Here is a 57671-nt window from a genome sequence, read left to right on the forward strand (position 1 = left end):
TGATTCTTATCATCGCTTTCTAGAGAGTAAGGGAATTCAGCCATCCATGTCACGCAAAGGCAACAGCCCAGACAACGGCATGATGGAGTCCTTCTTTGGCATTCTTAAATCTGAGATGTTTTACGGTTATGAGAAGACGTTTCAGTCACTTAAACAACTGGAACAAGCTATTGTAGACTATATTGATTACTACAACAACAAACGAATCGAAGTCAAACTAAAAGGACTTAGTCCTGTACAATACAGAACTAAATCCTTCACTTAAATTATTTGTCTAACTTTTTGGGGTCAGTACATTTTTACCTCTTTTTTATATTTTTACTGATAGGATATACTGGAGATGAAGATAAGGAATTCTATAGTATTATTGATGAGCTATGAAACTTCTATTAGTATTTAGTGTATGCTAAAGTTTGACTTTGTATTCTTTATAGTTGAATGAAAAAAGCAGAAGTTAGTCTGAGACTAGTTTCTGCTTTTTTCATTAGGGTTTGTTTGATAAAAATGCTTCCTAAGTCTGGTCTTACTCCTGTGTTTGGGGTTCAAAGAAAGCTCGGTAAAGCGCGCGAATGGCAGCTTTTTCTTGATTTTTTTCAACAACAAACATGATGGATACTTCGCTTGAGCCTTGGGACATCATTTGAATATTGATGTTATTTTCTGAAAGAGCTTTGGTTGCAGTGGCAGTTACACCAATATGACTTTTCATTTTTTCGCCGACAATCATGATAATGGAAAGGTCGTGTTCAATTTCTGCATGATCAACCTCTGCTTTTTGGACAAGTTGGCGAAGAATTTCTTCCTCTTTGATAGGAGTTAATTCGCGCTCGCGCAAGATAATGGAAAGGTCATCAATTCCTGTAGGCATGTGCTCCCAACCAATATTCAGGTCTTCTAGAATTTGAAGGACACGTCTACCAAAGCCGATTTCTCTGTTCATCAGGTACTTGGACATGTTAATGCTGACAAATCCTGCATCTCCAGCAATGCCAACGACAGGAAGATGGTCTTTACTGTGTTTATGAACAATTTGTGTTCCAGGATGTTCTGGATTGTTGGTATTTTTAATAACCAGCGGAATTTTGCCACGGTAAGCTGGAAGCAGAGCTTCATCATGGAGAACTGTAAAGCCTGCATAAGCTAATTCACGCATTTCCCGATAGGTTAGCTCAGGAATGGAATGTGGTTTGTGAACGATGCCAGGATGGGCGGCAAAGATTCCGTCAACATCAGTAAAGTTCTCATAAACATCTGCTTTGACTCCCGCAGCAATGATAGAGCCCGTAATATCAGAACCCCCGCGAGAGAAAGTGCAGATTTGTCCATCTTGAGTTACACCAAAGAAACCAGGAATAACTAGAACTTCATCAGAATTGTTGAGTTCTTCAATCTTATCATAGCTGGAAGGGAGAATTCGAGCATTACCTGGCTCACTGGAAACGACGAGTCCTGCTTCTCTCGGATGTACATAGCTAGCTGGAACGCCATTTTGACTGAAATAAGCTGCAATTAATTTGGCATTGTTGTTTTCTCCTGCAGCAAGAAAAGTATCATAAAGAAATGCATTATCTTCAATTGGCAAAGTTGCAAGGCTTGTGATGCTTTTGGAAATTTTCTCCAGAACTTTTGGTTTCAAACCAAGTTCTGCCACCATATCTGCATAGCGATTGATAATCCACTGTTGATTTGGTGTGACATCATTTCCTGCTATGTACTCTCGGTAGTATTTAATCAGAGCATCGGTTACTTTGATATCGTCATCGTGTCGTTTTCCTGGCGCTGATACTACAACAAACCGACGTTCAGGATCAGATTTGACAATATTCAAAACTTTTTCTAATTGAGTCGCAGAAGCCAGTGAACTTCCGCCAAATTTTACAACTTTCATAGGTTCTCCTATCTTATTTTAAAAATTATAACAAAATTCTGAAAATTATTCAAACACTGTTTTTATACTATTTTTATCCATAATATTGCTTTTACACTTTAAATTTGAAGACCATCTAATTTTTCCCATTTTTTATTTCCTTTCTTTTATATTTTATGATAAAATATAAGTTGTTTATAATTTGAATATCAAATTATTTAAGAATAAAACAAAACGGCTGATTTGAAATCGGGTCGGGAATGGAGCTGAAATGACATTTAATGGAATTCTCTATCACGTAGCAGATGAGGTAGCAACGATTACTTTCAATCGTCCTGAAGTTTCAAATGGCTTTAATATTCCTATGTGTGAGGAAATTTTAGAGGCTATTGAACTTGCTGCTAAGGATGAGTCCGTCAAATTTTTAGTTATCAATGCAAATGGTAAGGTTTTTTCAGTGGGCGGGGATTTGGCTGAGATGCAGAGAGCTGTCAGTGATGATGATGTCCAATCCTTGGTGAAAATCGCAGAACTGGTGAACGATATTTCTTTTGCTATGAAACGTCTTCCTAAGCCTGTCATCATGAGTGTTGATGGCCCAGTTGCTGGTGCGGCTGCTAATATGGTCGTTGCAGCAGATTTCTGCATTGCCACTGAAAAATCTCGCTTCATTCAGGCCTTTGTCGGTGTTGGTCTGGCGCCAGATGCTGGTGGTCTTTTCTTACTGACTCGTGCTATCGGGGTAACTCGGGCGACCCATCTGGTTATGACTGGGGAAGCTCTGACTGCAGAGAAAGCTCTGGATTACGGCTTGCTTTATAAAGTCTGTGAAACAGAGAAATTGGAAAAAACAACGGAACAGTTACTGAAGAAACTGAAACGAGGCTCTCTGAATTCATACAGAGCAATGAAAGAAATGGTCTGGAAGAGTCTGTTTAGTGGTTGGTCTGAGTATGCAGAGCTAGAGTTGGAACTGCAGAAATCGTTGGCTTTTACAGAGGATTTCAAAGAAGGGGTTCGGGCTTACTCTGAGAAGCGTCGTCCAAACTTCACTGGTAAATAATGTATCGGTTCAAGGTTGCTTATTTTGCAAGTTGTTTACAAAAATATTTGAAAATCAAATTAATTTTCAAAAAAGCTTGCAAATTACTTTTCTATCTGATAAAATTTGATTGTCAAAGTATTTTCTTAAGGAGGGTTGGTTTTGAATTTTCAGTTAGTAAATGATTACTTAACGTCTATTTTCAATAATGTCTTGGTTATTGAAGAATCGAGCCTAAGAAGCAGTCGCTTCAACGACGTCTCCATTAAGGAAATGCATACGATAGATGTCATCGGCACAACCCCAAATGCTACTCCAAGTGATATATCACGAGAATTGATGGTTACCTTGGGGACTGTTACGACCAGTTTGAATAATCTGGAGCGTAAGGGGTATATTGAGCGGCGTCGGTCGGAAGTTGACCGTCGTGTGGTGCATCTAAATTTGACAAAGAATGGGCGGCTTTTGTATCGTCTCCACAAGCGATTCCACAACCGCATGGTCATGCAAGTAGTGGATGGGATGAGTCCAGAAGAGAGACAAGTGATGCAAAAGGGCCTGCAAAATTTATATAGTTTCCTAGAGGATTTGAAATAATGAACTATGCTAAGATTAGCCAGGTGGCTCATTATGCTCCCCGTCAGGTTGTCAGCAATGATGATCTAGCCGAGATTATGGATACCAGTGATGAGTGGATTTCAAGTCGAACTGGGATTAAAAACCGCCATTTATCGTCAGATGAAACGACCAGTGATTTAGCTACAAAAGTAGCAGAGAATTTGCTGCAAAAGTCAGGAATTTCTGCTCAGGACCTGGACTTTATCATTGTTGCCACTATTACGCCGGATTCTTTAATGCCTTCAGCTGCTGCGAGAGTACAGGCCAATATTGGGGCTAAAAATGCATTTGCCTTTGATCTGACGGCGGCCTGCAGTGGCTTTATCTTTGCCCTATCTACTGGGGAAAAATTTATTTCTTCAGGCCGTTATCAAAAAGGTCTAGTCATAGGAAGTGAGACGCTCTCTAAGACAGTAGATTGGTCGGATCGTTCAACGGCTGTTCTCTTTGGAGATGGTGCTGGCGGTGTCCTGTTGGAAAGTGCTTCAGAACAGCATTTTTTGGCAGAAAGTCAGTTTACGGACGGATCACGCGGAGATAGTCTGACCTGTGGAAAAATCGGTTTGGCTTCACCTTTTTCTGAAAAAGGTGAGAATCAGCCTTATCTGACAATGGACGGTCGAGCCATTTTTGACTTTGCTATTCGAGATGTTGCTCGTTCTATCAAAGAAACTATCGAAAGCAGTCAGCTTTCAGCGGAAGATTTGGATTTTTTGTTGCTGCATCAGGCCAATATCCGTATTTTGGATAAAATGGCTAAGAAGCTTGGTGTTGCTCGGGAGAAACTTCCGGCTAACATGATGGAATATGGCAATACTAGTGCAGCTAGCATCCCGATTTTATTATCTGAGTGTGTCGAGCAAGGACTAATCAAACTGAACGGAAATCAGACAATTTTGATGTCAGGTTTCGGTGGAGGTTTGACATGGGGCACGCTTATTGTTACAATTTAGTTAATCAAGTGGAAACACATGATAAAAAATATTTTATTTTTAAAGGAGTCTATCCATGGCAGTATTTGAAAAAGTACAAGAAATTATCGTTGAAGAACTTGGCAAAGAGCCATCAGAAGTTACTCTTGAGTCAACTTTCGATGATCTTGAAGCAGATTCATTGGACTTATTCCAAGTGATTTCAGAAATTGAAGATGCATTTGACATCCAAATCGAAACTGAAGAAGGTTTGAACACAGTTGGTGATTTGGTTGCTTATGTAGAAGAAAAAACTAAATAAGCAAGTAACTGAGAGTATCGAAAGATATTCTCTCTTGTTTAGGTAATAGTTTGACTGTCAAAGTAAAGAAAATACATCTAGCGTGTGGTAGTTTGAAATCAAGCTATTACTTAAGCAATGATAAAAGGAAGGTATTATGCAAACACGTATTACAGAATTATTGAACATTGATTACCCTATTTTCCAAGGCGGAATGGCCTGGGTTGCTGACGGTGACTTGGCTGGTGCAGTTTCAAAAGCTGGCGGTCTTGGTATCATTGGTGGCGGAAATGCACCTAAGGAAGTGGTAAAAGCTAATATTGACAAGATTAAGTCCTTAACAGACCGTCCTTTTGGTGTTAATATCATGCTCCTGTCTCCTTTTGCAGACGACATTGTGGATCTCGTCATTGAAGAGGGAGTAAAAGTAGTAACGACTGGTGCGGGTAATCCAAGCAAGCACATGGCTCGTTTCCATGAAGCGGGGATTACAGTTATCCCTGTTGTGCCAAGTGTGGCCTTGGCTAAGCGGATGGAAAAAATCGGTGCGGATGCAGTCATTGCAGAAGGTATGGAAGCCGGTGGCCACATCGGAAAATTGACGACCATGTCCTTGGTTCGTCAGGTTGCAGAAGCAGTTAGCATTCCGGTTATTGCTGCTGGTGGTATTGCTGATGGTTCTGGGGCTGCAGCTGGATTTATGCTGGGAGCGGAGGCCGTTCAGGTCGGAACTCGCTTTGTCGTTGCTAAGGAATCCAATGCTCATCAGAACTATAAGAACATGATTTTGAAGGCTCGCGATATTGATACAACTATCTCTGCCCAGCATTTCGGTCATGCGGTTCGTGCTATCAAGAATAAGCTGACGCGTGATTTCGAAAAGGCAGAAAAAGAAGCCTTCAAGCAAGAAAATCCAGATTTGACTGTTTTTGAAAATCTTGGAGCTGGTGCTTTGGCCAATGCGGTTGTTCGCGGAGATGTGGAAAATGGTTCCGTCATGTCTGGTCAAATTGCTGGTTTAATCAGTAAGGAAGAAACAGTCGAAGAAATCCTCAAAGATATCTACTATGGTGCTGCTGAGAAGATTCAGCAGGAAGCAAAACGTTGGGCAGGAGTAACTAGAAATGACTAAAAGAGCCTTTCTCTTTGCCGGTCAGGGAGCGCAGTACCTTGGAATGGGGCGTGAGCTTTATGATCAGTATGAGCTTGTGCGGTCAACTTTTGATGAGGCTAGCCATGTTCTAGGCTATGATGTCCGATCTTTAATCGATCAAGATGAGGAAAAGCTCAATCAAACTCGCTACACGCAACCGGCTATTTTAACAACTTCAGTAGCTATTTATCGGCTCTTGGCTGATAAGGGAATCGAGCCTGATATGGTAGCAGGTCTCTCGCTTGGAGAATATTCTGCTTTGGTGGCTGCGGGCGCCCTTGATTTTAAGACTGCAGTGGCCTTGGTTGCTAAGCGCGGTAGCTTCATGGAAGAGGCTGCTCCAGCTGGCTCTGGAAAAATGGTCGCTGTTTTAAATGCAGAGGTTTCTCTCATTGAAGCAGTCTGTCAGGAAGCAAGCGCTATTGGTGTAGTCTCACCAGCTAACTATAATACGCCTAGTCAGATTGTTATTGGGGGAGAAGTCGCAGCGGTGGACAAGGCTGTGGAGCTTTTGAAAGATGCCGGTGTCAAGCGCTTAATTCCGCTCAATGTATCCGGACCTTTCCATACGGCGCTTTTAAAGCCAGCCAGCGAACGATTGGCAGAAGTCTTGGAAACAGTTGAATTTTCAGATTTTGTACGGCCATTAGTCGGAAATACTGAAGCAACTGTGATGGAAAAAGAAAGAGTCAAAGAGCTTTTGACTCGTCAGGTAATGGAGCCAGTACGTTTTTATGACAGCATTGCTAAAATGCAGGAAGCAGGTATGACTGAATTTATCGAAATCGGTCCTGGCAAAGTCCTATCTGGTTTTATTAAGAAAATTGATAAATCTGCGGATGTACGCCAAGTTGAAGATGTAGAAAGTTTGAATGCTCTTCTAGAAAAATAATGAGGAATCATCATGGAATTACAAAACAAGAATGTGTTAATTACAGGGTCCGCTCGTGGGATTGGGCTGGCAATTGCGCATAAATTTGCCAGTGTCGGAGCCAATGTTATCTTAAACGGACTAAGCGGGATTTCTGATGATATTTTGGCTGAATTTGCCGGCTATTCTGGTAAAGTCGTAGCTGTTATTGGGGATGTGTCTAAATCTGCGGATGCTCAGCGGATAGTGGAAGAAGCTGTTGCGGCTCTGGGGTCTGTGGATGTATTGGTCAATAACGCTGGTATTACACGTGATAAGCTCATGCTGAAAATGACGGAAGAAGATTTTGAGCAGGTGCTGAAAGTGAACTTGACTGGAACATTCAATATGACACAATCAGTCCTGAAACCGATGACAAAAGCTCGTCAGGGTGCTATTATCAACCTATCGAGTGTCGTTGGTTTAGCTGGAAATATCGGTCAGGCTAACTATTCAGCTTCTAAGGCTGGTCTGATTGGTTTTTCTAAATCAGTTGCCCGTGAGGTAGCAGCGCGTAATATCCGTGTCAACTGTATTGCCCCTGGCTTTATCGCATCTGATATGACAGATGTACTTCCAGAAAAAGTAAAGGCGGCGTCTCTGGCACTCATTCCAATGAAGCGTTTTGGTACTCCAGAAGAAGTTGCAGATGTTGCACTCTTTTTGGCGGGTCAAGAATATCTAACAGGTCAAGTCATCACGATTGATGGCGGCTTTACTATGCAGTAAGTCACAATTTTTGAATAATAACGAGTAGAAAATCAGTTGATTCATCTAAATAAAGGAGCTCAATATGAAACTTAATCGAGTTGTTGTAACAGGATACGGTTTAACTTCACCTATCGGCAATACTCCAGAAGAATTCTGGAATAATTTAAAAGAAGGCAATATTGGAATCGGTCCAATTACTAAATTTGATCATAGTGAATACAGTGTTCACAATGCGGCGGAAATTCAGGATTTCCCTTTTGATAAATACTTTGTCAAAAAGGATACCAATCGTTATGATAATTACACACTTTATGCAATTTATGCTTCCCAGGAAGCGGTCAACAATGCTCACTTAGATGTAGATGCGTTGGATAAGGATCGCTTTGGTGTCATTGTGGCTTCAGGTATCGGTGGGATTCAGGAAATTGAAGAGCAGGTTGTTCGTTTGCATGAAAAAGGCCCTAAACGTATCAAACCTTTGACCTTGCCAAAAGCCTTGCCAAATATGGGGGCGGGAAATGTGGCTATGCGCTTTGGAGCCAATGGTATCTGTAAGTCTGTCAATACAGCTTGTGCCTCAGCTAACGATGCGATTGGTGAAGCTTTCCGCTCGATTAAATTCGGTTATCAAGATGTGATGCTGGTCGGTGGTTCAGAAGCTTCTATTACGCCATTTGCGATTGCTGGTTTCCAAGCTCTGACTGCTCTTTCTACCACAGAAGATCCTAAGCGTGCTTCTATTCCTTTTGACAAGGACCGCAATGGCTTTGTCATGGGCGAAGGTTCTGGTATGCTGGTTCTGGAAAGCTTGGAACATGCTGAGAAGCGCGGAGCTACTATCTTGGCTGAGGTAGTAGGATACGGTCATACTTGTGACGCTTACCATATGACTTCTCCGCATCCAGAAGGTTTGGGTGCTATCAAGGCTATTAAACAGGCAGTTGAAGAAGCTGAAATTGAACCAAAAGATGTAGCTTATGTCAATGCTCATGGTACATCAACTCCTGCTAACGAAAAAGGCGAAAGCGGAGCCATTGTTTCTGTCTTTGGTAAAGATGTAGCGGTGTCTTCTACTAAATCCTTTACAGGACATCTGCTCGGTGCAGCGGGCGCGGTTGAGGCTATTGCGACGATTGAAGCAATGCGTCATAGCTATGTGCCAAAAACAGCTGGTACAACAGAGCTGCCAGACTATATTGAAGCCAACGTTATTTACGGTCAAGGTAAGGAACAGGAAATCCCTTATGCGATTTCCAATACATTTGGCTTTGGCGGCCACAATGCAGTTCTTGCCTTTAAACGCTGGGAGGCTTAAAAACCTATGAATATCAACGAAATTAAAGATTTAATGGCGCAGTTTGACCAGTCTAGTCTGCGTGAGTTTTCTTACAAAAATCAGAGCGATGAGCTGACTTTTAGTAAGAATGAAGGTCAGGCTGCAGTTCCAACAGCCAGCGCTGCTCCAATTGCTGCACCTTTGCAGGCTGCGAGTGCGCCTGTGATTGAGCCAACTCCTCAACCAGCTCCGTCTGCAGAGCCTGAAACAGCGTCAGCAGCTCCGGCACCTGCTGCTGAAGGTGATGTTGTAGAAAGTCCTTTGGTTGGTGTGGCTTACTTAGCAGCTGGTCCAGACAAGCCACCGTTTGTATCTGTTGGAGACCAAGTTAAAAAAGGTCAAACCCTGATGATTATTGAAGCAATGAAGGTCATGAATGAAGTTCCAGCACCTAAAGATGGCCTGGTTACAGAAATTCTAGTTCAGAATGAAGAAATGGTTGAATTTGGGAAAGGGCTGGTACGCATCAAATGATTGATATCAATGCAATAAAAGAAGCACTTCCGCACCGCTATCCGATGCTTTTGGTAGATCGCGTATTGGAAGTTAGCGAAGATGAGATTGTCGCTCTGAAAAATGTGACAGTCAATGAGCCTTTCTTTAACGGACATTTTCCTCAATATCCTGTTATGCCAGGTGTCTTAATCATGGAAGCTCTGGCTCAAACAGCCGGCGTGTTGGAATTGTCCAAAGAAGAAAATAAGGGCAAACTGGTCTTCTATGCTGGCATGGACAAGGTCAAGTTCAAAAAGCAAGTTGTACCAGGTGACCAGCTGATTATGACAGCTAAGTTTGTCAAGCGCCGCGGAACCATTGCGGTTGTAGAGGCGAAAGCAGAAGTTGATGGAAAACTGGCGGCCAGCGGTACCTTGACCTTTGCGATTGGCCAGTAGATAAAAGGAGCTTTCACCATGTTTCGTAAAATTTTAATTGCTAACCGTGGGGAAATTGCGGTCAGAATTATTCGTGCAGCTCGCGAGTTGGGAATTGATACGGTAGCTGTTTATTCAACAGCTGACAAGGAAGCACTCCATACCCTACTGGCTGATGAGGCTGTCTGTATCGGTCCAGCCAAGTCCACAGATTCTTATCTGAATATGAACGCAGTCCTGTCTGCTGCTGTTCTGACAGGTGCAGAAGCCATTCATCCTGGTTTTGGTTTTTTGAGTGAAAACTCTAAATTTGCGACCATGTGCGAAGAGGTCGGCATTAAGTTTATTGGGCCTTCAGGTGCTGTTATGGACATGATGGGGGACAAGATTAATGCTCGGGCTCAGATGATTAAGGCGAAAGTGCCAGTTATCCCAGGCTCTGATGGAGAAGTTCATACCTCTGAAGAAGCTTTGGAAGTCGCCGAAAAGATTGGTTATCCAGTCATGCTTAAAGCTTCTGCTGGCGGCGGCGGCAAGGGCATTCGTAAGGTTGAAAAGGCTGAGGATTTAGTAGCGGCCTTTGAGTCTGCGTCTAGCGAAGCCAAAGCGGCCTTTGGTAATGGTGCCATGTATATGGAGCGAGTCATTTATCCAGCGCGCCATATTGAAGTGCAGATTTTGGCAGATCAGCAGGGGCATGTGGTCCACTTGGGCGAGCGGGATTGCTCTTTGCAGCGTAATAATCAGAAAGTGCTTGAAGAAAGTCCATCTGTGGCAATTGGGAAAACCTTGCGTCAGCAGATTGGTGAAGCAGCTGTTCGGGCTGCTCAATCTGTCGGCTATGAAAATGCTGGAACGATTGAGTTTCTGCTTGATGAAGCCAAGGGTGAATTCTACTTTATGGAGATGAACACTCGGGTGCAGGTTGAGCATCCAGTCACCGAGTTTGTTACCGGTGTGGATATTGTAAAAGAGCAAATCAAGATTGCAAACGGTCAAGAGCTGTCCTTCAGTCAGGATGATGTTGAAATCCGAGGGCATGCGATTGAGTGTCGGATCAATGCTGAAAATCCAGCCTTTAACTTTGCACCGAGTCCAGGTAAGATTTCAAATGTTTATCTGCCAAGTGGTGGAGTGGGACTGCGCGTGGATTCAGCCGTCTATCCTGGCTATACCATCCCGCCTTACTACGATAGCATGATTGCGAAGATAATTGTTCACGGAGAAAATCGCTTCGATGCTCTCATGAAGATGCAACGTGCACTCTATGAACTAGAAATTGATGGTGTTGTGACCAATAGTGGCTTCCAATTGGACTTAATCTCAGATCCCAATGTAATTGCTGGTGATTATGACACAGCCTTTCTCATGGAGAAGTTCCTTCCGGCTTATCAAGAGAAACAATAGATGAGACATGTAAGAGCTGCTCTGTAAACTAAAAAGACGGCGGCTCTTGCTGTTTGATGTGCCTGAGTATAAAATCTTGAAAAGGAGAAGACGTAAACGATGGCTTTGTTTTCAAAGAAGGATAAATATATCCGTATCAATCCTAATCGAGCGAGTCGGGAAAAGCCTCAAGCAAAGCCTGAGGTACCAGACGAACTCTTTTCGAAATGCCCAGGTTGTAAGCATACCATTTACCAAAAAGATCTTGGAAATGACAGTGTGTGTCCTAACTGTGGCTATAATTTCCGTATTTCTGCTCATGAGCGCTTAAATCTAACTGTGGATGAGAACAGTTTTGAGGAGATGTTCACTGGAATTGAAACCAAGGATCCTCTGAACTTCCCTAACTATCAGGAGAAATTAGTACTTACCCGCGAGAAGACAGGGTTGGATGAGGCGGTTCTGACTGGAACAGCTAGCATCAAGGGGCATAAAACGGCTCTTGGAATCATGGATTCGAACTTTATCATGGCTTCTATGGGGACAGTTGTGGGTGAAAAGATTACCCGTCTCTTTGAGTATGCGACAGAGCATAAATTGCCAGTCGTTCTGTTTACGGCTTCTGGCGGTGCCCGCATGCAGGAGGGCATTATGAGCTTGATGCAGATGGCTAAGGTCTCTGCGGCGGTACAACGTCACTCTGCAGCAGGTCTCTTCTATCTGACCGTCTTGACAGATCCGACAACTGGCGGTGTCACAGCCTCTTTCGCTATGGAAGGTGATATTATTCTGGCTGAAACACAGGCTCTGGTTGGATTTGCTGGGCGTCGAGTTATTGAGTCCACGGTTCGTGAGAAGCTGCCAGATGATTTTCAAAAGGCCGAATTTCTCATGGAGCATGGTTTTGTGGATGCCATCGTCAAGCGTGCTGATATGAGAGATACACTTGCTACTTTATTAGCTTTCCATGGAGGTCAAGCATGACAAAAATCACTCGGATTATTAAAGAAGCGCGTGATCAGGCTCGTTTGACTGCGCTGGATTTTGCACAAGGAATTTTTGATAACTTCGTCGAGCTGCATGGAGATCGCTCTTTTCGAGATGATGGTGCAGTGATTGGCGGTATCGGGACGCTAAAGGGTCAGCCTGTGACGGTGGTCGGTATTCAAAAGGGTCGCAATTTGCAAGACAATCTGCGCCGTAATTTTGGACAGCCGCATCCAGAAGGCTACCGCAAGGCCCTACGCCTCATGAAGCAGGCGGAAAAATTTGGCCGTCCTGTGGTAACCTTTATCAATACGGCAGGTGCTTATCCTGGTGTCGGTGCTGAGGAGCGTGGCCAAGGGGAAGCTATTGCCCGTAACTTGATGGAAATGAGCAATCTCAAAGTACCGATTATTGCCATCATCATTGGTGAAGGTGGCTCAGGCGGAGCCTTGGCTTTGGCTGTAGCAGATAAGGTCTGGATGCTGGAAAACTCTATGTATGCAGTTCTCAGTCCGGAAGGCTTTGCTTCTATCCTCTGGAAAGACGGCAGTCGCGCTATGGAAGCGGCAGAGCTGATGAAAATTACTTCACATGAGCTCTTGCAGATGGAAGTGGTGGATAAGGTCATTCCTGAAAGAGGCTTTAACAACCATGAATTACTGGCTGCAGTGAAAGAAGAAATCGCTGCTGAGTTGGATAGTCTGTCTCAGCTTCCCTTGGAGCAATTACTGGAAAATCGCTATCAGCGATTCAGGAAATATTAAAAAATCGAAGCCAAAAGGCTTCTTTTTCTCGTATCGGATTCTTGTTTGAAATTGATGTGGAGCTACCTTACAAGGGTAATATATTTTGGTTTGAAAAATCGCATTATATTCTCTTTATAGGACTTATATAAAATATATATTATACAAGCTATTGGTCCTATGTTAAGATAGTTTCTAATTAAAAGAAATGAGGTTTCATATGTCAGAATTTACTATCCACACGATTGAGTCCGCACCAGCTGAGGTAAAAGAAGTCCTGGAAACTGTTCAAAAAGATAACGGTGGCTACATTCCCAATCTTATCGGTCTTTTGGCCAATGCGCCAACAGCTTTGGAAACATATCGGACGGTTGGAGCTATCAATCGCCGTAACAGCCTGACACCGACTGAGCGTGAAGTAGTGCAGATAACAGCTGCAGTTACTAATGGCTGTGCTTTCTGTGTAGCGGGTCATACAGCTTTTTCAATCAAGCAGATTCAAATGAATGATGATCTTTTGGAAGCTCTGCGCAATCGTACTCCGATTGATACAGATCCGAAGCTAGATACGCTTGCTAAATTTACCATTGCTGTCATCAATACCAAGGGACGGGTCGGAGATGAAGCCTTGGCAGATTTCCTAGAAGCGGGCTATACGCATGAGAATGCCCTGGATGTGGTTCTAGGTGTTAGCCTTGCAACCCTCTGTAATTATGCCAATAATCTGGCCAACACTCCAATTAATCCGGAATTACAGCCTTATGCCTAGTCTTTGAGGAGGTGGCAAATGACATTTTTTTCAGAAGAGTTTATCAACTGGTTGGATGATCACGCTGACCAAATTGACAAAGAATCCTGTGCAGCGGGTAACCAACTGATTGAGCGTATCGCCGCTGAAGGAGCCTTTAGGGTTGGCGTTCCAGAAGAGCTGGGAGGCCGAGGTGGCAATGATACCGATGTGATTGAAGTGCTCAAGGAGCTGGCTCACCATTCTTTGACTGCTTCCTTTATCTCTTGGGGGCAAAGGACCTTTATTGATAACATTTTAAAATCTCCTAATCCCTACTTTAGAGACCACTATTTGGAAGGGCTCTTGTCAGGGGAATATGCAGGTGCGACAGCCCTGTCCAATGCTGTCAAATTCCTGTCGGACTTAGAAGAGTTAAATGTCTCTATTGTAGAGGAAGACGGGAAGCTTTACCTCAAGGGGCGTCTGCCTTGGGTAACCAATGCTCGCGCGGATCGCTTCCTCAGCATATTTGTTGCTGGTTTCGAAGACGGGGGTCACCAGCCGCTGGTTCTGGCTGTGCCATCTGACGCAGAGAATTTCTCTCGTTCAGCGGATTTAGAGTTTGTATCCTTGCAAGGGGGAAATACAGCTGCCCTGACCTTTAATCATGTGCCTTTGCAAAAGGAATGGATTCTCGCTCAAGATGCACAGGCCTTTTTGGCAGAAAATCGCCCAGCTTTTCTAGGTTATCAGTTTGGTCTGGCTCTTGGCCTAGCAGAGAAGTCTTTAGCAGAGGTCGAAGCCAATCTGTCAGTTCGCTCCATTTTGAGAGAGGAGTGGGAGGAGCAAGTGGCTGCTCTGACTGAAATCCAGGATCAGCTCTATAGAGGTCTCCTCCAACCTGGTTATTTTGTTGAGCGTCCTAAGGAGCTCTTCCAGCTGCGAATTGATATAGTTGATGTGGTAGCCCAAAGTCTGCTCTTGGAGTTGCAGGCTAGTGGAGGTAGAGGATATTTGAGTAATTCGACTTCTGGCTTTATCCGCCGTTGGAACGAAGGAGCTTTTCTTCCCATTGTCTCACCGAGTGCAGTCCAGCTGCGGCATATTTTAGAAGTTTCATAGAAATGATGGTAAATAAAGGTTTGACTGTCATTGAAAAGGAACTTCAAAACATTACTATAAAGGAGTTGCTTCGTGAACAGCAAACGACCGCCCATTCTTTTATCTGGGTTGATTCTTGGCCTATTTGGCTTAGCTAATCTGTTACTGAACTACCATTCTATCTTTTTCCACTTCTTGAATGGTCTAGCTTTGATACTTTGGTTTTATCTGACACTGGCTTTAGTGCTGTCATTTGCAGACTATCGGCAGGATTTGCAAAAGCCACCTTTCTTATCGAGCTTTGCGACTTATCCTATGGCTAGTATGCTCTTAGCTTCTTACCTAAGTAAGCTTGGCTTGTTTTTGGTGAGCCAGTTGCTTTGGTACTTGGCCTTGCTGCTGCATGTTTTTCTAATAGCTATCTTTACTTGGAAGTTTGTATTTAAGACCGAGGGATTATCTTTGACCCCGAGCTGGACGGTTCTCTATGTTGGATTGGCCATGGCAAGCTTGACCCAGGGTGTAGTTCATCAGCCGCTTTTAGGCTATTTGACTTGGTTTTTTGCTCTGCTACTGAGTTTGATTCTCTATCCCTTGTTTTACAAGGCTAGGCGGGCACAAAGGCTGCCAGATACTTTAAAGCCGCAGTGGGCCATTTACTGTGCACCTTTCTCGCTCCTGCTGGGAAGCTATATTCGTTTAGCTGGTTCTGATGCTGAAGGTTGGTTTGTTGCCTTGCTGCTCCTCTTATCGCAGGCCTTTTATCTCCTGGTTCTATGCCTTTTACCTCGTATTTTCCGACTGGGGCCTCAGCTTAGCTGGTCAGCCTTGACCTTTCCTCTTGTTAATACAGCTTTTGCCCTGAAACTGGGACTTGATTATCTAGGTTGGAACTGGCTTGTTTGGCTAAGTCATGCAGAAGCTCTGCTAGCTTTCGTAATCGTTCTCTATGTTTGTTTTTACTATACAGTCTCATTGCGAGCCAGAAAGATAACAAAAAATCCGAGATGATACTCTTTGAAAATCAGTTTTTGATTTTCTCTGAGTTGATCTCGGATTTTTTTAATTTTAGCAAAATAAGTCTGCATTTAGACCTAGTGATAAGGGAAATGTTGTGTACAAGTCATCCGTTTTTAAGGTGGGGCATGACTGTCAAAGCTCGTTTAAACCAGAAATAGCTCAACCTAATCATCAAATTCCGCACAGAGAGCGTGAAGTATCTGAGTGAGAAAAACTCTTCTTGAAAGCCTTTACAACTTGAAAAAGAATCGGTATAATAAATACAGAAAACGTTTGCATAGATGTTCTCTATAAGAAAAAATAAAGGAGTTTTCTGTTTATGAAAAATAACGATCACCTACAGTCTCGGATGGGCGAAAAGCGTCATTATTTTGGCATCCGTCGTTTAAAAGTAGGAGTAGCATCTGTTGTCATTGCCTCAGGTTTCCTACTGGGAAATGCCCAATTAGTCCGAGCGGATGAGGCGAGCACAGCTACCAGCCCAGCAACAGAAGCAGTCTCTGATGCAAATGCGGCAGCCCAACCTAAGTCAGTAGATGAAGAAAAAACTGGAGAGGCAGATAATTCAGGAGCGGGGGCTTCAGAGCAGGCTGCTCCAACTGGTGTGCTAGCAGATCAAGCTCCAGCTAGTGCAGGTTCAGCATCAGGTCAAGAAACTGCGAATCCAAGTGAAAAAGACAAGCAAGAACCCGTTAGTCAGCCGCAAGCTTCGGCAAAAGATACTATCGAAGAGGGCAATATTCGCTTTCATTTCAAAACCCTGCCTTCACAAAATCTAGACAGCTTGGGCTTGTGGACTTGGGACGATGTTGAGACGCCTTCTAGCCAAAAGGGCGGTTGGCCGACCGGAGCGACTAGCTTTGCGACTGCCAAAGAAGATGACTATGGCTATTACCTTGATGTTAAAATGGCTGAGAAAAGAAGCAAGATTAGTCTTCTCATCAATAATACAGCAGGGCAAAATATTACAGGTGACAGGACAGTAGAATTGCTCAGTCCTCAGATGAATGAGGTTTGGTTTGACACAGACTATCAACCTCATACTTATGAGCCTTTGAAAAAAAGGATGGTTCGAATCAACTACTATCGTACAGATGGGCAGTATGATAAGAAGTCGCTCTGGCTCTGGGGAGATGTCCAAAACCCGAGCAAGAATTGGCCTGACGGAGTGGATTTTGAAAATACTGGGAAATATGGTCGCTATGTAGATGTTCCCTTGAAAGATGCTGCAAAGACGATTGGCTTCTTACTTTTAGACGAAAGCAAATCAGGAGATGATGTGAAGATTCAAAATCAGGATTATAATTTCACGAATTTGGAGAAAAACAGCCAAATTTTCTTGCGTGATGCGGATCCGACAGTTTATACCAACCCTTACTTTGTCAATGATATTCGTATGACGGGAGCCCAGCATATTGGCTTGACCGAGATTGAGACTAGTTTTTCTACCCTAGAGAGTGCTAAAAAAGAGGACATTTTAAAGAACTTAAAGATTACAGACAAAGATGGCAATGAAGTCGTTGTTAAAGATGTGGTTCTGGATCCTAAGACTAAAAGCGCCAAATTCATCGGTGATTTTAACCAAGCCCAGTCACCTTACCTTATCAAATATGGCAATGATCAGTTCAAAACCAGCATGAACTGGCAGCTGAAGGATAGTATTTACAAGTATGATGGTGAGTTGGGAGCGCGTGTTTCTCAGGCGGGCAAACAAGTGGACCTAACTTTCTGGTCACCAAGTGCGGACCAAGTTGATTTGGTGGTCTATGACAAAGAAGATCAGAACAAGGTTATTGGACGCTTGGCTATGCAGAAAGGGGAGTCTGGCACATGGACCAGCAGCTTAACGCCTGAGAGCGGCCTGGGGATTTCTGACTATCGTGGCTATTTCTATCATTATGAAATTACTCGCGGCGGCAAAAAAGTTCTTGTGCTGGATCCTTATGCCAAGTCTTTAGCTGCTTGGAACAGTGAAGATGCGGACAAGGGGGATGCCTACAAGATTGCCAAGGCAGCCTTTGTAGATCCAAGTGAATATGGACCGAAAGACCTGACCTATGCTACTATACCGAACTTTAAGAAGCGGGAAGATGCCTTGATTTATGAGGCGCATGTTCGTGACTTTACCTCTGATCCAGCTATCTCAAAGAATTTGAAATCTCAATTTGGAACCTTCTCAGCTTTCATTGAGAAATTAGATTATTTGAAAGACTTGGGAGTGACCCATGTTCAGCTCTTGCCAGTTCTAAGTTATTATTTTGTAAATGAGCTTAAAAATGCTGAGCGCATGGACAAGTACGCTTCCAGCAACAGCAACTATAACTGGGGCTATGATCCGCAAAACTACTTCTCGCTGACAGGTATGTACTCTAGCGCACCGACAGATCCAGCCAAGCGCATTGAGGAATTCAAAAACCTTGTCAATGAAATTCATAAGCATGGCATGGGTGTTATCATGGACGTGGTCTATAATCATACGGCTAAGACCTCTATCTTTGAGGATTTGGAGCCCAATTACTACCACTTTATGGATGCGGATGGCACACCGAGAACCAGCTTTGGTGGCGGCCGCTTGGGGACTACTCACTATATGAGCAGACGGGTCTTGGTTGATTCGATCAAGTACCTGACAGAGCAGTACAAGGTAGATGGCTTCCGCTTTGATATGATGGGGGACCACGATGCTGAGTCCATCCAAAAAGCCTTTGAAGAAGCCAAGAAGCTGAATCCAAATCTCATTATGCTGGGTGAGGGCTGGAAGACCTATACAGGTGATGAAAATAAAGCTGTCCAGCCGGCTGACCAATCTTGGATGAAGTCAACAGACACGGTAGCGGTCTTCTCAGATGATATTCGCAATACCTTGAAATCAGGTTATCCAAATGAGGGAACACCAGCCTTTATCACCGGTGGCAAGCGCAGTGTAGAAAATGTCTTCAAAAACATCAAGGCGCAGCCAACCAATTTTGAGGCGGATAGCCCAGGGGATGTGATCCAATACATCGCAGCCCATGATAATCTGACGCTCTTTGATATCATTGCCCAGTCGATTAAGAAAGACCCAGCAGTGGCTGCCAACTATCAGGAGATTCATCGCCGCCTGCGTCTGGGAAATCTGATGATTCTGACTTCACAAGGGACACCATTTATCCACTCTGGTCAAGAGTACGGCCGGACCAAGCAATTCCGCGATCCCGACTATAAATATCCGGTCTCTGAAGACAAGGTTCCAAACAAAGCGCATTTGTTAACCAATGAGGACGGCACTCCGTTTGACTATCCGTACTTCATTCATGATTCTTATGATTCGAGTGACGCGGTCAACCACTTTGACTGGACCAAGGCGACTGATTCGGAGAAGTTCCATGAAAATGCCAAGAGTCGTGCCTATATGAAAGGCTTGATTGCCTTGCGGAAATCAACGGATGCCTTTACCCGCAGCTCCAAAGATGAAGTGGAGCAAAATGTGACCCTCATCACCCAGCCTGGCAAGGATGGTGTTGAGAAAGAAGACCTTGTTCTCGGTTACCAAGTGGTTGCGTCGAATGGTGATATTTATGCTGTTTTTGTCAATGCGGACACCAAGGAACGACAATTCAACTTTGGTGAAGTCTACAAGCATCTAGCAGGTGCAGAGGTTGTGGCAGACGGCAATACCGCAGGAGTGACAGCCATTTCTGACCCGGTAGGTGTCACCAGAAACAGCAATGGTTTAGCCCTAGCTCCGCTCACAGCGACTATTTTGCGACTTCGAAAAGTGAACCCAGCTCAGGAAGAAAAATCCCAAGCTCCAGCAGCTCAAAAAGAGCAGCTGTCTACCCCTTCTGTAGCCAATGCTCAGCTTCAGGCTATATCCTTGGATGGGCAAAAACCTCAGGCTTCAGAAGTAAAAGAAGCGGCTAGCCAAACAGAAAAAACCTTGCCAAAAACGGGAACAAGCACTTCCCTACTGGCACTTTTAGGTGGCTTCCTTGCTTTTCTAGCCGGTCTCTTAACCTTTAGAAAGAAAGAGTAATAATTTGATGAATGCCCTGTGAGAAATTTTTAGACTATGGCTAATAAAGACGACTTCCAATAATGGAGGTCGTCTTTCCTTGTTTGTATAAGTTTTAAACACTCTTACCGGGCAAGAGGCTGACTGGCAGGAAATAGCCAGTTGTTTGGACTTCTTGGCCGGCAATTTTTTTGAGGAGTAGGTCTACAGAGAGACGAGCGATATCTTTCAGTGGCTGTTTGATCGTTGCTAGCTGTGGGTAGTAGTTCTCTACAAAGTAGGTGCCGTCGTAGCCGATGATTTTCAAATCTTCAGGTATCTGGATGTTCAGCTCCTGTGCGACCTTCATAATTAAAATGGCTGTCAGATCGTCTGATGTAAAAATGCCATCAGGTTTGGTCTGAGTCAGAATTTGCTTGATTTCCATCTCCTTTCGGACGGGAGAAAAATCACTGGATACATTGATAATCGGTGCGTCTGGCAGGACGGAAGCGAAGCCAGCGTGGCGCAGGCCGGTTGGCGAGTTGGAATTGTCATTGCCAGTAATCATGATGATGTTTTGAGCTCCAGCCTTGACTAAGGTCTGGGCCGCCAGCACTCCGCCACCATAGTTGTCTGAGGAGACGACAGGGATATCCGGCGAAAGATTGCGGTCAAAGGCAATGATTGGTGCTGTCACGCGATTGTAGTCCTCAATGCCTAGATTGTGGCTGCCAGAAATGATGCCGTCCACCTGATTGGCTTCCAGCATCTCAAGGTATTCACGCTCCTTGTCTGAATCATGCTCACTATTGCAGATGATGGTTTTATAGCCTTGTTTAAAGAGCTCATGCTCCAGCTTGTCAATCAATTCTGCATAAAAGACATTGCTGATATTAGGGAAAATGAGTCCAATTAGCTTTGCTGATTTTCCTTGGAGGCTCCGCGCCAGATTGTTGGGCTTGTAGGCCAATTCTCGCATGGCTGCCTCAACCTTAGAGATCGTTTTGTCGGATAAGTAGCCTTTTCTGTTGATGACGCGGGAAACAGTTGTGGGGCTGACTCCTGCTAGTTTTGCTACATCAGTTAGCTTTGCGACCATAATCTAATTCATAGTAAGTACCGGTTGGATTGCCTTTGGTAATGGCAATGCCTGTCTGGTCTTCTCTCGGGAAGACACGGCCGGAAAATACTTTCTCTCCTTTATTGATGAAAATTTCAAAAATTGATTTATCGATGAAGATAGTAGCACTTGTGGCTTCTTTGTCAATATCACAGCTTCGGCTGGTTCCAAAGTCCAGAGCGAATGGCTCTCCCGCCTGACTGCGGTCAACGGTCACTTGACCTGCCTTGAGGTCGAAATTGATGCGTAGTCCCTTGCCATCCTTGTCCGCAAAGAGAATGATTTCGTGTTCGGCGTCTGCAGCGAGATTCAGCTCTAGTTGGTAGCTGTTCTTGCTTTCTGCCAAAGCAGCGAAAGGCTGTTCCTCTGCTCGCAAATCCTTGATAGCAGGCACTGGGTACTGGTAGAGCTTGCCATCTTTCAGGGTTAATTCCTTGACGAGGGAGAAGGCGCCTTGATGGTCGAAGCGGTCAGAAGGGTATTCTACATCAGGCAAACCTAGCCAGCTGACAGCGAGTGCACGGCCGTCAGGTGCGTTAAAGGCTTGGGTTGCGTAGCAATCGAAGCCGTAGTCCAGATTTTGAATAGGGCTAGGATTAATCATAGCAGCTTTGTTTGTGTCAAACGATTGACCTATTTTATATATGTTTGGATAAATGTTGCCGTAGTCCTGTACATCCTTAGACAAACCTTGAGGGCAATAGAGCAGGACTGGTTGGTCATTGATAAAGACTAGATTAGGACACTCCATCATATAGGCTGTCTTGTCATTGGCGAAGTCCAAATCGCCAATGACTTCCCAGTTGGTATAGTCATTATCAACAGCCTTGTAAAGCTTAACATAGCCTTGTTTGTCTAGATTTTGCCCACCGACAATGGCATAGAATTGCCCTTTGTAGTTGAAAATCTGGGGATCGCGGAAGTGGTCAGTCGCTTCAGCAGGTTGTTCAATCAAGACCTTGTCAATTTTTTCCAGCTTGCCTGATTTATCTAACAAGGCGCCGATTTGATAGGGGTGACGCACCCAATTCTCATCACGAACATTGCCAGTATAGAAGAGAAAGAGCTTGTCGTCAAACTGCATGGCAGAGCCTGAGTAGGCACCGTGGCTGTCCAGAGCAGTATCTGGCAGCACTCGAAGGCCAGTTTCCGTGAAGTGGACTAGGTCATCGCTTTCCATCTGGACCCAGCACTTGAGGCCGTGAGCTGCTCCGAAAGGAAAGTTTTGGTAGAAAACCACCCACTTGCCGTCAAAATAAGAAAAGCCATTGGGGTCATTGAGCAGACCTGTCTGAGGCTCCACATGGTAGTTAGCCCGCCAAGGAGATTTAGCGATGTTTTCTTTGATATGCTGTAGCTCTTCCTGAGTCCAGTCTTCATAGCGTTTGTAGCGTTTTTCAGTCGTCCAAGCCAATCTTTTGTCCTCCGAATCATATTATTTCTTATTACTATAGTAAACGTTTTCCGATGAAAAATCAACATTTAACAGTAAAAAAATATTTTTTCTGCAAAACGCTTGACATATTTTTGAATCATGGTAAAATAATATTCGTAAAGGCGATAAAATCGCTTTCAAAAGTTAAAAATATTTATAAGGAGATTTTTGCAAATGAATAATACTGACATTGCAAAAAAAGTCATCGAAGCCCTTGGCGGACGTGAGAATGTCAACAGTGTGGCTCACTGTGCGACTCGGTTGCGCGTGATGGTTAAAGATGAGGGTAAAATCGACAAAAACACTGTCGAAAATCTGGAAAAAGTTCAGGGTGCCTTCTTTAACTCCGGCCAGTACCAGATTATCTTTGGTACCGGTACGGTTAATAAAATCTATGATGAAGTTGTAGCCTTGGGATTGCCAACTTCATCAAAAGATGACATGAAAGCAGAAGCTGCTAAGCAAGGGAATTGGTTCCAACGCGCCATCCGTACATTTGGTGATGTATTTGTGCCAATCATCCCAGTTATCGTAGCGACAGGTCTCTTCATGGGTGTGCGTGGACTCTTGAACGCTCTTGGAATGACGCTTCCAGATGATGTGAAGACCTATACAGAAATCCTTACGGATACAGCCTTCATCATCTTACCAGGCTTGGTTGTTTGGTCAACCTTCCGTGTATTTGGTGGAAATCCAGCTGTTGGTATCGTCCTTGGTATGATGCTAGTGTCTGGCTCGCTTCCAAATGCTTGGGCAGTAGCATCTGGTGGTGAAGTGACTGCCATGAAATTCTTTGGCTTCATCCCGGTTGTTGGTTTGCAAGGTTCCGTTCTTCCAGCCTTCATTATCGGGGTTGTTGGAGCTAAGTTTGAAAAAGCTCTCCGCAAGGTTGTGCCAGATGTCTTGGATCTCTTGGTGACACCATTCGTTACACTTTTTGTAATGTCTATCCTTGGACTTTTCATCATAGGACCAGTATTCCACGTTGTTGAAAACTACATTTTGTTTGGAACAAAAGCAATCCTTGCTTTACCGTTTGGTTTAGGTGGTTTGGTGATTGGTGGAGTTCACCAATTGATCGTCGTGTCAGGTGTTCATCATATCTTCAACTTGCTTGAAGTACAATTGCTTGCTGCGGACCACGTTAACCCATTCAATGCTATCATCACTGCAGCTATGACAGCTCAAGGTGCTGCAACCGTTGCTGTTGGTGTGAAAACTAAAAATCCTAAACTTAAAACTCTTGCTTTCCCAGCTGCTCTTTCTGCCTTCCTTGGTATTACAGAGCCAGCTATCTTCGGGGTTAACTTACGTTATCGCAAACCATTCTTCCTTTCATTGATTGCTGGTGCAATTGGTGGTGGCTTGGCATCTCTCCTTGGACTTGCTGGTACTGGTAATGGTATCACTATCATCCCAGGTACAATGCTTTATATCGGTAATGGACAACTCTTACAATATCTCCTTATGGTAGCTGTATCATTTGCGCTTGGTTTTGCATTGACTTATATGTTTGGTTTTGAAGATGAAGAAACTGTAACTGAAGCAGCTGTAACTGAAAAACTGGTCGAAGAAGAAACAACTGGTAATGTGCCATCTGCTCTCCAAGACGAAACAATTATCTCTCCAATCGTTGGTCAGGCAGTGGCTTTGAGCGATGTGAATGATCCTGTTTTCTCTAGCGGAGCGATGGGACGAGGAATTGCTATCAAGCCTAGTGAGGGTGTGGTTTATGCTCCGGCTGATGCTGAAGTGACAATTGCATTCGCGACTGGACATGCTTATGGTTTGAAGACAGCTAATGGTGCTGAAATTCTGATTCATGTCGGAATCGACACAGTGTCTATGGGCGGCGAAGGTTTTGACCAAAAAGTTGCTCAAGGCGACAAGGTCAAAGCTGGTGATGTTCTGGGAACATTTGAAGCTGAGAAAATTGCAGCTGCTGGTCTGGATGATACGACTATGGTCATCGTTACCAACACAGCCGACTACGCTTCTGTGACTCCAGTAGCAAAAGGAGCTCTTGCTAAAGGCGACGCAATTATCGAAGTGAAAGCCTAATGGAATTTAGAAAACGAACAAAAGTTGATTTGTTCGTTTTTTCTAATAACGTAAGTCTATCTATAAGAGTGTCATAAGGAAAGTTTTTGGCAAATAGTCTGCAAGAGATATGCTATAATGAATAGAGTAGAAATCAAATTTTAAAAGAGGATTTATAATGATAAAATTGTATGGAAGTTTGGAAGCTGGTGGCACTAAGTTTGTCTGTGCTGTAGGCGATGAACGGTTTGAAGTTGTTGAAAAGACACAGTTTCCAACGACCACGCCTATTGAAACGCTGGATAAGACGATTGAGTTCTTTTCTCGTTTTGACAATCTAGCTGGTCTAGCTGTTGGTTCTTTCGGGCCAATTGATATTGACCCTAATTCAAAGACTTACGGCTTTATCACGACTACGCCTAAGCCGCATTGGGCTAATGTAGATATTGTTGGTGCTCTGCGCCGGGCTCTCAATGTGCCCATTTACTTTACGACGGATGTCAATAGCTCAGCTTACGGTGAAGTGGTAGCTCGCAATAATGCTGGCGGCCGTATTGAAAATCTGGTCTATTATACGATTGGGACAGGAATCGGTGCTGGTGCTATCCAGCGAGGCGAATTTGTAGGGGGGACAGGCCATCCAGAGATGGGGCATTATTATGTAGCTAAGCACCCTATGGATGTGGAAAAAGAGTTCAATGGTGTTTGTCCTTTCCACAATGGCTGTTTGGAAGGATTGGCGGCTGGACCAAGCTTAGAGGCACGGACTGGAGTTCGTGGGGAAAAGATTAAACTCAATAGTTCTGTCTGGGATATTCAAGCTTACTATATCGCTCAGGCGGCTATTCAGGCGACAGTGACTTTCCGTCCAGATGTCATCGTCTTTGGTGGCGGAGTTATGGCTCAGCAGCACATGCTGGATCGAGTTCGTGAGAAATTCACAGTTCTTCTGAATGGCTATTTGCCAGTTCCTGATGTTCGTGACTATATCGTGACACCGGCTGTGGCTGGAAATGGCTCCGCAACGCTGGGCAACTTTGTACTGGCTAAAGAAGTTAGTGAACGCCACGCAAAATAAGCTTATAGGGTCTGATTTATCAGGCTCTTCTCTATGAGGGAAAGCAATGGAAAAAGCAATTGTCAAAGATATTTTCTTTCTGCAGCAGCTGTCTGAGCGGGCTAGCAGAGAAGACCTTTATCTGGCTCAAGACTTGCAGGATACTCTGCAGGCCAATCGAGAAAACTGTATGGGGCTCGCAGCAAATATGATTGGTGTCCGTAAGCGGGTCATTATCTTTCTATATGGCTTGGTGCCGGTAGTCATGTTTAATCCGGTGCTGCTCTCTAAGTCAGGCCCTTATAAGACAGAAGAGGGCTGCCTGTCCTTGGTTGGAAGCCGTCCCACTCAACGTTATCAGGAAATCACAGTCGATTATCTGGATAAACATTGGCAGCAGCAGACCATGACCTTGAAAGGCCTGCCTGCCCAAATCTGCCAGCATGAATTGGATCATTTGGAAGGGATTATCATTTAGAAAAATTTGACAAAATTGCAAAAAATGTCTAAAATTAGAGATAATTAGCAGAATAATATTGAAGGAGGCAAGATGTAAATGAAAACAAAAACTTTAGCACTGATAAGCGGTCTGGTTGGTTTGATTGGAGGGACTATTTTGCTGCTCTCGAATATCTTTTTTGTTCCTTTTTCAGCCCTACTAGGTGATTCTGGCCTGAATTTACTGGGAGCGGTGATTAAATTGGCAACTCTGGGCTTGGGAATTACTTCCTTGGCTTATTACAAAGGTCAAATGCGTTTCAGTGTCGCAGCGGGCGTCCTCCTTATCGTCGGAAGCAGCAACATCGCGCCCATTCCATTTATAGGCTGGATTGCAGGCATTCTCCTTATCATTGGAGGGGCTCTATTCCTCGCTTCTTCTTCAAAATTTTAATGCGGGACCAATCAATTTTTAGGCTGTTTGTCAGTTTGAAAGGAAGGGTGAAGAAATTTTCTTCGCTTTTTTTCTTGTTGAAAAAATAGTTCTCATGGAAACTTTTTTCTTGACTTTCTTTTTTCTTGACTTTCTTTTTTCTTGTGTTAAAATAGTTCTCACGAAAACTATTTTTACAAAGGATACAGGTATGGATAAGCCTTTACTGGAATTGAAGCGTTTTGGACGAAAGATTCATCTCATAGCGGAAAAGCTTGCCAAGGAGCAAGGGATTGAGTCCATGGCTGGGCCTCAGGGGCAGGTCTTGCATATTGTCGCCTGTCGTATGGAAGAGGGGAAGGATACCCTTATCAAGGATATTGAGCAGGAGTTGGATATTTCCAAATCGGTGGCCTCTAACTTAATGAAAAGGATGGAGAAGAATGGCTTTATCAAGCTGGAAATGGGCAAGACAGACAAGCGGGCTAAATATATCCGTCTCACTCCGCAGTCGCAGGAAAGAATGAAAAAAATCCGTGACTTTTTTGATGAAATGGACCGTGCTATTTTGAATGGTGTTTCTGAGCAAGAACTGCTGATTTTTTCACAAGTCATGGCCAAGTTTTATCAGAATATCGAAAGTTTAGAAAATGGAGGGAAAGATGTTTAAGTTATTTAAACGGCTGACGGTAAGGGAAGTGAGCATGATTGTTCTCAGTGTGCTCTTCACCTTCCTGACGGTATATCTGGAATTAGAAGTTCCAACCTATATTTCGACGATTACAGAGCTGCTGCAAACGCCGGGGACTGGTTTGGCGGATTTGTGGGAGCCAGGCCTGAAAATGATTGGTCTGTCTTTTGCTAGCTTGCTGTCAGCTATTGTGGTTGGCTTTTTTGCCGCTCGTATAGCAGCCAGCTTTACCCAGAGCTTGCGGAGCGATATTTTCAACCGTGTGCTAGACTATTCGCAGACGGAGATTAAGAAATTTTCGATTCCTAGTCTGCTGACTCGGACGACGAACGACATTACCCAAGTACAGACCGTGATTACCATGGGGCTGCAGGTCGTGACCAGGGGACCGATTATGGCGATTTGGGCCATGACCAAGATTATCGGTAAGTCCGAGAACTGGCTGGTTGCTGTTCTCATTGCCGTTCTTGTTAATATCCTGATGACAGTAGTTTTGGTTACACTGGCCTTTCCCAAGCAGTCAGTGGCGCAGCGCTTGGTCGATAAGCTAAACAGTGTCACTAGAGAGAGTCTGACTGGGATTCGCGTGGTCCGGGCTTACAATGCTGAGGATTATCAGGATGAGAAATTTGCGGCAGCTAATGATGAAGTAACTCGACTCAATCTTTTCATCGGTCGTCTGATGGCTATGATGAATCCAGTTATGATGGGGATTTCTAGTGGTTTGACACTGGCTATTTACTGGATTGGTGCTTATTTGATTCAGGAGGCTGGACTGCAGGAGCGTCTCCCACTCTTCAGTGATATGGTCGTCTTTATGTCCTATGCTATGCAGGTTGTGATGGGCTTCTTGCTCATGGGTGCCCTCTTTATCGTCCTGCCTCGGACCATTGTATCCGCTGGCCGGATTAATGAAGTTCTGGATCTGCATTCTTCTATCACCAGTCCAGAACAGCCTGAGGCAGCAGCAGATAGCAAGGGAGAAGTGGTCTTTCGAGATGTGTCCTTCTGCTATGCTAAGAATTCTGAAGCGGTCATTGAGCATGTTAGCTTTACAGCGCAGGCCGGTGATACCGTGGCCTTTATTGGTTCAACCGGTTCAGGGAAATCCACTCTTGTCAATCTCATCCCTCGTTTCTATGATGTAACTGAAGGAGAGATTTTGGTGGACGGTGTCAACGTTCAGGATTACCAGCTAGAAGACCTGCATAATAAGATCGGCTATATCCCGCAAAAGGCTGTGCTTTTCTCTGGCGATATTGAGAGCAATCTGGACTTCGGTCAAAGCCAAGAAAGCCCGCTGGATGAGCAGAAAATGTGGGAGGCTCTTGATCTAGCACAGGCTAAGCCCTTTGTCCAAGAGAAGGAAAAAGGGCTCAAGTCAGAAGTGGCTCAAAGCGGGACCAACTTCTCTGGTGGTCAGCGTCAGCGTTTGGCCATTGCCAGGGCCTTGGCTCGTAAGCCAGAAATCCTCATCTTTGACGACTCCTTCTCAGCCCTAGACTATAAGACAGACCGCATTTTGCGTAAGGAGCTGGCTGAGCGGACGCAGGATATGACCAAGCTGATCGTAGCACAGCGGATTTCTACCATCATGGATGCGGATCAAATCTTGGTCTTGGATGCTGGTAAGGTAGTCGGTCAAGGTACCCACCGAGAACTTTTGGCCAGCAACGAAGTCTATCAAGAAATTGCTTACTCACAACTATCCAAGGAGGAATTAGAAAATGGAAAATAAGAAGCCTTCATTATTTAGCCAGATAAGGCCTTATCTCAAAGGCTTCCAGCTTCCTCTTGCTTTGGCATTTGTGGGAGCTGTCTTGTCAAACATTATCACGGTCTATGGGCCAAATAAATTAAAAGAAATTACCAACCTCATCTCTGATGGTCTGGCTACTAGCATTGATTTGAAAGCTGTGTCTCAGATTGCCCTTCTGCTGGCCGTGCTCTATGCAGTCGGAGCTCTGCTCAACTACGCTCAGTCCTTTATCATCAGTACGGTTATCCAGTATTTCTCTAAGCGGCTGCGGACAGCCATTGCAGAGAAGATTAACAAGCTACCGCTGGGCTATTTCGATGGTCATTCTCAGGGGGACACTCTGTCGCGCGTGACCAATGACGTGGATACAGTCGGCCAATCCCTCAACCAGAGTCTGGGGAATGTTATCTCTGCTAGCCTGCTCTTGGTGGCTGTGGTTTTGACCATGTTCTTCATGAACTGGATTTTAGCCTTGGTAACCATCTTGGCTACTGTAGTCGGCTTTGTCTTTGTCGGCCTCATCATGGGCAAGTCTCAGGGCTATTTCACCGCCCAGCAAAACGATCTGGCTGCGGTAAACGGTTATGTGGAGGAGATGTACTCCGGTCATAATGTCGTTACCAGCTATAATGCCATTGAGCAGTCTAAGGAGCGCTTTGCAGTTCTCAATCACAATCTCTATAACAGTATTTGGAAGTCTCAATTTATCTCTGGTATTATGATGCCGCTCATGTTCTTTACGGGGAATTTTGCCTATGTGCTGGTTATTTTGGTCGGTGCTGCTCTGGCGATTAATGGCTCTATTAGTATCGGAATTATCGTCGCCTTTATGGTTTATGTGCGGACCTTCTCTCAGCCATTGTCACAGATTGCCCAAGGTATCACTGTCTTGCAGCAGGCTGGTGCAGCACTGGTTCGTGTCGTTGAATTTCTGGCTGAGCCTGAGATGGAAGACGACCAGCATAAAGAGCAGCAGCTTGCTGCTGTCAAGGGAGATGTTGCCTTTGAAGATGTCTTCTTTGGCTACAAGCCAGACCAGACGATTATTCATGATTTCTCAGCCCAGGCCAAAGCCGGACAGAAGATTGCCATTGTCGGCCCGACGGGTGCTGGTAAGACGACTATCGTTAATCTCCTTATGAAGTTCTATGAAATTAATAAAGGGCGTATCAGCATTGATGGTATAGATATTAAGGATATGAAACGCTCCGAGGTTCACGATGCCTTTTCAATGGTCTTGCAGGATACCTGGCTCTTTGAGGGGACTATCCGAGAAAACTTGATTTACAATCAGGAGCATGTGACAGATGAAGCAGTTGTTGCCGCAGCGAAGGCGGTCGGTGTTCATCACTTTATCATGACTCTGCCGCAGGGGTATGATACAGTGCTGGATGACACGGTCAACTTATCTGTCGGCCAGAAGCAGCTATTGACAATCGCTCGTGCTCTGCTGAAAGATGCACCGCTCTTGATCTTGGATGAGGCAACTTCGTCAGTCGATACGCGGACGGAGGAGCTGATTCAAAAAGCTATGGACAAACTCATGGAAGGCCGGACTTCTTTTGTCATTGCCCACCGTCTGTCTACCATCCGTAATGCGAACCTTATCTTGGTCATGCGCGATGGAAATATCATCGAGCAGGGTAACCACGATGAACTTATGGATCAGAATGGCTTCTATGCGGACCTCTATAATAGTCAATTTGTAGAGGAAGATGCAGGTTGATGCTCAAATAAAACATCAGGAATGTTCGTTTTCCTGATGTTTTTTTAAATTTAACAGAATTGTAAAAAATGCTCAATTTTCAGTGGAGACGCTCTAGAATCTTGACTTTTTTCGCAGATGCTCTATCAAAAACTTGACAGCTTTTACGCTTTATATTAAAATAAATTTAATATAAGAACTGAAAGCGAACACAACGGGGTGTTTGCTCTACATAATAAGTGAGCAACGGTGCTACAAAAAAATAAAAATTCCTTATTTTTTTGTAGTACTTTTTTTATTAGCAAATCTGGAGTAAAGTAATGAAGCAATTTATGCTGGCTGGTGTTTCCAGCGGTGTTGGAAAGACTACAGTTACCCTAGGGATTTTGAAAGCTCTGGCAGACAGAGGTTATCAGGTTCAGCCTTATAAGGTAGGACCTGATTATATTGATACAGCTTATCATAGTCGGATTACCAAGCGGCCTTCACGGAATGTGGATAGCTTTATGATACCGGGCGATCAGAGTCTGGCTTGGTCCTACTATAAATGGCATGGAGATGCTGATGTGGCAGTGGTCGAAGGAGTCATGGGGCTCTTTGATGGTCTGGGAACAGACAAGGACTGTGCGTCTTCTGCTTCTGTTGCTAAGAAGCTGGGCATTCCGGTTGTCTTGATTATTGATGGGAAGGCGACATCCACCTCAGCGGCTGCTATGGTCCATGGTTTTGCGACTTTTGATCCGGATTTGGATATTGCTGGGGTCATTATCAATCGGGTGGCTTCACAGACTCACTTTGAACTCATCAAGGGCGCCATTGAGCGTTATACGGATGTGGAGGTGCTGGGCTATCTGCCTAAGAATGCGACAGCAGAGCTGCCATCGCGCCATCTGGGTCTAATCCCTGACGTAGAAATGGATGATTTGGATCGTCGATTTGAGGAGTTGGGAGCAGCAGCAGCCAAGCATATAAATCTAGACAGGCTGCTGGAAAAGGCAGAACTTCCCGATAAGCAGATGGCCAATCCTTTTCATATCCGCAACGATCAGCCCTTGACTTTGGCTTATGCTTTGGATGATGCTTTCCACTTTTACTACGAAGATAATCTGGACTTTTTAAGAGAGCTTAATGTCCAGCTAGTGCCTTTCAGCCCTCTGAAAGATAAGGAACTCCCAGCCGCAGATGCATATTATTTTGGTGGCGGTTTTCCAGAAGTCTACGCTCAGGAGCTGATGGCAAATGCTGACTTCCGGGCTTCGGTTAAGAAAGCTCACGAGCAGGGCCGGCCAATCTATGCAGAATGCGGCGGCCTCATGTATCTGGGAGAGCTGCTGGAAGTAGAGGGTCAGGTCTATGAAATGGTTGGAATTTTCAAGGGCAAGAGCCTGATGACCCCCGGCCTGAAAAGCTTTGGCTACTGCCAAGCAGAAACGCAGGTAGACAGTCTTTTTGGCCCTAAAGGTACAGCGGTCAGGGGACATGAGTTTCACCATTCGGTCTTTGAGACGGAGGAAGATACAGTCCTCAAGCTAGAGAAGGTCAGAGACGGTCAGGTCGTAGCTGCCTGGACAGGCGGTTATCAAAAGGGCCGGACCTTTGCTAGCTACCTGCATGTTCATTTTTATCAGGATGAGCAGCTGCTGGCCAACTGGCTGAACTATATCAAAGAGGCGAACTGATATGACACTCATTGCAATTTTTTTGGCCGTCTTACTGGACTGGCTCATTGGCGACCCCTATAGCTGGCCTCATCCAGTCAAGTGGATGGGTTCCTATATTTATTTATGTATGCGTTTGCAGGAGAAAAGGCAGTTTTCACCCTATCTGTTTGGCTTTTTCCTCTGGCTGACAACAGTTGGACTGGCGCTGGGAGTGAGCTACGGGTTGCTCTGGTTGGCTGGTCTGGTTCATCCCGTCCTCTACTGGCTCGTCTGGATCTATCTCGCCTATGCTAGTCTGGCGGCTAAGAGTCTAGCTTTTGAGGCCCAAAAGGTTTACCATACGCTCAAGTTTGGCACTTTGGAAGAAGCTAGAAAGCAAGTTGGTATGATTGTCGGCCGTGAAACTTCTCAGCTGACACCAGAGGAAATCAGCAAGGCGACAATTGAGACGGTGGCTGAAAATACCAGTGACGGGGTTATCGGCCCTCTGCTCTGCCTCTTTCTGGGCGGACCCATTCTAGCTATGACCTATAAGGCCATCAACACCTTAGACTCCATGGTAGGCTATAAGACGGAGAAATACCGCAAAATCGGCTTGATATCTGCCAAGATGGATGATCTGGCCAATCTGATTCCTGCGCGTTTGACTTGGCTTTTCTTGATTCTCAGCAGTCAGATTTTACTGCTGGATTTCAAGGGGGCATTGCGAATTGGCTGGCGGGATCGCTACCAGCATGCCAGTCCCAACAGTGCTTTTTCGGAGGCAGTTGTGGCTGGAGCTCTGGGGATTCAGCTGGGGGGACCGCACGTCTATCACGGAGAGCTGATTGAGAAGCCGACCATTGGAGAGGCTTCCGGATTGGTTGAGGCGGATGATATTCAGACGGCTATCTCTCTGCTTTATACAAGTACCATGACAGGTTTAATCTTGTTTACTCTTTTTTATTTAGTAAAGCAAGCATATTTCTAGGAGTATACTATGACATATATTCAAAACCCTTCCTCTATTGAGGAAAAGAGCTTTCAAATTATTCAGTCTATGATTACTGAAAAAGATCCTGATTATGTCTTCCATTCGGAAATGGAAGAATCTATCATCAAGAGGGCAATCCATACGACGGGAGATTTTGATTATCTCTATACCATGCGCTTTGAGCACGATGTCCTTAAAAAAATAGAAGAAGTAATCAGAGCTAAGGGTACTATCCTGCTGGACTCCAATATCTCTCTCAATGGGATTAATAAACGCGTGCTGGACCAGCTGGGTGTGAGCTATCGCTGTTTGATTAGCGATGAAGAAGTGGTTGCTCTTGCCAAGGAAAAGCAGATTACCAGAGCTATGGCGGCTGTTGAGATAGCAGCCAAGATTGAAGGACCTAAAGTATTTGCCTTCGGTGGTGCTCCTACGGCTCTGTCTTATCTGATTGAGCTGGCGGAGCAGGGACTGGTAGAAGCGGATGCAGTGATTGGGGTTCCAGTCGGCTTTATCAATGTCGAAGAATCCAAAGAAGAACTGCTTCAGTCAGGTCTTCCTGCCCTTGTCAATCTCGGCAGAAAAGGTGGCAGCACGATTGTAGTAGCCATTATCAATGCCATTATCTATCAGCTGAGAGAAGTGGTGACGGACGACTATGTCCGCTACTCTACACCATCCAGTAAAGAAGGAGGAAAGAACTAGATGTCCTATCTAAAAGCAGCGCATAAGATTGAAGAAGCTAGTTTCAGCAAGATTCAGGAAATTATTGACCAAGAGCATCCAGATATTCAATTTTCGGATCCTTTTGAAGAGGCAGTGCTCAAGCGGGTTGTCTTTACCAGTGCAGACTTTGACTACCTCTACAATATCAAGTTTTCCAATCAGGTTATTGAGAAGATTCTCTACGTCCTCCGAAACAAGGGCACCATTTTTACAGATACAACCATGGTCTTGGGCGGTTTTAATAAGAAATTGCTGGATGATCTAGGTGTTTCCTATCGTTGTCTGGTCAATGAGCCAGCAGTCTTTCAGGAAGCTAAGGAAAAGGGAATTACTCGCTCCATGGCCGCTGTAGAATATGCAGCTAAAGTGGACGGTCCAAAACTTTTTGTCTTCGGGAATGCTCCAACGTCCATCTTCAAGGTTTTGGATATGGTTGAAGAGGGAAGCTTGCAGCCGGATGCGGTTGTCGGAGTTCCGGTCGGCTTTGTCGGAGCGGCAGAATCCAAGCTCAAACTGCATGAAAGTTCGGTGCCTTCTATCGCGGCACTGGGTCAAAAGGGCGGCAGTACCATCGCAGCAGCTGTGGTCAATGCCATTCTCTACCAGCTCAAGCTAGGCACTACAGACTATGAGCGTTACAGTGTTTCAGATAAAAAGCAGGCTCCGGAGAAAGGAGAGGGCTGATGATGGATGAATACGCTTATGTCAATGGAAAGAAATTAAGAAAAGGTTTTACAACTGGTACTTGTGCAACGGCAGCGACTGTTGCAGCCTTGAGTATGATTCTAAATCAGGAAAGGGAAGAAAAGGTCACTGTGCATACGGCTTCAGGCGTGGAAGTGACCATGGATGTTCACAATCCTTCCTTCGGACCAGAAGAAGCGACCGCGGCCATTGAAAAAGATGGCGGCGATGATGCGGATGCGACGCATGGCCTCTTGATTTATTCAACCGTGACTCTTTTACCAGATCAGACGGAAATCGAGATTGACGGAGGTCAGGGCGTCGGGCGCGTGACCGAGAAGGGGCTGGCTTGCGATGTCGGCATGGCAGCTATCAATCCAACTCCTAGACGGATGATTGAGCAGCATGTCCGTGAGATTATCGGTCCCAACTGTGGAGCACGGGTCATCATTTCCGTTCCTGGTGGGGAAGAGACAGCCAAGCTGACCTATAATTCCAGACTAGGTATTGTCGGTGGCATTTCAATTTTGGGAACGACAGGGATTGTTAATCCAATGTCTGAAGATAGTTGGAAAGCGTCCATCACGATTGAACTGACCATGCTCTATAATCAAGGACATCGCTCAGTCGTCTTGGTACCGGGGAATTACGGTGAAGATTTTGCTACTAAGACTGTGGGGATTCCAGCTGGGCGCATCGTCAATATGAGTAACTTTGTCGGCCACGTCCTCAAAGAAGTGCAGCGCATCGGCTTTACCAAGGTTTTGATGATTGGTCACATGGGCAAGTTTGTCAAAGTGGCGGCTGGGATTTTCTCTACCCATAGTAAGGACTCGGATGCTCGTATGGAAACGCTGGTGGCTAATCTGGCCCTGATGGGGGCACCTATGGAGCTGCTGGAAAAGGTTGATAAATGCTTGACGACCGAGGCAGCTGGGACAGCCATTAAAGAATTTTCTTATGAGGGTGTCTATCAGGTATTGGCGGATAAGATTAAGGCTAGAAGTGAGCGTCTGCTCCGCTATCGTAAGCCAGAAGTCAGTATTGAAGTGGTTGTCTTTGGGACTGAGGAAGGCTATCTGGCATCAACTCAGCCTTTAGAGCAGATAAAGGAGGAATGGACATGATTTATGTTATCGGAATTGGTCCGGGAGATCCGAGCTATGGTCTTCTGGGACAGGAAGCCTATTTTGAAAAGGCTGACCGCATTTTGGGAAGTGAACGCCATCTGGAAATTTTACCGCCGGCTTATCGGGATAAGGGCCTGGTCCCTCCTAAAAAATTGGCTGCGTTAGCAGAATTGCTGGAAAGCTTTGGTGAGGATGAGGAAATTCTATATCTGGCCTCAGGCGACCCTCTGATTTACGGTTTGGGCAAATGGCTGTCAGAGAAATTCAAGGGGCGCGTGGTTATCTCGCCAGGTATCAGCGCCATGCAGTATCTGGCCAGCAGAATTGCCCTGCCCATGAACGATGCTTATCTGACGAGCAGTCATGCTAAGGCGCCTAACTTTGACTTGATTATGAGTCTGTCAAAAGTCTTTATGGTGACCGATCAGAAAGTTGGCCCCTACGAAATTGCTCAAGAGGCTGTTAAAAGAGGCTTAGATAAGGTGCTGGTCATCGGTGAGCAGCTGAGTTATGAAGACGAGCGTATTACCATTCTGCCTGCGAATGAGGTAGAAGACAGAGAATATGAAATGAATGTGGTGGTGGTGTTAGATGAGGGATTCGGAATTTATCAGGGCTAAAGTCCCTATGACTAAGGAAGAAGTCAGAGCCATCAGTTTGGATAAGTTGGAGCTGCATCGAGCCAAGCGCATGCTGGATGTCGGCTCTGGAACTGGCAGTGTCACGATTCAGGCAGCCCGAACCTATCCAGAACTGGAAGTGGTGGCAGTGGAGCGCAATGAAGACGCAGTGGCCTTGACGCAGGAGAATATCCAGCACTTTGGCTGCCACAATGTCCGTCTCCATCAAGGACTGGCTCCAATTGAGCTGGAAGGCAGCTTTGATGCCATTTTTGTCGGAGGGACTGGGGGCAATATGCAGGAGATTTTCGACTGGTGTGCCCAGCTCATGGAGCCGGGCGGTCGGCTGGTCTTGAACTTTATCCTGCTGGAGAATGCTCTGGAAGCAGCTCAAATAGCGGAGCAGATGGACTGGGAGGATCTAGAGATTGTCTCGGTTCAGGCTAGCCGCTGGACAGCTATAGGCAAGGGGCACTACTTCAAGCCTCAGAATCCGACTATTATCGTTTCCTGTAAGAAAAAAGAAAGAGAGGCTAATTGATGTCCAAAGTACATTTTGTTGGAGCAGGCCCAGGTGATGTGGAGCTGATTACGCTCAAAGGCTACAAGCAGCTGTCTGAGGCTGATGTGGTCATTTACGCGGGATCCTTGGTCAATCCAGATCTGCTGAACTACTGTAAAGAAGGAGCTGAGATTCACGACAGTGCCAGCATGCACTTGATGGAAATCATCGATGTCATGGAGGCTGGAGTCAAGGCTGGTAAAGATGTGGTCCGCCTGCAGACGGGTGATTTCTCCATCTATGGCTCCATTCGAGAGCAGATCGAAGAGATGAAGAAGCGCGACATAGAGTTTGACTGTACGCCGGGCGTCAGCTCTTTTCTGGGAGCTGCTTCCAGTATCGGGGCGGAGTATACCGTACCGGAGGTTTCTCAAAGCCTCATCATCACTCGGATGGCTGGCCGGACGCCTGTGCCAGATCGGGAATCCCTGAAAAGCTATGCTCAGCATCGGACCTCTATGGCTATCTTCCTGTCTGTTCAAGGCATTGAAAAGGTCGTCAGTGAGCTGATCGAGGGTGGCTATCCTCCAGAAACGCCTGTGGCTGTCATTTACAAGGCTACTTGGCCGGATGAAAAGAAGGTCTTTGGCGATTTGACAAATATTGCTGAGAAAGTCAAGGAAGCTAAGATTAGAAAGACAGCTTTGATTTTGGTCGGTGACTTTTTAGGTCAGGAATTCTATTATTCCAAGCTCTATCATGCAGATTTCCATCATGAGTTCAGACGGGGGAAGAGCAGCCATGCCAAGTAATTCTCAAGCCCGCTACGCAATCGCAACAGTGACAGCGGTCGGCAAGGACTTGGCTCTGACTCTGCGAGAAAAGCTAGGCAAGGAAATCCCTATCTATACGACACCTCGATTGGCAGATGACAGGGTCATCGCTATCGAAGGACGAGTGGTTGAGGCGCTTGGTCAGCTCTTTCAGGAAGTGGATGTTCTCATTTGTATCATGGCTATCGGGGCGGTTGTGCGAGCTATTGCACCAGTCTTGAAAGACAAGGCGACTGACCCAGCAGTAGTTGTTATGGATGAGAAAGCGACGAATGTCATCAGCCTGCTGAGCGGACATCTAGGCGGAGCCAATCAAGTGACGCGAGACATCGCAGAATTGCTCGGTTCCAATCCTGTTATCACGACAGCGACAGATGTGCAGAATGTAACAGCTCTGGACAATCTGGCCCAATCAGTCAATGGCTGGAGGCCGGAATTGAGAGAATTTATCAAACCTTTCAACAGCTATCTAGGCAGCGGCCGAACCGTCTATTTCTATCAGGAAAAGGACTGGGTTACCGACCTTCGAGGTCTGACTCTGGTGGATGAGGAAGGACTTGCGGCTGTTCTCAAGGGAACGGAACCGTTGATTCTGCTGGCTGCAGAAAAAAAGGACATTCAAAGAGAAAATCTGGCTCTCATCTATCCTCAACCCTATATCTTAGGAGTTGGTGCTAGAAAGGATGTGGCTCCTACTGTCTTCCGAGAAGGCTTTGAGGAATTTTGTCAGCAGCAGGGGATTTCTGCCAGTGAGATTTCCAAAATCGTCAGCATTGATGTCAAAAAGGATGAAGCTGCTATCCTGGCCTTGGCCAAGGAATTGGGCTGTCCCTTTGAGACCTTTAGTAAGGAGGAGCTGTCTGTCGTAGCAGACCGCTATCCTCAGTCAGAATTTGTCAAAAAGACAGTCGGAGTCGGCAGTGTCGCCTTGGCCAGCGCAGATCTGGCCAGTCAGGGTCAAGTCCTGACAGAGCGCTTTGCAAAGAACGGCTGTACCTATGCGCTTGCAAAAGCAATAACCAAAAAGTAAATCAAAAAGAGCAGACGGTCTTATAAACCAACTGCCCTTATAAAATTTTATCATACCCATAAAGGAGAAAAAATATATGTTATACGTTATCGGATTAGGCCCAGGTAAAGAAGAATTGATGTCACAAGAAGCATTGGCTGCTATAGCAGATTGTGAAATTATCGTCGGCTACTCAACTTATATGCGGTTGATTCTTGATTTGGTCAAGGACAAGGAGCTCGTAGCGAATGGAATGCGCCAGGAAATCGACCGTTGTCAAAAGGCTATTGATTTGGCTAGAGAGACTGGCAAAAATGTCGGAGTTGTTTCCAGTGGAGATGCCGGAGTTTATGGAATGGCTGGCTTGATTTTAGAATTGCTGGGAGATGCCAGTGATGTAGAAGTTAAGGTGGTTCCAGGTATTACGGCTAGTCTGGGTGCTGCTGCAGTTATGGGTGCTCCCCTCATGAACGACTTCTGTCATATCAGTCTGAGTGACTTGATGACGCCTTGGGAAATGATTGAGAAGCGTCTGCATGCCGCAGCTCAAGGTGACTTTGTAGTCTGCCTCTACAACCCTCGGAGTAAGGGACGTCCAGACCATCTGACAAAAGCACTTTCTATCATGTCTGAGTACAAGTCAGAGGATACTATTGTCGGTATCGGTAAGGACATTGGCCGTAAGGATGAGGAAATCATCTTGACGACTATCAAAGACTTGGATGAGACTTTGGTAGATATGACGACAATCGTTATCGTTGGTAACAAAGAAACTTATGTTAAAAACGGACGCATGATCACACCTCGAGGATATACTTTATGATGAAATTACTGCTGGGAGGGACATCCGATAGCACCGCTATTTTAGAAGTGCTTGACCGCTTGAAAATCGATGTGACCAGCTCTGTTGTCACAGACTACGGCCGGCACTTGGCTTCCAAATACGGCCAGCCGGTCATTCAGGGCCGGCTGACAGCTGAGGACATGGTTGCCTTTATCAAAGAGAATGATGTGGATGAAATCATTGATGCGACCCATCCTTTTGCGGATATTGTTTCCAAGGAAGCCATTCGGGCGGCAGAGATGGCTGGTGTATCTTACCTGCGCTTTGAGCGTCAGGCGACCTTGGATTTGAGCGGGGCCATCGTGGTGCATTCGACCCAAGAAGCGATTGATGAGATTGCCAAGCGCGGCTACAAGACTGTTTATCTGGGAACAGGCAGCAAGACCCTGCCGCTCTTTGTCAAGGGTCTGCCAGAGCAGCGGATTGTCGTTCGCGTTCTGCCAACTTCAGAAGTGCTTCTGGCTTGTGAGCAGCTGGGACTGGTAGCGGATCAGATCGATGCGATTAAGGCTCCATTTTCCAAAGAGTGCAATAAAGAGCTCTTGCTGCGCTCGGGAGCAGATGTCTTTGTTTCCAAGGAAAGCGGTACCGTCGGTGGTATTCGTGAAAAGATTGATGGCTGTCAAGAGCTGGGGATGGACTGCATTATCATCTCTCGGCCAATTGTAGCCTATCCGCAGATGGTTTCTAGCTTAGAAGAGTTAGAGGCTTATCTGACAAAATAGCTAAAAAAAGGAGAAAAAATGTCCGGTTTAGTAACATTACTGGGAGCAGGTCCAGGCGATGCGGAGTTGTTGACCCTCAAAGGCAAGAGACGGCTTCAAGAAGCAGATGTCTTGGTCTTTGACCGCTTGGTCAATCAGGAGCTCTTTCAGCATCTAAAGTCTGACTGCGAAAAGATAGATGTCGGTAAAAAGCCAGGCCAGCCCTGCATCCGACAGGAAGAGATTGAAAAGATTCTTATCGAAAAAGCCAGTCAGGGCAAGCGGGTAGTCCGTCTCAAGAGCGGTGATCCCTATATCTTTGGACGAGGCGGAGAAGAAGGTGTCAAGCTGGTAGAATCCGGTGTGGACTTTGAAGTGGTGCCAGGTATCACCTCTGCTGTGGCTGGTCTGACCTATGCAGGGATTCCTATGACTTATCGAGATGTAGCGACTAGCTTCCATGTCTTTACAGCCCATCTCAAGGATGAGACAGAAATGCTCAACTGGGAAGCAATTTCTGAGCTCAAAGGAACCTTGGTCTTCCTCATGGGCATGAAAAATCTGCCTTCCATCGTCCAAGAGCTGACGGCTAGAGGCTATGGTAAGGACAAGCCAGCCGCCATCGTTGAATGGGGAACCCATCCTCAGCAGCGCTCGGTGGACGGAACCTTGGGTAACATAGTCGAACTAGCAGAAGCTGAAGACTTTAAGGCACCGAGTGTCATCGTGGTAGGTGATGTCGTGGCCTATAGACAGCAGCTGAATTTCCATGAGAATCTGCCGCTTTTCGGCCGGAAAATCTTCATCCAGCAGTCAGAGACTGGCAGACTTCCTCGCTTGCTCAAGGATGCTGGAGCTGCGCTGACGACATTCCCAGCTAGAGATTTGGTTGAAGAGTTAGAATTGCAGCTGCCGGACTTGGAGCAGGTAGACGGTCTCCTCTTTGCAGATATGCAGAGCTGGCCGCTCTTCTTGAAAGCCCTCCGCAAGGCAGGCAAAGACTTGCGCAGTCTGCCGCACATCCGCTTTGCAGCTATCGGTCATCATACGGCTAAGTCTATCGAAGCGAGCGGGATTGTGCTGGATCGGATGACGCCTCAGCAGTCGGATGCGGATTTTGCTGCTGCTCTTGAAAAAGAAGGCGGCAATTGGTATATTCTGACAGCTGAACATAAGAAAGCCAGTCTGGCAGAACTCTATTCGCTGCCGATTATTGCTAGTCACAGACTGGCCTTTGACAGTCAGATTAGCAGTGACAATTGGTCAGAGATTGAAGTTGTCTGTCTTCCGAACTCTGCTGCGGCCATGAACTTTGTCGCAGCCAGTCAAGAAGCTGGATATGACTGGAAGGATGTTCCAATCGTTGTCATGGGTGCCAGCACGCGGGCTGTTTTAGAAGAAGCAGGCTTTAGCAAGATTGTTGAGACAAATGAAGCGACTATTGCTTCCATCATTGACAAATGTCGGGAAATTCTCTGAAAGGATACGGGTCATGAGTAAAGCTATAGTAGTAGTCAGTTTCGGAACAACCTATCCCGAGACCAGACGCAAAACAATCGAGGCTTGTGAGCAGGCTATTCAGGAACATTTTCCAGACTATCCGGTTCACCGAGCTTTTACATCCAATGTCGTTAGACGGCGGATTAAGAAGCAGGAAGGGCTAGATATTCCTACGGTCAAAGAGGTTTTGGAGCAGCTCTTGGAAGCGGGTACTGAAGTGGTCTATATCCAGCCTCTCCATGTCATTTTGGGCAGCGAGTATGAGAAGATTCTTACCCAAGCCAAAGAGTTTGAATCAGCTTTTAAAAAGCTAGTCGTTGCCAAGCCTCTGCTCAATAGTCAGGAAGACTATGAGGCTGTCAAGGATATTCTGCTGGAACGGTATGGCCATGAGGGTCAGGATGCAGCAACAGTTTTGATGGGCCATGGCAGCCAGCATTATGCTTTTACAGCTTATGCGGCCTTGGATCATATGCTGAAGGGAAGCTCAGTCTATGTCGGTTGTGTAGAGAGCTATCCTCCAGTTGAGCTGATTGAGCAGGAACTGAAGAAAGAGGGCGCCCGAGAAGTGCATCTGGCACCTTTCATGCTGGTAGCGGGTGACCATGCGACCAATGATATGAGCTCAGATGAGGAAGGTTCTTGGTATCACTTCTTCAAGGAGCGGGGATATGAGGTCAAGGCCCATCTAGTTGGTCTGGGTGAATACCCTGAGGTTCAGCAGCTCTACATCCAGCATTTAGAAGAAATCATCGAATAGGAGGAAGGAATGGCGAAATTTTACGGAATTGGTGTAGGACCGGGTGATAGTGAGCTAGTCACTATCAAAGCCAGTCGGCTTTTAGAAGATTTAGATATTCTCTATACACCAGAGGCTAAGAAGGGGAGCAAGAGCTTTGCATTAGGTATTGCAGAGCCCTATCTGAAAGAGAATCTGGAAATCAAGCAGCGGCATTTCCCTATGGTCCGTTCCAATTCGACCAAAGAAGTCCAGTGGCAGGCCATCTCTGCTGAAATCGCAGAGGATGTCAAGGCTGGCAAGAATGTCGGCTTTATCACACTGGGAGATCCCATGGTCTACAGCACTTACAGCTATCTGCTGGCCCTGCTGGAAAAGGAAATCGACTGTCAAACCATCCCTGGTATCACCTCTTTTTGCAGCATGGCTTCTGAGCTAGGTCAGCCTCTGACTATGGATGAGGAGTCTCTAGCGGTCATGCCGGCTACGGCTTCTGCTGAGAAGATTGAGGCGGCGCTTGAGCTGCATGACTCGATTGTGATCATGAAGGTGGCCAATCACCTGGATACAGTCCTGCCTCTGCTTGAAAAGCTCGGTCTCTTGCAGCAGACTTTCATGGTTAGCAATTCTTCGACAGATAAGCAGCAGACTCTGCTGGGCCTCGATGGAATCACACCAGAAACCAAGCTGCCTTATTTTACTACCTTCCTCGTGAAAAAGAAGATTTTTTAAAATCAGAGTCTATGTTCAAGGATGAAGATTCATTCTTGTGAGCTCAGGCTCTTAGTAAAGGAAAAAAACATGAAACTATTGAAAAATAAAAAAGTAACTTTTGTTGCCTTGCTGGCTATTTTAGCGGTACTGAGTACCCAGTCTGTGTCAGCTATGCATATCATGGAAGGCTATCTTCCACTCTTTTGGTGTATCTTCTGGTTCGCCGTATTCTTGCCTTTCTTTGTGGTCGGCTTGATGCGTATCAAGAAAATCGTTGCAGAAGATCCAAATTCCAAGACCATGCTGGCCTTGTCCGGTGCCTTTATCTTTATCCTGTCTTCTTTGAAGATTCCGTCTGTTACAGGATCTAGTTCGCATCCGACTGGGGTTGGTCTGGGGACAGCTATGTTTGGACCATCCGTTATCAGCGTTTTGGGAACCATCTGCTTGCTCTTCCAAGCCCTTCTCTTGGCTCACGGCGGCTTGACAACTCTGGGTGCCAATGCATTCTCAATGGCAGTAGTTGGTCCATTTGTTGGTTATTTCGTCTACAAGTTTGCTAAATCCATCAAATTGTCTACACCGGTTTCTATCTTTATCTGTGCTGTGATTGCGGACTTGGCGACTTATGCGACAACTTCTATCCAGCTCGGTTTGGTCTTCCCGGATGCTAACAGTGGCTTTGTTGGTTCTGCACTGAAATTCATGGGTGTCTTCTTGACTACTCAAATCCCAATCGCTATCGTAGAAGGATTGCTGACAGTTGTCCTCTATAACTTGATCTCAGAAAATGTCAAAGAAAGAGCAGGTCTGTTCAAATGAAAAAATACAAGAATTTCATCTTAATCTTGGCTGCAGTAGCGGTAACTTTAGCTGCCTTTATCTTTGCCCCTAAGGGTGTGGAATACAGTGGAACAGATGACGCTGCTGAAAAAACCATTAGCTCTATTCAAAAGGACTATGAGCCTTGGTTTTCACCAATTTTTGAGCCAGCTGGTCCGGAAGTAGAAAGTCTGCTCTTCACCCTGCAAGGCAGTATCGGAGCGGGGATTATCTTCTATGTCATTGGCTACCACAAAGGGAAAAAACAAGGCCAACAAAAGGAAGTTTCTGAACATAAATAAAAGTCTTCAACAGTAAGAGCGAGCTCTGGTTCTTGGTAGCGATTAAGCCTGTCTGGGACCGGAGTTGCTCTGTACTGTGTCATTGCAAAATATAGCTAGAAAGGAGGGCCTCCTCATGTTTGCGATTGATAAATACGCCTATCAAAATCGGCTGAAAAATCTGCCGGTTGCTTATAAATTTGTCATCTATCTGCTCTTGTTAGCTGTCAGCTTTTCTGGTGTCAGGAGTCTGCAGCTCGGGCTCATTATCTTGGTGGCGCCTCTGACCTGCTATCTAGCTCGGCTTCCGTGGCTGCGCTATCTGAAGTGGTATCTGCATGCCAGTATCTTTATCCTGATCAGTCTCTTGACCTTTGTCTTGACCTATCAGAATAGTCAGGAGCAGCTCTTGCTGGCCTTGCCTGTAGGTCAGGGCTATCTGGGCATCAGTCAATCCTCTGTCCAGCAGACCATTTTTATCCTCTTGCGCATCTATTCGTCCTTGGTTTCGACTTATTTCTTTGTCCTGACGGTGCCTTTTGCTCAGATGCTGCGGCTTTTTAAAGCCATGCACGTCCCGCGGGTACTGTTAGACCTGATTGTCCTCATGTATCGCTTTATTTTCCTGGTCTTCTATGAGTTTGTGACCATTCGGGATACCTTGGACTTGAAATTCTCCTTTTACAATAAAAGGAAGCAACACCAGGCCTGGGGCAGATTAGCCAATACTCTTTTTGTTAAATTGCTGGATGATAATCAGCATTTAAATGAGGTGCTGACGCTAAGATTTGATGCGGAGCACAGTGAATAATGAAAGCGCATTTACATTAAGACTGCTTTTATACTATAATGGAAAGTAGATAGGAAACTCAGATGTTACAAGTAAAGAATATTTCCTTTGCCTATGATGAAAATCCAACGCTGCACGATATTTCTATGGAATTCGAAGAAGGCCGGATTACCGGTATTCTGGGAGTTAATGGCTCAGGTAAGTCTACCATCATGAAAATCATCACCCGACTGCTCCAACCGCAGAAGGGCAGCATTTTATATGATGGTCAGCCTGTGGGCGGCTCTAAGAAGGCTTTGTTCCAGTATCGGCAGCATGTCAATATGGTCTTTCAGAATCCAGAGCAGCAGCTCTTTTATACCATTGTGAAGGACGATATTGGCATGGCCTTGGAAAACTTAGGCTATGAAGAAGACGAGATAGCAAGCAGAGTAGCGACGGCTTTAGAGATGATGGACATTTCCCATCTGCAGGACAGACCCTTGCAGTATCTGAGCTACGGTCAGAAAAAGCGGGTAGCTATTGCCGGCATGCTGGCCCTCCAGCCCAAGTATCTGTTACTTGATGAGCCTACGGCAGGATTGGATCCAAAAGGGCGGGACCAGATGGCAGCGACCATGAAAAAGCTGGTTCAGGCTGGGACAAACATCATCGTATCCAGCCATGACATGGATCTGATGTATGACTGCTGTGACTATGCCTATCTGCTGCAGAAGGGGCATTTGATCGCAGAGGGCAGCAAGTTTGATTTCTTCCAGCAGGGAAATCTGCTAGTAGAGGCAGGCTTGGCTGTGCCTTGGATTGTCAAGCTTCATCAGACTATCCAGACGCCACTGGCAGAAAATGAAGCTGCTTTCTTTGAGCAGCTAGGAGGACATGTAAAATGGTCAAATCATTGATGGTACAGGGAACTGCCTCAGATGCTGGGAAGAGCATTATTGCGGCAGGGCTCTGCCGGATTTTCAAGCAGGATGGCCTAGAAGTGGTGCCTTTTAAGTCGCAGAATATGGCGCTTAATTCCTTTATCACCAAAAAAGGAGATGAAATGGGCCGGGCTCAGGTCGTTCAGGCTGAGGCAGCTGGCAAAGAGCCGGATGTCCGCATGAATCCAGTCCTGCTCAAGCCCACCTCTGACCGCAAGTCCCAGGTTGTTTTTCTAGGCCGGGTACTGCGGGATATGGATGCTGTCGAATACCATGAATACAAGCAGCAGCTCCTGCCTAAGATTAAGGAAGTCTATGATGAGCTAGGTGCTGAGAATGATATCATCGTCATTGAGGGCGCTGGCAGTCCAGCTGAAATCAATCTCAATGACCGAGACATTGTCAATATGGGCATGGCCAAGCTGGTTGATGCGCCAGTGATTTTAGTGGCGGATATTGATAAGGGAGGCGTCTTCGCCTCTATCTACGGAACGATTGAGCTCATGCCGCCTGAGGATCGCAAGCGGATCAAGGGGGTTATTATCAATAAATTCCGTGGCGATGTGGCCCTGCTGCAGTCCGGTATTGATATGATTGAGGAGCTGACCCAGGTGCCGGTTATCGGAGTCGTGCCTTATGCTCAGCTGGATATTGACAGCGAAGACAGTGTCGCACTGGTACAGAAAAGTCGGCGCTTTGATAGCAGAAAGAGTCTGGATATCGCAGTTGTCAGCCTCAAGCGCCTGTCCAACTTTACGGATTTTCACAGTCTGGAAATCCAGCCGGATGTTTCTGTCCGCTATGTCCAGCCTGGTGATGCGATCGGTCGGCCGGATCTCTTGATTCTGCCGGGCAGCAAAAATACCATCGAAGACATGAACTACCTGCGCGAGTCTGGTCTTGAAGCCGAGATTCTCGAGTGTCTGGAGCAGGGCGTGCGAATCTTTGGTATCTGTGGCGGCTATCAGCTGCTGGGACAGAAGATTAGCGATCCGCTGCACCTTGAGTCCGATTTAGAAGAGACTAGGGGTCTGGGAATTTTAGAGACAGAGACGGTGCTTCAGCCGGTCAAGCGGACGACTCAGGTCAGAGCCCTGCATGAGGGACAAGAACTAGAGGGCTACGAGATTCACATGGGGGAAACCCAGCTGGCGGATCGTCTGGAGCCATTTTCCATCATCAAGGAGCAAAATGGTGAGGCAACCGAGCGTCCAGATGGAGCTGTGGCTTATGGCGGGCAGGTGCAAGGAACTTACCTTCATGGGGTCTTTGACAATCTAGAATGGACTCGTCAGTATCTGAATGAACTTCGTCTGGCTAAGGGCTTAGAGCCGCTAGAGGACCAGCTTGTCAGTATCAAAGACTTTAAAGACAGAGAGTATGATAAGTTGGCAGACGTCCTACGCCAGTCTTTGGATATGGAGCAGATTTATCAAATCATCAACAGAGAAGAAAAATGAGAATTTATACGAAATACGGAGACAAGGGCTTTACACGGCTCTACGGTGGGGACCGAGTATCCAAGACCCATATTCGGGTCGAAGCTTATGGAACGATGGATGAGTTATGCTCTCATCTAGGCTATGTCGTATCTGAGATGCGCGACTATCCTGTCTTGGATGACCTGCGTCTGGAATGCGAGGAAATCCAGCAGCATCTCTTTGACTGCGGCAGCGACTTGGCTACGCCGCGGGAGTTACGCCCCTACAAGCAAGAGCCAGCCAATGTCAGCTGGCTGGAGGAGCGGATGGACGAGTATATGCATATTCCTCCGAAAATCGACCGCTTTATCATTCCGGGCGGCCATCGGATTGCGAGTCTCCTGCATGTGGCCCGCACCATGACTAGACGCCTAGAGCGCCGTATGGTAGCTGTTATAGAGGCAGAAGAAGCGGTCAATGAGATAGGCTTGATCTATATCAACCGTCTGTCGGATTACTTTTTTGTGCTGGCTCGATTGGTCAATGACCGTCTAGAGGAGCCAGATACAATCTACAAACGCAGCGCGAAAATCTTTCGGGAAAAGAAATAGGAGAAGCTAGCATGTATCCAGTCATGATTAATATCAGAGAGAAGAAAGTCGTGGTAGTGGGAGGCGGCAAGGTCGCAGCGCGGAAGATTAAGACCCTGCTGGCTGAGCAGGCTGCTGTGACAGTGGTCAGTCCGACTCTGCATGCTGACATTCCGCAGGCGGAGATTCAGTGGCTAGCTAGACCCTACCAGACAGGTGATTTGGAAGGCGCGAAACTGGTCTTTGCCTGTACAGATCAGGCGGAGGTCAACCGCCAGATTATGGAGGATGCGGCACCCAGTCAGCTGGTAAACAATACGGGCGACAAGACCTTTTCTGACTTCTACAATGTAGCCATTGCGAGAAAGAAGGACGTGTCTGTCATGATCTCGACCAACGGCCTCTCGCCTAGCCGTTCCAAGGAGATTCGCAAAAAGATAGAAGCAATTTTAGACCAACTTTAAAAGAAGGAAAGAAGCATGCACCTATTATATGTGGGCTTGACCCATCGGGAAACGCCGCTGCCAATTTTGGAAAAAGCGCATTTTTCAGATCAGGAGGGGCTGAAAGCTCTGAAGCTCCTGAAAAGAGAAAAAAGTATCTTGGAAAATATCATCCTGTCCACCTGCAATCGGACCGAGCTCTATCTGGTGGTGGACCAGCTGCATACTGGCCGCTACTATTCCAAGCATTTTTTGGCGGACTGGTTTCAAATTCCTGTCAAGGAGCTGGAAGAGTATTTAGTCTTTCGTGAGGGGGATGAGGCCTTGCGGCATCTGCTGCGGGTCTCCATCGGCCTAGAATCCAAAATTGTCGGTGAAAGTCAGGTCTTGGGCCAGCTCAAGCAGGCTTTCTTGACAGCGCAAGATGCTGGTACGACTGGAATTGTCCTCAATCAGGCTTTCAAGCAGGCGCTGACCTTTGCTAAGCGCATGCATGATACTTATCGGATCAATGACCGGCCTATTTCTATCGGCCTGACGGCCATCCAAGAATTGGACCGACTGGGGCTGGATTACAGCACTAAAAAGGTAGCTGTTATCGGTCTGGGAGAGATTGGTCAGTTGGTGACTAAGTATGCTCTGCAGCGGCCATTCGAATCAGTCATGCTGCTCAATCGGACAGTCAGCAAGGCCCAGCCTTTTCTGACAGAGGACAGGGTATCTGCCCATGGCTGGGATGAGTTGGAGGCAGTGCTGGCGGATGCGGATGTGGTCTTTTCAGCGGTTAAAACGGAAGAATACATTATCTTTCCTTCCATGCTTAAGGCGGATGCAATCGTGTTTGACCTCTGTCTGCCTCGTTCCTGCCATCCGAGCTCGTCTCTGAAGCTCTATAATATCGAAAATCTGACCAATCAACTGGAGCAATATAAGGCAGAACGGCAGGAGATTGCCGGTCGGATTGCTTTGGAGATTGATGAGGAGCTGGTCAAGTTTGCTGACTGGCGTCAGCAGCTGGGCATTATTCCTCTGATTCAGGAAATCAGGGATAAGGCTTTGGAAGCTCAAGCTTCGGCTATGGAAAGTCTTAATCGCAAGATTCCAGATTTGACCGAGCGGGAGCAGAAGCAGATTTCCAAGCACATGAAGAGTATTATCAACCAAGTCTTGAAGGAACCAATCTTGCAGCTCAAAGAGCTGTCAGTCGGAGAGCATTCAGACTATGACATTGCCTTGATTGCCAAGATATTTGGCTTGCATAGAGAAAGGGGAAAAGATGAAGGTCATTAAGGTAGGAACCCGCAAGAGTAAGCTGGCCATGACCCAGACCCAACAGTTAGTGGACCAGCTCAAGAAGCTCCATCCAGAGCGGGACTTTGTCCTCGTTCCCTATACGACAAAAGGAGATCGTCTAACACATGTCAGCCTTCAGGAAATTGGTGGCAAGGGAGTCTTTGTCAAGGAAATCGAGCGAGCTCTCTTAGCTGGTGAGATTGATATGGCGGTCCACAGTCTCAAGGACATGCCGGCTAAGCTAGCTGAGGGCTGTGCACTCGGTGCGATTAGTCAGCGAGAAGATGTTCGAGATTGCTTGATTTTCCTTCAAGCTGGCCAGACGCTGGCTAATCTTCCTGAGGGCGCTCTTATAGGAACCAGCAGCATTCGCCGACAGGTTCAGCTGCAGGCTCAGAGACCGGATTTGGCTTTTAAACCACTTCGAGGCAACATTGATACACGCATCAAGAAGCTGGAAGAAGGCGAGTACGACGCGATTGTCTTGGCTATGGCCGGACTTAAACGCTTGGGCTGGCTGGACCAAAGCCGTCTTCACATTCAGCCGTTAGAGACCAGTCTTTGTCTGCCAGCTATTTCTCAGGGCGCTTTGGCAGTGGAATGCCGGGAAGAGGATGAGGAACTGCGGAGTCTCTTGGCGGCTGTTCAGGATGAGAAGACAGCTGCTGAAGTGGCAGTTGAACGGGCAGTTTTGGCTCAGATGAATGCAGACTGCACCTTCCCTATCGCTGCTTTGGCCCAGAAAAAAGGTCAGGACTATCAGCTAGAGGCCATGCTGGCCAAGGAGGACGGCCAATGTGTCTTTGTCAGCCTTCAAGGTCAGGATGGTCAGGAATTGGCAGAGCAGGCTGTACGCCAGTTAGCCGATAAGGGAGCAGTAGGAATGCCATGGTTAAAAAAATAATCTTTACCAGAGAGCAGGCGCCAGACTCTGCCTGGCTAGAAAAGATCAGACAGGCTGGGTTTGAGACGCACCATGTCCCTCTCATTCGCTGCCAGTCTCTGCCCTTGCCAGAAGCTGTCCAAGCAGTTCTGCCAGAAGCCGACTGGGCCTTTTTTACCAGTGCTATCGCAGTGGAGGCTTTCAGTCCTTATCTGAAAGCTGACTGCCAGATTGCGACCATCGGGCCGCAGACCAGTCAGGCGCTGGATAAGCTAGGCCGAGACTGTGCTTTTCAGGCCAGCAGCCACTATGGTCTTGACTTTATTCAGGAGTGGTTGGATTTGGCTCTGCCAACGCAGAAGATTTTGCTGCCCCAAAGCAGCTTGTCCAATCCCAGTCTGGCTGAGAAATTAAAAGAAGCAGGCCATGAGGTCTGGGCTTGGCCTATGTACGAAACGACCTCAAATCCTGCTGGTCAGGACCAGCTCGAGACCTATCTGTCCCAAGAGGATGTGATTTGGACCTTTGCCAGTCCGTCGGCTTGGCAGAGTTTTTGTGCTATTAAGCCCCATCTAGCATCTAGCCATCAGATTGCAGTGATTGGTCAGACAACGGCTCAGGTGGTTAAGGAGTCTGGCTATGGGGTAGACTACCAGCCCCAGAGTCCTTCTGTTGAGGAAATGGTCAAGGAAATAATCAAGAAAGAAGAGAAGAAGCATGGAATTTTATAGACATCGCAGACTGAGGAGAAGCAGCGGTCTACGGCAGCTGGTTCGAGAAACCAAGCTGTCTGTGGATGATTTTATCCAACCCTTGTTTGTCAAGGAAGGGTTGACTGAAAAGCAAGAAGTAGCCTCCATGCCGGGAGTTTATCAGTTCTCCCTCGAGGATTTGCTGCCAGAAGTTCAGGAATGTGTGGACTTTGGCATTCGGGCTTTTATCGTCTTTGGCATTCCGTCAGAAAAGGACGAAAGAGGCAGTCAGGCTTCAGCTGAAAATGGCATTGTGCAGGAAGCTATCCGTCTAATCAAGAAGCATTTCCCTGAGACGGTCGTCATTGCAGACACCTGTCTCTGTGAGTTTACCAGTCACGGCCATTGCGGTATTTTGCGAGGGGAGGAAGTGGACAATGATCTGTCTCTGACTAGACTGACAGAAGTTGCTGTCAGCCAAGCCAGGGCTGGAGCAGATGTCATTGCTCCTTCCAATGCCATGGACGGTTTTGTGGCGGCTATCCGTCAGGGGCTTGATGCGGCGGGCTTTGAAGACATTCCCATCATGTCCTATGCGATTAAGTTTGCCTCTAGCTTTTATGGGCCTTTCCGAGATGCAGGTGAGAGTGCTCCGGCCTTTGGCGACCGCAAGACCTATCAGATGGATCCGGCCAATCGCTTGGAGGCTTTGAGAGAAGCCAAGAGCGATGAGGAGCAAGGAGCAGACTTTCTCATGGTTAAGCCGGCTCTGGCCTTTCTGGATATCCTCAGAGAGCTACGACAGGAGACTAAACTGCCTCTGGTGACCTATAATGTCAGTGGAGAATACGCTATGGTCAAGGCAGCAGCCCAGCAGGGCTGGATCAATGAAAAAGCCATTGTCATGGAAACTTTGACCAGTATGAAGCGGGCTGGTGCAGACTTGATTATCACTTATTTTGCCAAGGATGCGGCTGGCTATCTGAGAGAAGGATAGAGACTGCGGAAAACAGCAGTTTTCTAGATAAGGAGGACGAACTTGAAGAGAGAACATTCCAACCAATATTTCGCAGAGGCTCAAAAGCTCTTTCCAGGCGGGGTTAATAGTCCTGTCCGGGCTTTTAAGGCTGTGGGCGGCCACCCGCTTTTTATCGAAAAAGCCAGCGGAGCCTATCTGCATGATGTCGATGGCAACCGCTATATTGACTACGTCCTGTCTTGGGGGCCTATGATTTTGGGGCATGCTCCTAAGGATGTGTTACCGGCAGTTGAGGAAGCTATTTGGGAGGGGACCAGTTTTGGTGCTCCGAGTCCCAGAGAGATTGCTCTCGGCCAGCTGGTGCAGGAGCGCCTGCCTTTCATGGAAAGAATGCGGATGGTCAATTCGGGAACGGAAGCGACCATGAGCGCCATTCGGGTAGCGCGTGGAGTGACCAAGCGCTCTAAAATTGTCAAATTTATCGGCTGCTATCACGGCCACAGCGATTCCTTTTTGGTTCAGGCTGGTTCAGGCTTGGCTAGCTTTGGGATTGCTGATTCTGCCGGAGTCATTGCTCAGGTAGCCGGGGAAACTCTGGCTTTGCCTTACAATGATACAGATGCTCTCAAGGCTTGCTTTGAAAAGCATGGAGACGACATTGCCTGTGTCATTTTAGAAGCAGTTGCTGGCAATATGGGCTTGATTCCTGCGGATGCGGACTTTATCAGTACTATTCGCTCCCTTACTCAGGAATACGGCTCTCTCTTCATCGTGGACGAGGTCATGAGTGGTTTCCGAGCTCATTATCAAGGGGCTGTCGGCCTCTATCAGACAGAGCCAGACCTTGTCTGCTTGGGCAAGGTTATCGGTGGCGGCTTCCCAGTCGCAGCCTTTGGCGGTAAGGCCCTCTATATGGATCAGGTAGCGCCTCTAGGCAGCATCTATCAGGCTGGTACTTTGTCGGGTAATCCAGTTGCCATGACGGCCGGTTACGAAACGCTGAAACAGCTGACACCGGAGCTCTTTGCTGAGATTGAAGAGAAAACAAACTACCTCTGTGATGGCCTGCGAAATCTTGCAGACAAGTACAGCATTGATCTGCAAGTCGTATCAAAAGGGACCATGTTTGGTTTCTTCTTCAGCCAGAAGCCGGTCCGCAATTTTGAGGATTCTAAGGCGGCTGACCATGCTCAGTTTGCGAGACTGCACGGTCTCTTGCTGGAAGAGGGCATTTATCTGGCGCCATCTCAGTATGAAACCAACTTTATGTCTAGTGCCCATACTAGAGCGGATCTAGACCAGACCTTGGCGGCCTTTGAGCAGGCATTTCAAGTAATGAAAGAAGAAGCAAATGGCTAAGATTGTGTTAGTGACAGGCGGTGCCAGAAGCGGTAAGTCGGCATTTGCGGAGGAGCAGTTGGCGGACCGAGAGCGAGTTTGCTATATTGCGACCGGCCTGCCCCGAGGAGAAGATCCAGAATGGCAGGAGCGGATTCGGCTGCACCAAGAACGGCGGCCGGCTTCCTGGACGACTCAGGAGCAGTATGCTGGGCTGGCCGACTGGCTGCGAGAGCAGTCGCATCCAGTTTATCTGCTAGATTGTGCCACTCTTCTGACCAGCAATCGCCTCTTTGATTTGATTGCCCAGCATTTTCCAGACAAGCTGGAGCTGACAGAAGAGCGCTTTCTCAGCCGTCAGGAGCAGTCTTTCCTGCTACAGCTCTTGGAAGAAGAATGGCAAGAGCTCCTATCTACAATCCGTCAGACAAATGCTGAGTGCTGGATTGTAACGGACGAGGTTGGCCTGGGCATTGTCCCAGAGACCAGACTAGGACGTTTCTTCCGTGATGTGCAGGGCAAGATCAACCAACTGATTGCAAAGGAGGCGAGTGAGGCTTATCTGGTTATCTGTGGCCTCGCTCAGCAGTTGAAATGATAAAGGCATTGATTATCTATACTCAATTTTTTAGCCGGATTGTGATTCCAAAGGCAGTGGATATTTCCTATTTGCGACGGGGACTTCCTTTTCTGACCCTCTTTGGTCTCTTGCTAGGACTGATTTCAGGTGGATTTTATTTCCTGACGAGCCTAGTCCTGCCAGGGATGGTCGCTTGGGTTCTGACCCTTGCTTTTGATGTTCTGCTGACAGGTGGTTTTCATTTAGACGCCCTGGCGGATACGGCAGACGGTCTCTTCTCCTCCCGTAAGAAGGAGCGGATGCTAGAGATTATGAAGGACAGTCGGATTGGCAGCAATGGCGTTCTAGCACTCATTCTCTACTATGCTCTGATGCTAGTTCTTTACCCTTATCTGCCAGAGCCTCGCTGGTTTATCGTGGCTAGTCTGACCATGATTGGCAAGGCCGGTCTGAGCCTACAGCTTTACCGGATGACCTATGCTAGAGAAGGCGGCGGCTCGGGGAATTTCTTCAGTGGCAGTAAAACTAGTCATATCCTGCTTGCCCAGCTTTTGCCTTTGCTCCTGTCTCTGCTGGTTTTCAACTGGAGAGGCCTTCTGGCTTACGGCTTGGTATTTCTGGGAGCAATTGGCTATCGTCGTTTCGTTTATAATAAAATTGACGGCCACACAGGCGATACGCTAGGAGCCTATGTTGAAGTTGCCCAACTCCTCTATCTCTTAGGATTGGTGGTGCTAGGATGAAAAGATGGTATCTAATGCGGCACGGTCAGACAGACTACAACCGCAGGCGCTGTTTCTATGGTAGCCATGATGTCTCTGTCAACGGGCAAGGTCAAAAAGATGCCAAGCAGCTGGCCCTGCTGATGCAGAAGCATGCGATTGATGCAATCTACACTAGTAGTCTCAAGCGGACGCAGGAAACAGCCCAGCTGGCTTTTCCAGACAGGCAAGTCCAGCCCATAGCTGACTTTGATGAGCGGGGCTTTGGACAATGGGAAGGATTGACAGCTGATGAGATTGAAGCGGCTTTTCCAGAAGTCTGGCAGGCTTGGCTGGAAGCCCCCTTTGAGGTCACGCCTCCTGAAGCAGAAGTTTTCTCAGACTTTCAGACCAGAGTTTGGGCAGCAACAGACCGCCTGCTAGACAGTACTGAGGAATCAATCGCTCTAGTGGCTCATTTGGGAGTCCTTCGCTTGATTTACCAGCATTTGGTTGACCGAGAGGCTGTTTTTTGGAACATTGATATCCCCCAAGGACGAGTGCTGCTCTTGGAAGAGCGGGACCAGACTTGGCAGGCAACCTTACTCTAAGGATTTATTATTAAAAAACAACATGATTTATCTTGGGAAAGAGGTGACCAGATGAATACACAGATTCAGGATAAATTTACTTTTAAAAATGGTCAGAGCATGCGCAATCGCGTTGTCTTGGCTCCTATGACCATCTGCGCTAGTGAGCCCGGTGGCTATGTATCTCAGGCAGATATTGACTTTTTTGCCCGTCGATCGAGGTCGGTTGGTATGGTCATTACTGGCAGTACCTATGTTCATCCTCTGGGCAAGTCCTTTGCGGAGAGCTTCAGCGGCGCCGAGGACGATAAGATTGAGGGGTTTAGCCGTCTGGCCAAGGCTATCAAGGACCAAGGGGCTCTGGCTATTGTTCAGCTCTATCACGGTGGTCGTATGGTTCTGCCTGATTTGATTGACGGTCAGCCAGTAGCACCCAGCGCTGTCAAGGCTCCGCGCGATTATCTGACAGAGCCGAGGGCGCTCAAGAATTCTGAAGTGGAGCAGGTGATAGAGGATTTTCTGTCAGCTATCAGACGGGCGATTCAGGCTGGCTTTGACGGAGTTGAGCTTCATGGAGCCAATACCTACCTGATCCAGCAGTTTGTCTCTCCTCATTCAAATGTCCGTCAGGACAAGTGGGGCGGCAGTCTTAACAACCGCCTGCGCTTTCCAAAGACCTTGCTGAAAAGAGCCAAGCAACTAGTCAAAGAAGAGGCCGACCGCCCCTTCCTGATTGGCTACCGCTTTTCTCCAGAAGAGATTGAAGAGCCAGGTATCCAGCTTTATGACACCCTGCAGTTGCTGGAGCAGCTCATCTATCATCAAGTGGACTATCTGCATATTTCGACCTCTGATGTCTGGCGATCGTCTATCAGAGATTCTCAGGACTCAGAGCCAGTGATTCAGAAAATTATCAAAAAAATTAATGGTAGAGTGCCCCTGATTGGTGTCGGTCAGATAGAGACCAAGCAGGATGCCCAGCGAGTATTGGATGCGGGGATTCCGCTCTTTGCCCTCGGCAAGGCCCTGCTCCTAGACCCAGACTGGGCTGAAAAGGTTGTCTCCGGCCGAGAGGAAGAAGTCATCCGAACTTATCGCGATGAGTTGCAGGCAGACTTGGCTCTGCCAACTGCCTTTGTCGAAGATGCTAGAAGCTATCTGGAAGGAAAAGATTAAGACAAGCAAATCCCCAAGGAGGAAAGAGAATGAGAAATCACTTGTTTTTCACTCGTCTGCTCTCTCATCTTCAGGACATAGAACCACCTTAGACAGAGAGCGAAGCGTATTTAGATTTGACTAGGACAGACCGTCTTAAAGTAGTTTACAAAATAGAAAAGGAATTTGATTATTTTATGAAACATTTTAAAAAAATTATGGCTCTAGCCTTGGCAGGCCTAGCCCTAGCCTCCTGTGTAAACCCTAGTAAAACCAGTGAGCCTACTGGCGATAGTGGCAGTAAGACTGTAACCATTGGCTACACTCAATTTCCAGCAAATGTGGATCCAGCAGCGGAATACAATGGCTGGTTCACGGTCCGTTACGGAGTGGGAGAAACCCTCTTTAAGATGGACGACAAACTTGAGGTAAAACCTTGGCTGGCTGAGAAAATCGAAGCAGTCTCAGACCTAGAGTGGAAAATTACCCTCAAGGATAAGGTGACCTTCCAAAATGGTGAAAAAATGACCGGTGAAAAGGTCAAAGCTTCTCTGGAACGCTTGATTAAGACAAGCGAGCGGGCAGCATCAGATATGGGCATTGACAGCATTTCTGCAGAGGGTCAAACCGTGACCATCAAGACAAAGGCTGTGCAGCCTATCATGGCGAATCTCTTGGCAGAGCCCTACTCCGCTATTGTCGATACGACTGGCAAGAGTGCATCTGACAAGGCTCCTGTCGGAACGGGACCTTACATGGTGACCAAGTACACTCCTGAGAGCGGAGCAGAGCTCAAGGCTTATGACGACTACTGGGATGGTAAGCCAAAAGTTGCTAATCTGAAGATTAAATACTTCTCTGATCCGACAGCTATTTCTGCAGCCCTCAAGTCTAAAGAAGTCGATGCTGTCTATGGTCTGCCTTATGCAAATCTAAGTACCTATGCTTCCGATAAGAACTACAAAATCTCTGAAGTAGAAGGTTCTCGCTACCTAGCTTACTACTATAACTTTGAAAATCCTTACGTAGCAGACGATAAGTTCCGTCAGGCTTTAGATACCTTGGTAGACAAGAAGACCTACTCTGAATCCCTCTTTAAAGGCTCAGCTGTACCAGCTGTTGGACCTTTCCCTAAAGGGTTTGCCTTTGCCCTGCAAAAGAGCGTCCATGAATTTAACGTAGACAAGGCTAAGAAACTCTTGGATGAAG

Annotated in this window: 59 protein-coding genes (1 of these 59 running past the window's edge); 56 read left to right on the forward strand and 3 right to left on the reverse strand. The window is 46.5% G+C overall.

Annotated features, from left to right (window positions below):
* The coding region (locus tag K1I80_RS04495) for an IS3 family transposase (RefSeq protein WP_223313125.1) at window positions 1-265 on the forward strand (265 nt) is incomplete at its 5' end.
* A 258-nt stretch (window positions 266-523) separates the two neighbouring features.
* On the opposite strand, the gene K1I80_RS04500 is transcribed toward K1I80_RS04495, so the two are convergent.
* Window positions 524-1888: an aspartate kinase gene (locus K1I80_RS04500; protein WP_223313126.1), complete on the reverse strand. Its 1365-nt coding sequence runs from the start codon at window positions 1886-1888 to the stop codon at window positions 524-526.
* Window positions 1889-2138: 250 nt separating this feature from the next.
* Here K1I80_RS04500 and K1I80_RS04505 point away from each other — a divergent pair, with 250 nt between their 5' ends.
* From K1I80_RS04505 to K1I80_RS04585, 17 genes are all read left to right on the forward strand, one after another.
* Complete coding sequence (locus tag K1I80_RS04505; protein ID WP_002893616.1) at window positions 2139-2930, forward strand: enoyl-CoA hydratase; 792 nt, start codon at window positions 2139-2141, stop codon at window positions 2928-2930.
* 141 nt (window positions 2931-3071) lie between these two features.
* Window positions 3072-3506 carry a fatty acid biosynthesis transcriptional regulator FabT gene (gene fabT, locus K1I80_RS04510; RefSeq protein ID WP_002901186.1) on the forward strand — a complete coding sequence of 145 codons (435 nt, stop codon included), beginning with the start codon at window positions 3072-3074 and terminating at the stop codon, window positions 3504-3506.
* Entirely contained in the window at window positions 3506-4480 is a 975-nt protein-coding gene (locus K1I80_RS04515) for a beta-ketoacyl-ACP synthase III (RefSeq protein WP_223312565.1), read from the forward strand. Before fabT ends, K1I80_RS04515 begins: the two co-directional genes overlap by 1 nt.
* Window positions 4481-4535: 55 nt before the next feature.
* The gene (locus K1I80_RS04520; protein ID WP_002893611.1) at window positions 4536-4760 is read left to right on the forward strand and encodes an acyl carrier protein; all 225 of its coding nucleotides are present in this window, start codon (window positions 4536-4538) and stop codon (window positions 4758-4760) included.
* A gap of 136 nt (window positions 4761-4896) precedes the next feature.
* Entirely contained in the window at window positions 4897-5871 is a 975-nt protein-coding gene (fabK, locus tag K1I80_RS04525; protein ID WP_002893610.1) for an enoyl-[acyl-carrier-protein] reductase FabK, read from the forward strand.
* The gene (gene fabD / locus K1I80_RS04530; RefSeq protein ID WP_223312566.1) at window positions 5864-6784 is read left to right on the forward strand and encodes an ACP S-malonyltransferase; all 921 of its coding nucleotides are present in this window, start codon (window positions 5864-5866) and stop codon (window positions 6782-6784) included. The genes fabK and fabD overlap by 8 nt, the downstream gene beginning before the upstream one ends.
* Before the next feature lie 12 nt (window positions 6785-6796).
* Complete coding sequence (gene fabG, locus K1I80_RS04535) at window positions 6797-7531, forward strand: 3-oxoacyl-[acyl-carrier-protein] reductase (protein ID WP_223313127.1); 735 nt, start codon at window positions 6797-6799, stop codon at window positions 7529-7531.
* Between the two features lie 64 nt (window positions 7532-7595).
* Window positions 7596-8828, forward strand: a complete 1233-nt coding sequence (gene fabF, locus K1I80_RS04540) for a beta-ketoacyl-ACP synthase II (RefSeq protein WP_002893606.1) — start codon at window positions 7596-7598, stop codon at window positions 8826-8828.
* 6 nt (window positions 8829-8834) lie between these two features.
* Window positions 8835-9323 carry an acetyl-CoA carboxylase biotin carboxyl carrier protein gene (accB, locus tag K1I80_RS04545; RefSeq protein WP_223313128.1) on the forward strand — a complete coding sequence of 163 codons (489 nt, stop codon included), beginning with the start codon at window positions 8835-8837 and terminating at the stop codon, window positions 9321-9323.
* Window positions 9320-9742, forward strand: a complete 423-nt coding sequence (gene fabZ, locus K1I80_RS04550) for a 3-hydroxyacyl-ACP dehydratase FabZ (RefSeq protein ID WP_002896886.1) — start codon at window positions 9320-9322, stop codon at window positions 9740-9742. The genes accB and fabZ overlap by 4 nt, the downstream gene beginning before the upstream one ends.
* Window positions 9743-9760: 18 nt before the next feature.
* A complete protein-coding gene (locus tag K1I80_RS04555) occupies window positions 9761-11128 on the forward strand; it encodes an acetyl-CoA carboxylase biotin carboxylase subunit (RefSeq protein ID WP_002893598.1) in 1368 nt (455 codons plus the stop codon).
* 99 nt (window positions 11129-11227) lie between these two features.
* Entirely contained in the window at window positions 11228-12091 is an 864-nt protein-coding gene (gene accD / locus K1I80_RS04560; protein ID WP_223313129.1) for an acetyl-CoA carboxylase, carboxyltransferase subunit beta, read from the forward strand.
* Window positions 12088-12858, forward strand: a complete 771-nt coding sequence (locus K1I80_RS04565; RefSeq protein WP_002901173.1) for an acetyl-CoA carboxylase carboxyl transferase subunit alpha — start codon at window positions 12088-12090, stop codon at window positions 12856-12858. Before accD ends, K1I80_RS04565 begins: the two co-directional genes overlap by 4 nt.
* Before the next feature lie 199 nt (window positions 12859-13057).
* Window positions 13058-13606 (forward strand): carboxymuconolactone decarboxylase family protein, encoded by a 549-nt coding sequence (locus K1I80_RS04570; RefSeq protein ID WP_009659051.1) that lies wholly within the window; start codon window positions 13058-13060, stop codon window positions 13604-13606.
* An 18-nt stretch (window positions 13607-13624) separates the two neighbouring features.
* Window positions 13625-14689, forward strand: coding sequence for an acyl-CoA dehydrogenase family protein (locus K1I80_RS04575; protein WP_223313130.1), 1065 nt, complete (start codon window positions 13625-13627; stop codon window positions 14687-14689).
* A gap of 72 nt (window positions 14690-14761) precedes the next feature.
* Window positions 14762-15679: a TDT family transporter gene (locus K1I80_RS04580; RefSeq protein WP_223313131.1), complete on the forward strand. Its 918-nt coding sequence runs from the start codon at window positions 14762-14764 to the stop codon at window positions 15677-15679.
* A 328-nt stretch (window positions 15680-16007) separates the two neighbouring features.
* Window positions 16008-19703: a pullulanase gene (locus tag K1I80_RS04585; RefSeq protein WP_223313132.1), complete on the forward strand. Its 3696-nt coding sequence runs from the start codon at window positions 16008-16010 to the stop codon at window positions 19701-19703.
* A gap of 94 nt (window positions 19704-19797) precedes the next feature.
* On the opposite strand, the gene K1I80_RS04590 is transcribed toward K1I80_RS04585, so the two are convergent.
* Both K1I80_RS04590 and K1I80_RS04595 read right to left on the reverse strand, forming a co-directional pair.
* Complete coding sequence (locus K1I80_RS04590; RefSeq protein ID WP_223313133.1) at window positions 19798-20763, reverse strand: LacI family DNA-binding transcriptional regulator; 966 nt, start codon at window positions 20761-20763, stop codon at window positions 19798-19800.
* Window positions 20744-22198, reverse strand: coding sequence for a sucrose-6-phosphate hydrolase (locus tag K1I80_RS04595; protein WP_223313134.1), 1455 nt, complete (start codon window positions 22196-22198; stop codon window positions 20744-20746). The genes K1I80_RS04590 and K1I80_RS04595 overlap by 20 nt, the downstream gene beginning before the upstream one ends.
* Before the next feature lie 195 nt (window positions 22199-22393).
* On the opposite strand from K1I80_RS04595, the gene K1I80_RS04600 reads away from it, so the two are divergent.
* From K1I80_RS04600 to K1I80_RS04785, 38 genes are all read left to right on the forward strand, one after another.
* A complete protein-coding gene (locus tag K1I80_RS04600; protein ID WP_223313135.1) occupies window positions 22394-24280 on the forward strand; it encodes a sucrose-specific PTS transporter subunit IIBC in 1887 nt (628 codons plus the stop codon).
* A 157-nt stretch (window positions 24281-24437) separates the two neighbouring features.
* Window positions 24438-25337: a fructokinase ScrK gene (gene scrK, locus K1I80_RS04605; protein WP_223312576.1), complete on the forward strand. Its 900-nt coding sequence runs from the start codon at window positions 24438-24440 to the stop codon at window positions 25335-25337.
* 46 nt (window positions 25338-25383) lie between these two features.
* Window positions 25384-25794: a peptide deformylase gene (locus K1I80_RS04610; RefSeq protein WP_223313136.1), complete on the forward strand. Its 411-nt coding sequence runs from the start codon at window positions 25384-25386 to the stop codon at window positions 25792-25794.
* A 78-nt stretch (window positions 25795-25872) separates the two neighbouring features.
* Window positions 25873-26208 (forward strand): hypothetical protein, encoded by a 336-nt coding sequence (locus tag K1I80_RS04615; RefSeq protein WP_223312577.1) that lies wholly within the window; start codon window positions 25873-25875, stop codon window positions 26206-26208.
* A 190-nt stretch (window positions 26209-26398) separates the two neighbouring features.
* The gene (locus K1I80_RS04620; protein WP_223312578.1) at window positions 26399-26857 is read left to right on the forward strand and encodes a MarR family winged helix-turn-helix transcriptional regulator; all 459 of its coding nucleotides are present in this window, start codon (window positions 26399-26401) and stop codon (window positions 26855-26857) included.
* Window positions 26850-28616 carry an ABC transporter ATP-binding protein gene (locus K1I80_RS04625; RefSeq protein ID WP_223324133.1) on the forward strand — a complete coding sequence of 589 codons (1767 nt, stop codon included), beginning with the start codon at window positions 26850-26852 and terminating at the stop codon, window positions 28614-28616. Before K1I80_RS04620 ends, K1I80_RS04625 begins: the two co-directional genes overlap by 8 nt.
* Complete coding sequence (locus K1I80_RS04630; RefSeq protein ID WP_223313138.1) at window positions 28606-30363, forward strand: ABC transporter ATP-binding protein; 1758 nt, start codon at window positions 28606-28608, stop codon at window positions 30361-30363. Before K1I80_RS04625 ends, K1I80_RS04630 begins: the two co-directional genes overlap by 11 nt.
* A gap of 299 nt (window positions 30364-30662) precedes the next feature.
* A complete protein-coding gene (locus K1I80_RS04635; RefSeq protein ID WP_223313139.1) occupies window positions 30663-32021 on the forward strand; it encodes a cobyrinate a,c-diamide synthase in 1359 nt (452 codons plus the stop codon).
* Between the two features lies 1 nt (window position 32022).
* Window positions 32023-32973, forward strand: a complete 951-nt coding sequence (gene cbiB / locus K1I80_RS04640) for an adenosylcobinamide-phosphate synthase CbiB (RefSeq protein ID WP_223313140.1) — start codon at window positions 32023-32025, stop codon at window positions 32971-32973.
* A gap of 9 nt (window positions 32974-32982) precedes the next feature.
* A complete protein-coding gene (locus tag K1I80_RS04645) occupies window positions 32983-33681 on the forward strand; it encodes a cobalt-precorrin-8 methylmutase (protein ID WP_002901147.1) in 699 nt (232 codons plus the stop codon).
* Entirely contained in the window at window positions 33682-34386 is a 705-nt protein-coding gene (locus K1I80_RS04650; protein ID WP_223312583.1) for a cobalt-precorrin-8 methylmutase, read from the forward strand.
* Entirely contained in the window at window positions 34386-35513 is a 1128-nt protein-coding gene (cbiD, locus tag K1I80_RS04655) for a cobalt-precorrin-5B (C(1))-methyltransferase CbiD (protein ID WP_223312584.1), read from the forward strand. The genes K1I80_RS04650 and cbiD overlap by 1 nt, the downstream gene beginning before the upstream one ends.
* Window positions 35504-36136, forward strand: a complete 633-nt coding sequence (locus K1I80_RS04660) for a cobalt-precorrin-7 (C(5))-methyltransferase (protein WP_223310923.1) — start codon at window positions 35504-35506, stop codon at window positions 36134-36136. Before cbiD ends, K1I80_RS04660 begins: the two co-directional genes overlap by 10 nt.
* On the forward strand, window positions 36108-36677 hold the full coding sequence (locus K1I80_RS04665; RefSeq protein WP_002896464.1) for a decarboxylating cobalt-precorrin-6B (C(15))-methyltransferase: 570 nt from the start codon (window positions 36108-36110) through the stop codon (window positions 36675-36677). The genes K1I80_RS04660 and K1I80_RS04665 overlap by 29 nt, the downstream gene beginning before the upstream one ends.
* The gene (locus tag K1I80_RS04670) at window positions 36677-37450 is read left to right on the forward strand and encodes a cobalt-precorrin-4 methyltransferase (protein ID WP_061595247.1); all 774 of its coding nucleotides are present in this window, start codon (window positions 36677-36679) and stop codon (window positions 37448-37450) included. The genes K1I80_RS04665 and K1I80_RS04670 overlap by 1 nt, the downstream gene beginning before the upstream one ends.
* Window positions 37440-38501, forward strand: a complete 1062-nt coding sequence (cbiG, locus tag K1I80_RS04675; RefSeq protein WP_223313141.1) for a cobalt-precorrin 5A hydrolase — start codon at window positions 37440-37442, stop codon at window positions 38499-38501. Before K1I80_RS04670 ends, cbiG begins: the two co-directional genes overlap by 11 nt.
* A gap of 76 nt (window positions 38502-38577) precedes the next feature.
* A complete protein-coding gene (gene cobJ / locus K1I80_RS04680; protein ID WP_002896461.1) occupies window positions 38578-39303 on the forward strand; it encodes a precorrin-3B C(17)-methyltransferase in 726 nt (241 codons plus the stop codon).
* The gene (gene cobK / locus K1I80_RS04685; protein ID WP_002915883.1) at window positions 39300-40049 is read left to right on the forward strand and encodes a precorrin-6A reductase; all 750 of its coding nucleotides are present in this window, start codon (window positions 39300-39302) and stop codon (window positions 40047-40049) included. The genes cobJ and cobK overlap by 4 nt, the downstream gene beginning before the upstream one ends.
* Window positions 40050-40067: 18 nt before the next feature.
* Complete coding sequence (gene cobA / locus K1I80_RS04690) at window positions 40068-41507, forward strand: uroporphyrinogen-III C-methyltransferase (RefSeq protein WP_223313142.1); 1440 nt, start codon at window positions 40068-40070, stop codon at window positions 41505-41507.
* Between the two features lie 13 nt (window positions 41508-41520).
* The gene (locus K1I80_RS04695) at window positions 41521-42288 is read left to right on the forward strand and encodes a sirohydrochlorin cobaltochelatase (RefSeq protein WP_223313143.1); all 768 of its coding nucleotides are present in this window, start codon (window positions 41521-41523) and stop codon (window positions 42286-42288) included.
* A 9-nt stretch (window positions 42289-42297) separates the two neighbouring features.
* Window positions 42298-42999 (forward strand): cobalt-factor II C(20)-methyltransferase, encoded by a 702-nt coding sequence (locus K1I80_RS04700; RefSeq protein WP_223313144.1) that lies wholly within the window; start codon window positions 42298-42300, stop codon window positions 42997-42999.
* A gap of 69 nt (window positions 43000-43068) precedes the next feature.
* The gene (locus tag K1I80_RS04705; RefSeq protein WP_002901131.1) at window positions 43069-43803 is read left to right on the forward strand and encodes an energy-coupling factor ABC transporter permease; all 735 of its coding nucleotides are present in this window, start codon (window positions 43069-43071) and stop codon (window positions 43801-43803) included.
* Window positions 43800-44105 carry an energy-coupling factor ABC transporter substrate-binding protein gene (locus K1I80_RS04710; protein WP_061595253.1) on the forward strand — a complete coding sequence of 102 codons (306 nt, stop codon included), beginning with the start codon at window positions 43800-43802 and terminating at the stop codon, window positions 44103-44105. Before K1I80_RS04705 ends, K1I80_RS04710 begins: the two co-directional genes overlap by 4 nt.
* 115 nt (window positions 44106-44220) lie before the next feature.
* The gene (locus K1I80_RS04715) at window positions 44221-44895 is read left to right on the forward strand and encodes a CbiQ family ECF transporter T component (RefSeq protein ID WP_223312592.1); all 675 of its coding nucleotides are present in this window, start codon (window positions 44221-44223) and stop codon (window positions 44893-44895) included.
* A 62-nt stretch (window positions 44896-44957) separates the two neighbouring features.
* On the forward strand, window positions 44958-45773 hold the full coding sequence (locus K1I80_RS04720; RefSeq protein ID WP_223313145.1) for an energy-coupling factor ABC transporter ATP-binding protein: 816 nt from the start codon (window positions 44958-44960) through the stop codon (window positions 45771-45773).
* Entirely contained in the window at window positions 45758-47257 is a 1500-nt protein-coding gene (locus K1I80_RS04725; protein ID WP_125433974.1) for a cobyric acid synthase, read from the forward strand. The genes K1I80_RS04720 and K1I80_RS04725 overlap by 16 nt, the downstream gene beginning before the upstream one ends.
* Window positions 47254-47829, forward strand: coding sequence for a cob(I)yrinic acid a,c-diamide adenosyltransferase (locus K1I80_RS04730; protein WP_125438384.1), 576 nt, complete (start codon window positions 47254-47256; stop codon window positions 47827-47829). The genes K1I80_RS04725 and K1I80_RS04730 overlap by 4 nt, the downstream gene beginning before the upstream one ends.
* 11 nt (window positions 47830-47840) lie before the next feature.
* Entirely contained in the window at window positions 47841-48272 is a 432-nt protein-coding gene (locus K1I80_RS04735; RefSeq protein ID WP_002896443.1) for a precorrin-2 dehydrogenase/sirohydrochlorin ferrochelatase family protein, read from the forward strand.
* Window positions 48273-48287: 15 nt separating this feature from the next.
* Complete coding sequence (gene hemA, locus K1I80_RS04740) at window positions 48288-49541, forward strand: glutamyl-tRNA reductase (RefSeq protein ID WP_223313146.1); 1254 nt, start codon at window positions 48288-48290, stop codon at window positions 49539-49541.
* Window positions 49528-50448, forward strand: a complete 921-nt coding sequence (hemC, locus tag K1I80_RS04745) for a hydroxymethylbilane synthase (protein WP_004192076.1) — start codon at window positions 49528-49530, stop codon at window positions 50446-50448. The genes hemA and hemC overlap by 14 nt, the downstream gene beginning before the upstream one ends.
* Window positions 50433-51158 carry a uroporphyrinogen-III synthase gene (locus K1I80_RS04750; RefSeq protein WP_223313147.1) on the forward strand — a complete coding sequence of 242 codons (726 nt, stop codon included), beginning with the start codon at window positions 50433-50435 and terminating at the stop codon, window positions 51156-51158. The genes hemC and K1I80_RS04750 overlap by 16 nt, the downstream gene beginning before the upstream one ends.
* Window positions 51145-52116, forward strand: coding sequence for a porphobilinogen synthase (hemB, locus tag K1I80_RS04755; RefSeq protein ID WP_125445337.1), 972 nt, complete (start codon window positions 51145-51147; stop codon window positions 52114-52116). Before K1I80_RS04750 ends, hemB begins: the two co-directional genes overlap by 14 nt.
* Before the next feature lie 42 nt (window positions 52117-52158).
* Window positions 52159-53457, forward strand: coding sequence for a glutamate-1-semialdehyde 2,1-aminomutase (gene hemL / locus K1I80_RS04760; protein ID WP_223313148.1), 1299 nt, complete (start codon window positions 52159-52161; stop codon window positions 53455-53457).
* Window positions 53450-54034, forward strand: a complete 585-nt coding sequence (gene cobU, locus K1I80_RS04765; RefSeq protein ID WP_223313149.1) for a bifunctional adenosylcobinamide kinase/adenosylcobinamide-phosphate guanylyltransferase — start codon at window positions 53450-53452, stop codon at window positions 54032-54034. The genes hemL and cobU overlap by 8 nt, the downstream gene beginning before the upstream one ends.
* Window positions 54031-54759: an adenosylcobinamide-GDP ribazoletransferase gene (cobS, locus tag K1I80_RS04770; protein WP_223313150.1), complete on the forward strand. Its 729-nt coding sequence runs from the start codon at window positions 54031-54033 to the stop codon at window positions 54757-54759. Before cobU ends, cobS begins: the two co-directional genes overlap by 4 nt.
* Window positions 54756-55328 (forward strand): histidine phosphatase family protein, encoded by a 573-nt coding sequence (locus K1I80_RS04775; protein WP_223313151.1) that lies wholly within the window; start codon window positions 54756-54758, stop codon window positions 55326-55328. The genes cobS and K1I80_RS04775 overlap by 4 nt, the downstream gene beginning before the upstream one ends.
* A 51-nt stretch (window positions 55329-55379) precedes the next feature.
* Window positions 55380-56483: an NADH-dependent flavin oxidoreductase gene (locus K1I80_RS04780; protein WP_223313152.1), complete on the forward strand. Its 1104-nt coding sequence runs from the start codon at window positions 55380-55382 to the stop codon at window positions 56481-56483.
* 116 nt (window positions 56484-56599) lie between these two features.
* Window positions 56600-57671, forward strand: the 5' portion of a protein-coding gene (locus K1I80_RS04785) for an ABC transporter substrate-binding protein (protein ID WP_223313153.1). It continues 524 nt past the right edge of the window; the window shows 1072 of its 1596 coding nt (coding positions 1-1072); it begins with the start codon at window positions 56600-56602; its stop codon lies beyond the right edge, outside the window.

Source organism: Streptococcus sanguinis (assembly GCF_019929225.1).
GTDB classification, from domain to species: Bacteria; Bacillota; Bacilli; order Lactobacillales; family Streptococcaceae; genus Streptococcus; species Streptococcus sanguinis_J.

Coding starts and splice junctions, on each gene's coding strand:
- K1I80_RS04500 (WP_223313126.1), bottom strand. CDS start 1,888: ATGAAAGTTGTAAAATTTGGCGGAAGTTCACTGGCTTCTGCGACTCAA.
- K1I80_RS04505 (WP_002893616.1), top strand. CDS start 2,139: ATGACATTTAATGGAATTCTCTATCACGTAGCAGATGAGGTAGCAACG.
- K1I80_RS04515 (WP_223312565.1), top strand. CDS start 3,506: ATGAACTATGCTAAGATTAGCCAGGTGGCTCATTATGCTCCCCGTCAG.
- K1I80_RS04520 (WP_002893611.1), top strand. CDS start 4,536: ATGGCAGTATTTGAAAAAGTACAAGAAATTATCGTTGAAGAACTTGGC.
- fabK (WP_002893610.1), top strand. CDS start 4,897: ATGCAAACACGTATTACAGAATTATTGAACATTGATTACCCTATTTTC.
- fabD (WP_223312566.1), top strand. CDS start 5,864: ATGACTAAAAGAGCCTTTCTCTTTGCCGGTCAGGGAGCGCAGTACCTT.
- fabG (WP_223313127.1), top strand. CDS start 6,797: ATGGAATTACAAAACAAGAATGTGTTAATTACAGGGTCCGCTCGTGGG.
- fabF (WP_002893606.1), top strand. CDS start 7,596: ATGAAACTTAATCGAGTTGTTGTAACAGGATACGGTTTAACTTCACCT.
- accB (WP_223313128.1), top strand. CDS start 8,835: ATGAATATCAACGAAATTAAAGATTTAATGGCGCAGTTTGACCAGTCT.
- fabZ (WP_002896886.1), top strand. CDS start 9,320: ATGATTGATATCAATGCAATAAAAGAAGCACTTCCGCACCGCTATCCG.
- K1I80_RS04555 (WP_002893598.1), top strand. CDS start 9,761: ATGTTTCGTAAAATTTTAATTGCTAACCGTGGGGAAATTGCGGTCAGA.
- accD (WP_223313129.1), top strand. CDS start 11,228: ATGGCTTTGTTTTCAAAGAAGGATAAATATATCCGTATCAATCCTAAT.
- K1I80_RS04565 (WP_002901173.1), top strand. CDS start 12,088: ATGACAAAAATCACTCGGATTATTAAAGAAGCGCGTGATCAGGCTCGT.
- K1I80_RS04570 (WP_009659051.1), top strand. CDS start 13,058: ATGTCAGAATTTACTATCCACACGATTGAGTCCGCACCAGCTGAGGTA.
- K1I80_RS04575 (WP_223313130.1), top strand. CDS start 13,625: ATGACATTTTTTTCAGAAGAGTTTATCAACTGGTTGGATGATCACGCT.
- K1I80_RS04585 (WP_223313132.1), top strand. CDS start 16,008: ATGAAAAATAACGATCACCTACAGTCTCGGATGGGCGAAAAGCGTCAT.
- K1I80_RS04590 (WP_223313133.1), bottom strand. CDS start 20,763: ATGGTCGCAAAGCTAACTGATGTAGCAAAACTAGCAGGAGTCAGCCCC.
- K1I80_RS04600 (WP_223313135.1), top strand. CDS start 22,394: ATGAATAATACTGACATTGCAAAAAAAGTCATCGAAGCCCTTGGCGGA.
- scrK (WP_223312576.1), top strand. CDS start 24,438: ATGATAAAATTGTATGGAAGTTTGGAAGCTGGTGGCACTAAGTTTGTC.
- K1I80_RS04610 (WP_223313136.1), top strand. CDS start 25,384: ATGGAAAAAGCAATTGTCAAAGATATTTTCTTTCTGCAGCAGCTGTCT.
- K1I80_RS04615 (WP_223312577.1), top strand. CDS start 25,873: ATGAAAACAAAAACTTTAGCACTGATAAGCGGTCTGGTTGGTTTGATT.
- K1I80_RS04620 (WP_223312578.1), top strand. CDS start 26,399: ATGGATAAGCCTTTACTGGAATTGAAGCGTTTTGGACGAAAGATTCAT.
- K1I80_RS04625 (WP_223324133.1), top strand. CDS start 26,850: ATGTTTAAGTTATTTAAACGGCTGACGGTAAGGGAAGTGAGCATGATT.
- K1I80_RS04630 (WP_223313138.1), top strand. CDS start 28,606: ATGGAAAATAAGAAGCCTTCATTATTTAGCCAGATAAGGCCTTATCTC.
- K1I80_RS04635 (WP_223313139.1), top strand. CDS start 30,663: ATGAAGCAATTTATGCTGGCTGGTGTTTCCAGCGGTGTTGGAAAGACT.
- cbiB (WP_223313140.1), top strand. CDS start 32,023: ATGACACTCATTGCAATTTTTTTGGCCGTCTTACTGGACTGGCTCATT.
- K1I80_RS04645 (WP_002901147.1), top strand. CDS start 32,983: ATGACATATATTCAAAACCCTTCCTCTATTGAGGAAAAGAGCTTTCAA.
- K1I80_RS04650 (WP_223312583.1), top strand. CDS start 33,682: ATGTCCTATCTAAAAGCAGCGCATAAGATTGAAGAAGCTAGTTTCAGC.
- cbiD (WP_223312584.1), top strand. CDS start 34,386: ATGATGGATGAATACGCTTATGTCAATGGAAAGAAATTAAGAAAAGGT.
- K1I80_RS04660 (WP_223310923.1), top strand. CDS start 35,504: ATGGACATGATTTATGTTATCGGAATTGGTCCGGGAGATCCGAGCTAT.
- K1I80_RS04665 (WP_002896464.1), top strand. CDS start 36,108: ATGAGGGATTCGGAATTTATCAGGGCTAAAGTCCCTATGACTAAGGAA.
- K1I80_RS04670 (WP_061595247.1), top strand. CDS start 36,677: ATGTCCAAAGTACATTTTGTTGGAGCAGGCCCAGGTGATGTGGAGCTG.
- cbiG (WP_223313141.1), top strand. CDS start 37,440: ATGCCAAGTAATTCTCAAGCCCGCTACGCAATCGCAACAGTGACAGCG.
- cobJ (WP_002896461.1), top strand. CDS start 38,578: ATGTTATACGTTATCGGATTAGGCCCAGGTAAAGAAGAATTGATGTCA.
- cobK (WP_002915883.1), top strand. CDS start 39,300: ATGATGAAATTACTGCTGGGAGGGACATCCGATAGCACCGCTATTTTA.
- cobA (WP_223313142.1), top strand. CDS start 40,068: ATGTCCGGTTTAGTAACATTACTGGGAGCAGGTCCAGGCGATGCGGAG.
- K1I80_RS04695 (WP_223313143.1), top strand. CDS start 41,521: ATGAGTAAAGCTATAGTAGTAGTCAGTTTCGGAACAACCTATCCCGAG.
- K1I80_RS04700 (WP_223313144.1), top strand. CDS start 42,298: ATGGCGAAATTTTACGGAATTGGTGTAGGACCGGGTGATAGTGAGCTA.
- K1I80_RS04705 (WP_002901131.1), top strand. CDS start 43,069: ATGAAACTATTGAAAAATAAAAAAGTAACTTTTGTTGCCTTGCTGGCT.
- K1I80_RS04710 (WP_061595253.1), top strand. CDS start 43,800: ATGAAAAAATACAAGAATTTCATCTTAATCTTGGCTGCAGTAGCGGTA.
- K1I80_RS04715 (WP_223312592.1), top strand. CDS start 44,221: ATGTTTGCGATTGATAAATACGCCTATCAAAATCGGCTGAAAAATCTG.
- K1I80_RS04720 (WP_223313145.1), top strand. CDS start 44,958: ATGTTACAAGTAAAGAATATTTCCTTTGCCTATGATGAAAATCCAACG.
- K1I80_RS04725 (WP_125433974.1), top strand. CDS start 45,758: ATGGTCAAATCATTGATGGTACAGGGAACTGCCTCAGATGCTGGGAAG.
- K1I80_RS04730 (WP_125438384.1), top strand. CDS start 47,254: ATGAGAATTTATACGAAATACGGAGACAAGGGCTTTACACGGCTCTAC.
- K1I80_RS04735 (WP_002896443.1), top strand. CDS start 47,841: ATGTATCCAGTCATGATTAATATCAGAGAGAAGAAAGTCGTGGTAGTG.
- hemA (WP_223313146.1), top strand. CDS start 48,288: ATGCACCTATTATATGTGGGCTTGACCCATCGGGAAACGCCGCTGCCA.
- hemC (WP_004192076.1), top strand. CDS start 49,528: ATGAAGGTCATTAAGGTAGGAACCCGCAAGAGTAAGCTGGCCATGACC.
- K1I80_RS04750 (WP_223313147.1), top strand. CDS start 50,433: ATGGTTAAAAAAATAATCTTTACCAGAGAGCAGGCGCCAGACTCTGCC.
- hemB (WP_125445337.1), top strand. CDS start 51,145: ATGGAATTTTATAGACATCGCAGACTGAGGAGAAGCAGCGGTCTACGG.
- cobU (WP_223313149.1), top strand. CDS start 53,450: ATGGCTAAGATTGTGTTAGTGACAGGCGGTGCCAGAAGCGGTAAGTCG.
- cobS (WP_223313150.1), top strand. CDS start 54,031: ATGATAAAGGCATTGATTATCTATACTCAATTTTTTAGCCGGATTGTG.
- K1I80_RS04775 (WP_223313151.1), top strand. CDS start 54,756: ATGAAAAGATGGTATCTAATGCGGCACGGTCAGACAGACTACAACCGC.
- K1I80_RS04780 (WP_223313152.1), top strand. CDS start 55,380: ATGAATACACAGATTCAGGATAAATTTACTTTTAAAAATGGTCAGAGC.